This is a genomic window from Aneurinibacillus uraniidurans (genome assembly GCF_028471905.1).
Lineage (GTDB): Bacteria > Bacillota > Bacilli > Aneurinibacillales > Aneurinibacillaceae > Aneurinibacillus > Aneurinibacillus uraniidurans.
Genome location: NZ_CP116902.1, coordinates 1,394,639 through 1,452,309 on the forward strand (window position 1 = coordinate 1,394,639; position 57,671 = coordinate 1,452,309).

General features: G+C 42.0%; 51 protein-coding genes and 2 pseudogenes (2 of these 53 running past the window's edge). 39 read left to right on the forward strand and 14 right to left on the reverse strand.

Features of this window, described 5'->3' with window-relative positions:
- The 6 genes in view from PO771_RS07060 to PO771_RS07085 are tightly spaced (each overlapping or abutting the next) and all read left to right on the forward strand, a layout consistent with a single transcriptional unit that may run on beyond the window.
- Window positions 1-360, forward strand: the 3' end of a protein-coding gene (locus PO771_RS07060) for a beta-ketoacyl-ACP synthase III (protein WP_272562558.1). It extends 636 nt beyond the left edge of the window; only the last 360 of its 996 coding nucleotides appear in the window; its start codon lies off the left edge, out of view; the stop codon is at window positions 358-360.
- The gene (locus PO771_RS07065; protein ID WP_272562559.1) at window positions 350-1,525 is read left to right on the forward strand and encodes an ATP-grasp domain-containing protein; all 1,176 of its coding nucleotides are present in this window, start codon (window positions 350-352) and stop codon (window positions 1,523-1,525) included. Before PO771_RS07060 ends, PO771_RS07065 begins: the two co-directional genes overlap by 11 nt.
- Window positions 1,522-2,541: an NAD-dependent epimerase/dehydratase family protein gene (locus tag PO771_RS07070; protein WP_272562560.1), complete on the forward strand. Its 1,020-nt coding sequence runs from the start codon at window positions 1,522-1,524 to the stop codon at window positions 2,539-2,541. The genes PO771_RS07065 and PO771_RS07070 overlap by 4 nt, the downstream gene beginning before the upstream one ends.
- Window positions 2,513-3,358, forward strand: a complete 846-nt coding sequence (locus tag PO771_RS07075) for an MBL fold metallo-hydrolase (RefSeq protein ID WP_272562561.1) — start codon at window positions 2,513-2,515, stop codon at window positions 3,356-3,358. Before PO771_RS07070 ends, PO771_RS07075 begins: the two co-directional genes overlap by 29 nt.
- Complete coding sequence (locus tag PO771_RS07080) at window positions 3,355-4,674, forward strand: F390 synthetase-related protein (protein ID WP_272562562.1); 1,320 nt, start codon at window positions 3,355-3,357, stop codon at window positions 4,672-4,674. The genes PO771_RS07075 and PO771_RS07080 overlap by 4 nt, the downstream gene beginning before the upstream one ends.
- Window positions 4,667-5,821, forward strand: a complete 1,155-nt coding sequence (locus PO771_RS07085) for a GNAT family N-acetyltransferase (protein ID WP_272562563.1) — start codon at window positions 4,667-4,669, stop codon at window positions 5,819-5,821. The genes PO771_RS07080 and PO771_RS07085 overlap by 8 nt, the downstream gene beginning before the upstream one ends.
- Before the next feature lie 191 nt (window positions 5,822-6,012).
- On the opposite strand, the gene PO771_RS07090 is transcribed toward PO771_RS07085, so the two are convergent.
- Window positions 6,013-6,762, reverse strand: a complete 750-nt coding sequence (locus PO771_RS07090) for a formylglycine-generating enzyme family protein (RefSeq protein ID WP_272562564.1) — start codon at window positions 6,760-6,762, stop codon at window positions 6,013-6,015.
- A gap of 277 nt (window positions 6,763-7,039) precedes the next feature.
- Between PO771_RS07090 and PO771_RS07095 the strand changes: the two genes are divergently transcribed.
- The 7 genes from PO771_RS07095 to PO771_RS07125 all read left to right on the forward strand — a co-directional run bounded on the left by PO771_RS07095 (window position 7,040) and on the right by PO771_RS07125 (window position 14,667).
- A complete protein-coding gene (locus tag PO771_RS07095) occupies window positions 7,040-7,291 on the forward strand; it encodes a YlmC/YmxH family sporulation protein (protein ID WP_272562565.1) in 252 nt (83 codons plus the stop codon).
- A gap of 795 nt (window positions 7,292-8,086) precedes the next feature.
- The gene (dpsA, locus tag PO771_RS07100; RefSeq protein WP_272562566.1) at window positions 8,087-8,998 is read left to right on the forward strand and encodes a dipicolinate synthase subunit DpsA; all 912 of its coding nucleotides are present in this window, start codon (window positions 8,087-8,089) and stop codon (window positions 8,996-8,998) included.
- Complete coding sequence (locus tag PO771_RS07105) at window positions 8,982-9,581, forward strand: dipicolinate synthase subunit B (protein ID WP_272562567.1); 600 nt, start codon at window positions 8,982-8,984, stop codon at window positions 9,579-9,581. The genes dpsA and PO771_RS07105 overlap by 17 nt, the downstream gene beginning before the upstream one ends.
- A gap of 60 nt (window positions 9,582-9,641) precedes the next feature.
- The gene (locus PO771_RS07110) at window positions 9,642-10,685 is read left to right on the forward strand and encodes an aspartate-semialdehyde dehydrogenase (protein WP_272562568.1); all 1,044 of its coding nucleotides are present in this window, start codon (window positions 9,642-9,644) and stop codon (window positions 10,683-10,685) included.
- A gap of 13 nt (window positions 10,686-10,698) precedes the next feature.
- Window positions 10,699-11,925, forward strand: a complete 1,227-nt coding sequence (gene dapG / locus PO771_RS07115; RefSeq protein WP_272562569.1) for an aspartate kinase — start codon at window positions 10,699-10,701, stop codon at window positions 11,923-11,925.
- Window positions 11,926-11,943: 18 nt separating this feature from the next.
- On the forward strand, window positions 11,944-12,807 hold the full coding sequence (gene dapA / locus PO771_RS07120) for a 4-hydroxy-tetrahydrodipicolinate synthase (RefSeq protein WP_272562570.1): 864 nt from the start codon (window positions 11,944-11,946) through the stop codon (window positions 12,805-12,807).
- Between the two features lie 189 nt (window positions 12,808-12,996).
- Window positions 12,997-14,667 carry a ribonuclease J gene (locus PO771_RS07125; RefSeq protein WP_422664985.1) on the forward strand — a complete coding sequence of 557 codons (1,671 nt, stop codon included), beginning with the start codon at window positions 12,997-12,999 and terminating at the stop codon, window positions 14,665-14,667.
- A gap of 97 nt (window positions 14,668-14,764) precedes the next feature.
- On the opposite strand, the pseudogene PO771_RS07130 reads toward PO771_RS07125, so the two are convergent.
- Window positions 14,765-14,953: pseudogene (locus PO771_RS07130) on the reverse strand (tyrosine-type recombinase/integrase); the annotation flags it as partial.
- A 62-nt stretch (window positions 14,954-15,015) separates the two neighbouring features.
- Between PO771_RS07130 and PO771_RS07135 the strand changes: the two are divergent.
- Window positions 15,016-15,576 (forward strand): DUF1697 domain-containing protein, encoded by a 561-nt coding sequence (locus PO771_RS07135; protein ID WP_272562572.1) that lies wholly within the window; start codon window positions 15,016-15,018, stop codon window positions 15,574-15,576.
- A 120-nt stretch (window positions 15,577-15,696) separates the two neighbouring features.
- Here the strand turns inward: PO771_RS07135 and PO771_RS07140 are convergent, their stop codons facing one another.
- Window positions 15,697-16,185 (reverse strand): hypothetical protein, encoded by a 489-nt coding sequence (locus PO771_RS07140; RefSeq protein WP_272562573.1) that lies wholly within the window; start codon window positions 16,183-16,185, stop codon window positions 15,697-15,699.
- 404 nt (window positions 16,186-16,589) lie between these two features.
- Between PO771_RS07140 and PO771_RS07145 the strand changes: the two genes are divergently transcribed.
- From PO771_RS07145 to PO771_RS07155, 3 genes are all read left to right on the forward strand, one after another.
- Window positions 16,590-16,793: a hypothetical protein gene (locus PO771_RS07145; RefSeq protein ID WP_272562574.1), complete on the forward strand. Its 204-nt coding sequence runs from the start codon at window positions 16,590-16,592 to the stop codon at window positions 16,791-16,793.
- A gap of 24 nt (window positions 16,794-16,817) precedes the next feature.
- Window positions 16,818-17,561: a hypothetical protein gene (locus tag PO771_RS07150; RefSeq protein WP_272562575.1), complete on the forward strand. Its 744-nt coding sequence runs from the start codon at window positions 16,818-16,820 to the stop codon at window positions 17,559-17,561.
- 76 nt (window positions 17,562-17,637) lie between these two features.
- Entirely contained in the window at window positions 17,638-17,766 is a 129-nt protein-coding gene (locus tag PO771_RS07155; RefSeq protein WP_272562576.1) for a hypothetical protein, read from the forward strand.
- Window positions 17,767-17,805: 39 nt separating this feature from the next.
- Here PO771_RS07155 and PO771_RS07160 read toward each other — a convergent pair whose 3' ends face one another.
- Window positions 17,806-18,657, reverse strand: coding sequence for a LysR family transcriptional regulator (locus tag PO771_RS07160; protein ID WP_272562577.1), 852 nt, complete (start codon window positions 18,655-18,657; stop codon window positions 17,806-17,808).
- A gap of 140 nt (window positions 18,658-18,797) precedes the next feature.
- Between PO771_RS07160 and PO771_RS07165 the strand changes: the two genes are divergently transcribed.
- The 3 genes from PO771_RS07165 to PO771_RS07175 all read left to right on the forward strand — a co-directional run bounded on the left by PO771_RS07165 (window position 18,798) and on the right by PO771_RS07175 (window position 20,800).
- Window positions 18,798-19,760 (forward strand): DMT family transporter, encoded by a 963-nt coding sequence (locus tag PO771_RS07165; protein WP_272562578.1) that lies wholly within the window; start codon window positions 18,798-18,800, stop codon window positions 19,758-19,760.
- A 130-nt stretch (window positions 19,761-19,890) separates the two neighbouring features.
- Window positions 19,891-20,214: a PadR family transcriptional regulator gene (locus PO771_RS07170; protein WP_272562579.1), complete on the forward strand. Its 324-nt coding sequence runs from the start codon at window positions 19,891-19,893 to the stop codon at window positions 20,212-20,214.
- Window positions 20,201-20,800 carry a DUF2812 domain-containing protein gene (locus PO771_RS07175; protein ID WP_272562580.1) on the forward strand — a complete coding sequence of 200 codons (600 nt, stop codon included), beginning with the start codon at window positions 20,201-20,203 and terminating at the stop codon, window positions 20,798-20,800. The genes PO771_RS07170 and PO771_RS07175 overlap by 14 nt, the downstream gene beginning before the upstream one ends.
- 108 nt (window positions 20,801-20,908) lie before the next feature.
- Here the strand turns inward: PO771_RS07175 and PO771_RS07180 are convergent, their stop codons facing one another.
- The gene (locus PO771_RS07180; protein WP_272562581.1) at window positions 20,909-21,424 is read right to left on the reverse strand and encodes a sensor histidine kinase; all 516 of its coding nucleotides are present in this window, start codon (window positions 21,422-21,424) and stop codon (window positions 20,909-20,911) included.
- Between the two features lie 374 nt (window positions 21,425-21,798).
- Between PO771_RS07180 and PO771_RS07185 the strand changes: the two genes are divergently transcribed.
- Both PO771_RS07185 and PO771_RS07190 read left to right on the forward strand, forming a co-directional pair.
- On the forward strand, window positions 21,799-22,440 hold the full coding sequence (locus PO771_RS07185; protein WP_272562582.1) for an HhH-GPD family protein: 642 nt from the start codon (window positions 21,799-21,801) through the stop codon (window positions 22,438-22,440).
- 115 nt (window positions 22,441-22,555) lie between these two features.
- Entirely contained in the window at window positions 22,556-23,710 is a 1,155-nt protein-coding gene (locus tag PO771_RS07190) for a DNA cytosine methyltransferase (RefSeq protein ID WP_272562583.1), read from the forward strand.
- Between the two features lie 43 nt (window positions 23,711-23,753).
- On the opposite strand, the gene PO771_RS07195 is transcribed toward PO771_RS07190, so the two are convergent.
- From PO771_RS07195 to PO771_RS07205, 3 genes are all read right to left on the reverse strand, one after another.
- The gene (locus PO771_RS07195) at window positions 23,754-25,046 is read right to left on the reverse strand and encodes a hypothetical protein (protein ID WP_272562584.1); all 1,293 of its coding nucleotides are present in this window, start codon (window positions 25,044-25,046) and stop codon (window positions 23,754-23,756) included.
- Window positions 25,047-25,057: 11 nt separating this feature from the next.
- Entirely contained in the window at window positions 25,058-26,689 is a 1,632-nt protein-coding gene (locus PO771_RS07200; RefSeq protein WP_272562585.1) for an AAA family ATPase, read from the reverse strand.
- A 288-nt stretch (window positions 26,690-26,977) separates the two neighbouring features.
- The gene (locus PO771_RS07205; protein ID WP_272562586.1) at window positions 26,978-27,577 is read right to left on the reverse strand and encodes a hypothetical protein; all 600 of its coding nucleotides are present in this window, start codon (window positions 27,575-27,577) and stop codon (window positions 26,978-26,980) included.
- Between the two features lie 755 nt (window positions 27,578-28,332).
- Here PO771_RS07205 and PO771_RS07210 point away from each other — a divergent pair.
- The 6 genes and pseudogenes from PO771_RS07210 to PO771_RS07235 all read left to right on the forward strand — a co-directional run.
- Window positions 28,333-29,313, forward strand: a complete 981-nt coding sequence (locus PO771_RS07210) for a hypothetical protein (RefSeq protein WP_272562587.1) — start codon at window positions 28,333-28,335, stop codon at window positions 29,311-29,313.
- Window positions 29,314-29,319: 6 nt separating this feature from the next.
- Window positions 29,320-30,843, forward strand: coding sequence for a DISARM anti-phage system protein DrmE domain-containing protein (locus tag PO771_RS07215; RefSeq protein ID WP_272562588.1), 1,524 nt, complete (start codon window positions 29,320-29,322; stop codon window positions 30,841-30,843).
- 19 nt (window positions 30,844-30,862) lie between these two features.
- Entirely contained in the window at window positions 30,863-34,390 is a 3,528-nt protein-coding gene (locus PO771_RS07220) for a helicase-related protein (RefSeq protein ID WP_272562589.1), read from the forward strand.
- Window positions 34,387-36,297: a DUF1998 domain-containing protein gene (drmB, locus tag PO771_RS07225; RefSeq protein ID WP_272562590.1), complete on the forward strand. Its 1,911-nt coding sequence runs from the start codon at window positions 34,387-34,389 to the stop codon at window positions 36,295-36,297. The genes PO771_RS07220 and drmB overlap by 4 nt, the downstream gene beginning before the upstream one ends.
- 431 nt (window positions 36,298-36,728) lie before the next feature.
- Window positions 36,729-37,121 (forward strand): hypothetical protein, encoded by a 393-nt coding sequence (locus tag PO771_RS07230; RefSeq protein WP_272562591.1) that lies wholly within the window; start codon window positions 36,729-36,731, stop codon window positions 37,119-37,121.
- Window positions 37,122-37,173: 52 nt separating this feature from the next.
- Window positions 37,174-37,889: pseudogene (locus tag PO771_RS07235) on the forward strand (alpha/beta fold hydrolase); the annotation flags it as partial.
- A gap of 91 nt (window positions 37,890-37,980) precedes the next feature.
- Here PO771_RS07235 and PO771_RS07240 read toward each other — a convergent pair.
- The gene (locus tag PO771_RS07240; protein WP_272562592.1) at window positions 37,981-38,691 is read right to left on the reverse strand and encodes a DUF421 domain-containing protein; all 711 of its coding nucleotides are present in this window, start codon (window positions 38,689-38,691) and stop codon (window positions 37,981-37,983) included.
- 575 nt (window positions 38,692-39,266) lie between these two features.
- On the opposite strand from PO771_RS07240, the gene PO771_RS07245 reads away from it, so the two are divergent.
- The 3 genes from PO771_RS07245 to PO771_RS07255 all read left to right on the forward strand — a co-directional run bounded on the left by PO771_RS07245 (window position 39,267) and on the right by PO771_RS07255 (window position 41,163).
- Complete coding sequence (locus tag PO771_RS07245) at window positions 39,267-39,662, forward strand: VOC family protein (RefSeq protein WP_272562593.1); 396 nt, start codon at window positions 39,267-39,269, stop codon at window positions 39,660-39,662.
- A 5-nt stretch (window positions 39,663-39,667) separates the two neighbouring features.
- A complete protein-coding gene (locus tag PO771_RS07250) occupies window positions 39,668-40,453 on the forward strand; it encodes a DUF817 domain-containing protein (RefSeq protein ID WP_272563123.1) in 786 nt (261 codons plus the stop codon).
- 419 nt (window positions 40,454-40,872) lie between these two features.
- Entirely contained in the window at window positions 40,873-41,163 is a 291-nt protein-coding gene (locus tag PO771_RS07255; protein ID WP_272562594.1) for a YciI family protein, read from the forward strand.
- Window positions 41,164-41,733: 570 nt separating this feature from the next.
- Here the strand turns inward: PO771_RS07255 and PO771_RS07260 are convergent.
- A complete protein-coding gene (locus PO771_RS07260; RefSeq protein WP_272562595.1) occupies window positions 41,734-42,978 on the reverse strand; it encodes an MFS transporter in 1,245 nt (414 codons plus the stop codon).
- A 158-nt stretch (window positions 42,979-43,136) separates the two neighbouring features.
- Between PO771_RS07260 and PO771_RS07265 the strand changes: the two genes are divergently transcribed.
- The gene (locus PO771_RS07265; RefSeq protein ID WP_272562596.1) at window positions 43,137-44,819 is read left to right on the forward strand and encodes a DEAD/DEAH box helicase; all 1,683 of its coding nucleotides are present in this window, start codon (window positions 43,137-43,139) and stop codon (window positions 44,817-44,819) included.
- Window positions 44,820-44,938: 119 nt separating this feature from the next.
- Here PO771_RS07265 and PO771_RS07270 read toward each other — a convergent pair whose 3' ends face one another.
- Window positions 44,939-45,559 carry a hypothetical protein gene (locus PO771_RS07270; RefSeq protein ID WP_272562597.1) on the reverse strand — a complete coding sequence of 207 codons (621 nt, stop codon included), beginning with the start codon at window positions 45,557-45,559 and terminating at the stop codon, window positions 44,939-44,941.
- 281 nt (window positions 45,560-45,840) lie between these two features.
- Here PO771_RS07270 and PO771_RS07275 point away from each other — a divergent pair, with 281 nt between their 5' ends.
- Entirely contained in the window at window positions 45,841-47,034 is a 1,194-nt protein-coding gene (locus tag PO771_RS07275) for a beta-ketoacyl-[acyl-carrier-protein] synthase family protein (protein ID WP_272562598.1), read from the forward strand.
- 96 nt (window positions 47,035-47,130) lie between these two features.
- Window positions 47,131-48,240 (forward strand): sensor histidine kinase, encoded by a 1,110-nt coding sequence (locus tag PO771_RS07280; protein WP_272562599.1) that lies wholly within the window; start codon window positions 47,131-47,133, stop codon window positions 48,238-48,240.
- A 24-nt stretch (window positions 48,241-48,264) separates the two neighbouring features.
- Here the strand turns inward: PO771_RS07280 and PO771_RS07285 are convergent, their stop codons facing one another.
- Window positions 48,265-49,236 (reverse strand): carbon-nitrogen hydrolase family protein, encoded by a 972-nt coding sequence (locus PO771_RS07285; RefSeq protein ID WP_272562600.1) that lies wholly within the window; start codon window positions 49,234-49,236, stop codon window positions 48,265-48,267.
- 207 nt (window positions 49,237-49,443) lie between these two features.
- Between PO771_RS07285 and PO771_RS07290 the strand changes: the two genes are divergently transcribed.
- Complete coding sequence (locus tag PO771_RS07290; protein ID WP_272562601.1) at window positions 49,444-52,131, forward strand: YhgE/Pip domain-containing protein; 2,688 nt, start codon at window positions 49,444-49,446, stop codon at window positions 52,129-52,131.
- A 77-nt stretch (window positions 52,132-52,208) separates the two neighbouring features.
- On the opposite strand, the gene PO771_RS07295 is transcribed toward PO771_RS07290, so the two are convergent.
- Window positions 52,209-53,378: an SAM-dependent methyltransferase gene (locus PO771_RS07295; protein ID WP_272562602.1), complete on the reverse strand. Its 1,170-nt coding sequence runs from the start codon at window positions 53,376-53,378 to the stop codon at window positions 52,209-52,211.
- 247 nt (window positions 53,379-53,625) lie between these two features.
- Entirely contained in the window at window positions 53,626-54,273 is a 648-nt protein-coding gene (gene trhA / locus PO771_RS07300; protein WP_272562603.1) for a PAQR family membrane homeostasis protein TrhA, read from the reverse strand.
- Between the two features lie 570 nt (window positions 54,274-54,843).
- Between trhA and PO771_RS07305 the strand changes: the two genes are divergently transcribed.
- The 4 genes from PO771_RS07305 to glmS all read left to right on the forward strand — a co-directional run.
- Complete coding sequence (locus PO771_RS07305; protein ID WP_272562604.1) at window positions 54,844-55,545, forward strand: copper amine oxidase N-terminal domain-containing protein; 702 nt, start codon at window positions 54,844-54,846, stop codon at window positions 55,543-55,545.
- Window positions 55,546-55,685: 140 nt separating this feature from the next.
- Window positions 55,686-56,087, forward strand: coding sequence for a hypothetical protein (locus tag PO771_RS07310; protein WP_272562605.1), 402 nt, complete (start codon window positions 55,686-55,688; stop codon window positions 56,085-56,087).
- 63 nt (window positions 56,088-56,150) lie between these two features.
- A complete protein-coding gene (locus PO771_RS07315) occupies window positions 56,151-56,324 on the forward strand; it encodes a hypothetical protein (RefSeq protein WP_272562606.1) in 174 nt (57 codons plus the stop codon).
- 156 nt (window positions 56,325-56,480) lie between these two features.
- Window positions 56,481-57,671 carry the 5' portion of a glutamine--fructose-6-phosphate transaminase (isomerizing) gene (glmS, locus tag PO771_RS07320; protein ID WP_272562607.1) on the forward strand. It continues 651 nt past the right edge of the window, so the window shows 1,191 of its 1,842 coding nt (coding positions 1-1,191); it begins with the start codon at window positions 56,481-56,483; its stop codon lies beyond the right edge, outside the window.

The window sequence follows — 57,671 nt, forward strand, 5'->3', positions numbered from 1 at the left end:
CGAGAAGAAGACTTTGCGTTTGATATGGATGGCCGGGCGATTTTTCGTTTAACGTCAAAGCTGATTGATGGGTATGTAGAGCGTTTGTTTGCCGGGACCGGACTTACGATGAGCACATTTGATCTGGTGATTCCGCATCAAGCAAGCGGTATGGCGATGCGAATTATGCGGGAGAAGCTGGGTATTCCCAGGGAGCGGTTCATGGATGTGATCGGGCAGTACGGAAATGTAATCGCAGCTTCGATTCCTCTTGCCCTGCATGAAGCGATTCAGCAGAAGCGCATGCAGCGCGGCGATACGGTACTGCTGATCGGTACATCTGCCGGGCTGTCGCTCGGAGGTGTAGCTTTTGTCTACTAGTCGGACGGTATTATTAACAGGTGGGCGTGCTCCTGCCACACTGGAACTTGCCCGGATATTGCATCTAGCCGGGCATCGGGTCTTGATGGCGGAGAGTTTTCGGGCGCATCTATCGCGTCGCTCGCGCAGTATCGCTCGTTCGTATGATGTGCCCTCACCGCGCTATGAAACAGAGGCGTATATGGAACGCCTGTTAGATATCATTCGACAGGAAGATGTGGGTGTGCTTGTTCCGACGTGTGAAGAAACGTTCTACATTGCCTTGCATCGGGAGAAGCTTGCGCTGCATTGTGAGGTGTTCACAGCGGACAAAAATATGCTGCTGGAGCTGCACGACAAATATGCGTTCATCCAGAAAGCAGCCCACCACGGTTTTCGTACGCCGCGTACTTACCTGGTGGAATCACCGTCTGCGCTGAAGATGCTGCAGAAGGAATGGAACTCGACACAGCCGCTGATCGCCAAGCCAGTGTACTCTCGCTTCTCGGCTCATGTTCGCCTATGCGAAAACCCCAGTCAACTGCTGGCGCTATCAGAGGAAGTATCGCCATCTGTCCCGTGGGTTGTGCAGGAGTATATTCCAGGTGTGCAGATGTGTACGTATACAGTTGCGCACAAAGGACGTGTCGTATTGCATGCCGCCTATCGCAGTGTGTACACAGCCGGGCAGGGGGCGACGATTTATTTTCGTCCAGCGTTTGTGCCAGAACTTGCGGAACAGGTGGAGCGGTTTGTACAGGAGACGGGATTTCACGGGCAGCTCGCATTTGATTTTATAGAAGAGGAAGGCAGCGGAGAGTTCGTGGTACTGGAGTGCAATCCGCGCCTGACAAGCGGGATTCATCTGTTCAGCGGACGTCCGGAAGTGGCCTGTGCATGGCTTGGGCTGACCGATCAGATGCTCGTGCCGCATGCGGATGCGGCGGCGATGCTCGGGCTGGCGATGGTATTGTACGGCCTGCCGCATGTGCGGTCCCGTTCGCAGTGGCGGGCCTGGCGTACGGCTGTTGCCGAAGCGCAGGATGTGATCTGGCGAGTCGATGACCCACATCCATTCGGGCAGCAGTTTGTGTCGTATGCCGCACTTGCTGTACGTGCGTGGCGGTTGGGTACAAGTATGATGGCGGCTTCGACAGATGATATTGAATGGAGTGTGAGACCATGAAACCGGATGTACTGGTAACCGGAGCGACTGGCTTTCTCGGGCAGCGGCTGGCTCGATGCCTGCATGCGGACGGATACCGTGTGACAGCGACTGGGCGAAACAGCATAGTAGGAGAGAAGCTGGCGGGTGTAGGAATCGGATTCATTCCGGCTGATCTGGCGGATAGCGAGGCAGTGGCGGCGCTCTGTAAGGGAAAGACGTATGTGTTTCACAGCGCGGCTCTCTCTTCTCCGTGGGGGAAGTATCGGGATTTTTATCAGGCAAATGTAGTGGGGACGAAAAACATCATCGCAGGGTGTCAGACGCACGACGTAAGCAGATTGATCCATGTCTCCACACCGAGCGTGTATTTCGCCTATGAAGATCGGTTGAACATTCGGGAGGATGAGCCGCTCCCGCAGCGGTTCGTAAATCACTATGCGGCAACGAAGTTTTTGGCGGAGCAGGAAGTGGAGCGAGCGGTAAAGAGCGGTCTGCCTGCTGTTATGATTCGGCCGCGTGCTTTGTTCGGACCGGGGGATACGACCATTCTGCCGCGTCTAATTCGGGCGAATGAGAAAAAATTCGTGCCGCTTATTAACGGCGGACAGGCGCTCGTGGATGTGACGTATGTGGATAATGTAGTAGACGCATTGCGGCTGGCTGCGGTTGCACCGGAAACAGCGCTCGGTCAGGTATACAACATTACGAACGGGGAACCGCTTAGGCTGATCGATCTGCTTACGATGCTATTCGCTCGGCTTGAACAGCCGTTTCGCCAGAAGCACTTGTCATTTACTGCGGCGTATCGTCTCGCCTGGCTGATGGAGATGGCATCCCGTACAGTGTTATTTGGTCGGGAGCCGATATTGACCCGATATTCGGTCGGTGTGCTGGCAAAAAGCCAGACGCTTGATATTTCGCGTGCGCGGGTAGAGCTTGGATATGAACCACGTGTTTCGATTGAAGAGGGGCTGAATCTTTTTGTGGATGGGTGGCGAAAACAGCATGACTGCAATTACGCTCACGATATTTGATACGGGGTACTGCCGCCAGCTTGAAGCGATCTCGCTGCGCGGCGGGGAATGGAGAATGGTTCCGTTTCATGCGCTGGCTTTTGGGATCAGCCACCCAGAGCGCGGCCTGGTGTTGTTTGATACAGGATATACGGGACATTTTTTCGATGCCTGCCGCACGTTTCCGCTGTCGCTATACAGTAAAGTGACGCCAGTGTGTACGCACCCTGCGCAAAGTGTCGCTGCGCAGCTTCAAAACCAGGGATTGGACCCGGCATCTGTGCGAACGGTGCTGCTGTCTCATTTTCACGCGGATCATATTGGCGGGGTGCGGGATTTTGGGCAGGCAGAGTTTGTTTGTATGAAAGAAGCGTATGAACATGTGCGAGAGCGGCGCGGGTTTGCCGCTGTTCGGCACGGGTTTTTGCCACCGCTTCTACCGGATGATTTTGCGGAGAGAGTACGATTTGTAGATGAGCGAGAAAAAGTGTTGCTATCGGATAAGTGCTGTCCATTCACGGAAGCGTATGATGTGTTCGGGGACGGGAGTGTACTGGCTGTCGAATTGCCGGGACATGCGGTTGGGCAGTATGGCGTGTTTCTGACTGATGAGAATGGGCAGGATATCTTCTTATGTGCGGATGCGGCCTGGTCGAGTCGGGCGTACCGGGAGAACATGCTTCCGCATCCGCTTGCCTCTTTGATTATGTCAGATGTGTACGCATATCGGGAGACGCTTGGGAAGCTGCACGAGCTTCATCGAAGGAACCCAACACTCCGCATCTATCCGACACACTGTGCGGACGTGTGGCGTCTCAGTCAGGAGGGACAAGCATGAACAAATGGACCGTACTGGCACAGTACATCCGCACTACCTCTCGCATGCGTCGCTTTCGAACCCGCGAGGCGCTTATGGATTGGCAGGAGCGGCAGGTTCAGCAGCTGCTTGCGTATGTGCTACCGCGTTCGTCCTTTTACCGCGAGGCGTTTGCCGGGCGTAGGATGGAGGAGTGGCGCCTGCTTCCACCTGTGGAGAAGGCGGAGATGATGGCGGAGTTTGATCGGTGGAACACGGTGGGAGTGACGCGGGAAGAGGCGTTTTCTACTGCGTGGGAAGCGGAACAATCACGGGATTTTACACCGGTCGTTCGGGGGATTACGGTCGGGTTATCATCCGGCACGTCAGGCAATCGTGGTCTGTTTCTTGTGAGCTCGGATGAGCGGGCACGCTGGGCGGGAACAGTGCTTGCCAAGCTTTTGCCTGGACCGCTCTGGCAGCGGCATGCCGTGGCGTTTTTCTTGCGGGCGAATAGCAATTTGTACACGAGTGTAGGAGGACGGCTGATTCGATTTGAGTTTTTTGACCTGCTTGATCCCTTGACGGTCCATATCAAACGGCTGGAAACGTATCAGCCGACGATTCTAGTTGCTCCGCCATCGATGCTGCGTTTGCTGGCAGAAGCGTACCGTGCTGGCACGCTTGCCATGCCTGTTCCACGCAAAATTATCTCCGTAGCGGAAGTGTTAGAGCCGCTGGACGACCTATACATACAAGAAACATTCGGGCAGCAGGTGCATCAGGTGTATCAATGTACCGAAGGGCTGCTGGCGGCGACGTGTTCACATGGGACGCTACATGTGAATGAAGATGTGCTGCTGCTGGAAAAAGAATACCTCGATGACAAACGGTTCACGCCGATTATTACCGATTTTTCGCGGCTGAGTCAGCCCATCATTCGCTACCGGCTAAATGATATTCTGGTCGAAAAAACGGAGCGATGTCCGTGCGGCTCAGTGTTTATGGCATTAGAGCGAATAGAAGGGCGGTGTGATGATGTGTTTTATTTGCCGTCTATTCAGTGTGCGGATGAGATGATCTCGGTATTTCCTGACTTTATTCGGCGCGAACTGATTGCCGCATCTCCGTTGATTCTCGAATACAGAGCTGTGCAGCATGCGCCGGATTGCATCCAGCTGTCGCTAAAAACAGAAGGACCGCTGGAAGTGATAGAACCGCTCGTACGCCGTCGATTTGCTGCACTATTTGCTTCGCTTGGCTGTTGTATGCCTGAGCTTGTGGTCGGGTCATATGAGTGGGTGGGCGGCGACCGAAAACTGCGGCGGGTAGAAAGGAAGCAGTTCTCTCATGATTGAATCGATCCGCTTGTATGATTGTACGAACATTCAGGAGCTACCGTGGGAAAGGATGCGGGATGGGGCATATGCAAAAGCGTATATGCTTCCGCTTATGAAAAACGGAGCTTGTACGTACATATCGAATGTGCAGACGACCGTGCTGGCGCTTACGGTAGGAGATATCGTCATGCCGGTAACGGTTAATGGAGCAGAGTACGACAATTCGTATGTATGCTCGCCGTATACGCATTATGTGTCTTACGCGGAGGAAGAGCTTGCGATGCTGAAGTCTCCGCTGCTCGAAAAAACACTTAGGCTTCTGCTGCGCGGTGTAGGTAGTGCGATGCGGACGAGCCGGGTAAACAAGATTGTATATGTGAACAATTGGTTGCTATCGACGAATCTGTACGAAGCGGAAAGCGCGCGGTATGCTTCCGAGATTGTAGAGTTTTTAGGCAAGCGTTTCCCAAATCATATCATTGCCTTCCGTTCGCTTAATCGTAAGCTTTATGCGGATTGGTGTGAAAAATTAGAAGCGTGTGGATGTTTGCTGGTGGGGAGTCGGTATGTATATGTATTTGACCCACAAACGATATCGATCATGCCATCGCGTGTTCGTAATACGCTGCGCCGGGATGCGAAGCAACGGGTGCGGCACGGGTATGAAGTGGTACGAAGCGATGAGATGACGATAGAAAATATGGAGCGGTTGGTCGAGTTATACCGGGAATTGTATATTGATAAATATTCGGTGCACAATCCGCAGTTCACCTCTGATTTTCTGGAGCAAGCGCGGCGTACGGGGATTTTGACATTGATTGGGCTGCGCCGTGCTGGACAGATCGATGGGGTGCTGGGCTATTTTCAGCGCGGTGGAGTTATGACGACTCCGGTGTTCGGGTATAACATGTTGTTACCAAAAGAAACAGGGCTGTATCGCATGCTTTCAAGTGTATTGGTGGAGGAAGCGGTAGCAAATGGACTTTTGCTTCATCAAAGTGCTGGAGTCGGGGCGTTTAAAGCAGACCGAGGAGCAGATGGGGTGCGGGAATATACGGCTGTTTATGTGAATCACTTGCCGCGTTCCCATAGGTTCATCTGGTATATTCTTGCGATGCTGATTGAGCGTATTGGATTTCCGCTTGTGGAGAAATACAAGCTGTGATCGCAATTTACGGAGCTATATTAAAAGAGATGATTGACAGGTTTAGACTTTTCCAACATGTAGTGGAGAAGGAAGGAACCCGTTGTGTAGAAATAATAAAGTCGTTCAATTTTGATATGATAAAATGAACAACCTTCCATTCATCTAATAAATGGAAGGTTGTTAAAGTTGTTTAATTCGTAATTTTATAATTATAAAGTGATTGATCTAGCAATTCTAAATCCGATATCATCTATATAAAAATCAGGCATACTCTTACGGCGGCAAGTAGCTCCACAGCCACGTTCTTCTTCCGCCCAACTTCCTCCGCGAATTATTCTGTAAGTACCAAAGGTTTCTGCATCGTATAAGTCCCAGCACCACTCCCAAATATTACCGATCATATCATACAAGCCCCATTCATTAGGCATTTTCTCACCAACTTCGTGTACCCGTTCGTTAGAATTATCTTTATACCAAGCAATTTCATCAATTTCACCATACCGATATCCTTTTGATTTTGCCTTACATGCATATTGCCATTCAGCATCTGTCGGTAAACGAAAACCATTAGTACCATAATTGCAAACAACTTCTTTACTTTCATTATCAAAATCATAAAACTTGTCATAACCCAGCGTATCAGACAGTAAATTACAAAAATTCACTGCATCTATCCATGAAACATTAACAACTGGTTTTCGAGCCTCAGTCGTTGTTACTAATTTCTTTCCCATAATAATCGCATAAAGTTCTTCTGTCACTGTATATTTGGCAAGATAAAATGGCTCTATCTCAACATCCCAAATAACTTCCTTTAAATTTTTTCTAATACCCGGCATTCCAAATTTATAGTTTGAACTAATCCATTTTTGCTCGTTTCGGAAATCTCGTAGGTGGGTTTCTCCTTCAGGAATATACACCATTAAATCTTTTACGTAGTCATTTAAGTTAGCTAACATTGCCCTCTCCTAGTCTTGAATTAATGTTTTTAGATACATTATGGTGTTTTATTCGGATTTATCTTGAATAAAGGTGCCCGTTTATTGAAGATTCGATTGCTGAATTTTCTATACGATTATTATAAACAATATCTAAAAAAGCCGACACTAGATTCAAGTATCGGCTTCTCTCTTCTCTACTCCCACCACCAAAGTTGCTCTATTTTCTAGCCAAAGTGCATTTCTCCACCTGAATACCAATATATATGAAGAAAGGTGTACAGGGGGAGGCATGTAAATGCGCTATAGTGAATTAGGTGGCAAGGAGATCATCAATCTTGATAATGGAGAACGGATGGGAGTTGTCGGGCAGTCCGATCTGGTCATTGACTCGAAAACCGGCTCTATTGAATCGATTATCGTGCCGCATACAGGCATGCTCAAAATCGGACGTAAAAAAGACGATGTGATGATTCCGTGGAAATCAATTCGGAAGATCGGCAGTGAAATGATTATTGTCGAGCAGATGGAGGAAGGGGAGGAGCGATAGGAAAAGTGTGGTGGTGGAGACGGGAAGAGAGAGGTTTGGAGCTGTTTTATGCGCTTCGGGGGAGTGATGACTGTCCGCTCCAGAATCCCGGCGGACTCGCCTGCAAAGCGCTTCCGGAGACGAAGCTATAGGAGCAATTGCAGGCAAAAGCCCGTCCGTCGGTCTTCTTCCGCTAGGCAGGCACATAAAAAGGCTTCCGCACCTTCTCTCTTCCCGTCTCCAACCGCATTTTGCTATCCTCCCACTTTATAAAGAGAAAAACATAAAAGACAAGTCTTGAAGTGCCTCGGGTGCCGCAAAGCGGCAGTGGGGCACTTTTCTTTTTTGTTTTTCATCGAAGTGATACGTGAAAGTCTGTTTTATTGTGTAAGTAACAAAGTATGTTGGGAGCCTAGCGGAGAAAAGCAGCGGAACGCTTTTACGCGACAAGCTTAGCGGAAGGCGTTCAGCAGACGCATTTTTGCCCGCAAGCTTCCATGAATAATCCTCTTCGCTCCCCATTTGCGGGCGCGTCTGCCGGACGTCTGGAGCGGACAGTCATTGCTCCTAGCGGAGCGTAACGCAGTGACGAGGCTTTTCTCCGCTAGGACTCCCCCTCCAAACTTTGTTAATTACCACCAACCCCCAAAGCAAACTTTCACAGATACATATGGGCGATTGTCACCATCAGGCAGGGGTGGGAATACGATGAGGGTAGTAAAAGCAACGAATTCCGGGAAATCATGGCGTATACGCTCGTTTTTTGCTTTATCTTGCTGAAACTTTGCAGTAGAATGGTTTGAAAGGGGTTATCATATGTTAACGGGAATTCATGCTGTCTTCATTGGCGGAGATGCCCGCCAACTTGAAGTCATCAAGAAATTCATCGAACTCGATGCCGCGGTAACCCTCATCGGCTTCGATACATTAGAGAGCAACTTTAATGGTGCCATTAAGCGCCCGCTCTCTCCTGACTTCTTGCACGATGTGGATGCCTTAATTTTACCGATTATCGGTTCAGACGACAGCGGGAAGGTTGAAAGTATTTTTTGTTCGAAGCCGATCCAGCTCAAGGATGAACATTTCGCGGCGCTGCCTGCACACTGCTGCCTGTATGCGGGAATTGCCCGCAGCTTCCTTAAGGATGCAGCAGCTAGACATGGGCTTAGTCTGCATGAATTGATGAACCGTGATGACGTTGCCATCTACAACTCGATTCCGACTGTAGAAGGCGCGTTGATGGTGGCAATTCAAAATACAGACTTTACCATTCATAATTCAATAAGCCTTGTGTTAGGCTTAGGCCGTGTTGGGATTTCCATGGCTCGTGCGCTGCATGCGCTTGGAGCACACGTTCGTGTTGGCGCCCGCAACCCTGCCGATTTGGCCCGTATTTTTGAGATGGGATTAACACCATTCCATATCGATAATCTGGCTGAACAAGTGGACGAAGCGGATTTGATTTTTAACACGATTCCGCATCCGATTATTACTGCGCAGGTGATTGCAAACATGCAGCACCATGCGCTTGTTATCGACCTTGCTTCCAAACCGGGCGGTACGGATTTCCGGTACGCCGAGAAGCGAGGCATTAAAGCGATCCTCGCCCCTAGTCTTCCCGGAATCGTTGCGCCGAAAACGGCGGGACAGATTATTGCGAACACACTGTCGCAGCTTGTTTTCGATGAAGTGGGAAACAGGAGGGATCAAGATGGATCTGAAGGGTAAAACAATTGGGTTTGCGCTAACTGGTTCACATTGCACATTCGCGGAAGTCATGCCAGAAGTACAGCGTCTTGTAGACGCAGGTGCCGAGGTTGTACCGGTGATTTCTCATACGGTCGCGACGACGGATACGCGTTTTGGCAATTCAAGCGACTGGCAGCAGCAGTTACGCACGATTACTGGCAATGAGATTATTTCCACAATCGTAGCCGCGGAGCCGCTTGGGCCTTCCAAACGGTTTGACGTGATGGTAATTGCACCATGCACTGGCACATCACTGAGCAAGCTGGCCAATGCGGTTACCGATGGAGCGGTCATGATGGCTGCGAAAGCGACACTGCGCAATTTGCATCCGGTTGTGCTAGCGATCTCAACGAATGACGGATTGGGCCTAAATGGTGCCAATATTGCGAAACTTGCGGCAACGAAGAATATTTACCTCGTGCCGTACGGTCAGGATGCCCCTGCCGCGAAGCCGAATTCGCTTGTTGCCCGCATGGAACTTATCAAAGAAACGTGCGAGGCAGCGCTAGATGGACGGCAGCTTCAGCCCGTACTCGTTGAGAAATTCCGTTATATGAAATAATATTTTTCATAGATGAATTCTGTGCATCCCTGCATAGACAACATGTAAAGGAGTGGGAAGATGGAGAATCAAAAAGGATATCATGTAGCAGTCGTAGGCGCTACCGGCGCAGTAGGAGAGCAAATGCTTAAAATGCTAGAGACGCGGCAGTTCCCGCTCGCTTCTCTTAAATTGTTGGCTTCTGCTCGTTCAGCAGGTAACACTGTTCAATTCAAAGGACAGGACATTGTGATTGAAGAAGCAACACCAGAAGCGTTTGAAGGTGTACAGATTGCCCTGTTCAGCGCAGGTGGCAGCGTGAGTAAGGCGCTTGCTCCAGAAGCAGCAAAGCGCGGTGCCATTTGTGTAGATAACACAAGTGCATTCCGTATGGACCCGAACGTTCCGCTTGTTGTGCCGGAAGTAAACCCGGACGCAATGGCAGATCACAACGGCATCATTGCTAATCCGAACTGTTCAACGATTCAAATGGTAGCCGCTATTGAACCGCTTCGTGCTCGCTATGGACTTGAGCGTATCATTGTGTCAACGTATCAAGCTGTATCCGGTGCAGGTGCCAAAGCGATTCAGGAACTGAATGATCAGACGAAAGCCATTGTGAATGGCGAGGAAGTAAAAAAAGAAGTCCTTCCAGTAGGTTCCCTGCCGAAGAAGCACCAGATCGCATTCAATGTCATTCCACAAATTGACACGTTCCTCGATAACGGGTTTACGAATGAAGAGATGAAAATGGTGCGTGAGACAAAGAAAATCTTTAGCGATGAGTCGATTGCAGTGGCAGCAACATGCGTGCGTATTCCGGTTGTTAAAGGCCATTCTGAATCCGTCTATGTAGAACTGAAAGAAGACTTCGAACTTGAAGACGTACGTCGTCTGCTAGCGGAAGCACCGGGCATCGTGCTACAGGACAATCCGGAAGAACAAGACTATCCGATGCCAGCTGATGCGGCAGGTAAAATCGAGACATTCGTAGGTCGCCTGCGTCGCGATCTCGATAATCCACGCGGCTTGCACATGTGGATCGTTTCAGATAACCTGTTAAAAGGCGCGGCATGGAATGCCGTACAAATTGCGGAGGAGCTTGTTGCACGCAATTTAGTATAAGGAGTTTTGCAGCATGAGAATTCTGGTACAAAAATTCGGCGGTTCGTCTTTGACAACCGCCGATAAGCGTGAACGCGCTATCGCACACATTCGGCGGGCGCTTGATGAAGGCTTTCGGGTGTGTGTCGTCGTGTCCGCGATGGGACGCAAAGGCGACCCGTATGCGACCGATACACTGCTTAGTCTCATTCGAGAGAACGGCAATGCGCTCGGAAAACGCGAGACGGATATGCTGATGAGCTGTGGAGAAATCATTTCGGCAGCTACGATGGCAAGTATGCTCAACGCACACGGGGTAACAACAACGGTTCTAACAGGAGGCCAGGCCGGCATCCTGACGAACAATGACTTCACGAATGCACAGATTGCGACCATTAATCCAGAACGCATCATTCGAGAACTAGAGCAAGACAAGGTCGTAATCGTTACCGGATTTCAGGGAAGAACGACCGAATGGGATACGACAACACTGGGCCGGGGCGGTAGCGATACATCCGCGACAGCACTCGGTGTGGCCTTGCATGCCGAAGTGGTTGATATTTTCACCGATGTAGAAGGCATCATGACAGCAGACCCGCGCATTGTAGAAGAGGCACGTCCGCTCTCGGCGATTACGTATACGGAAATCTGTAACATGGCCTACCAGGGAGCGAAAGTGCTGCATCCACGCGCTGTGGAAATTGCGATGCAGACGAATACACCAATCCGCGTCCGATCTACGTTCTCCGATGAAGAGGGAACACTTGTGACAAGTGTAGCGGAAGCGAATCGGATCGCCGGGGAAGTAAATGATCGTCTCATTACCGGTATCGCACACGTATCCAACCTGACACAGGTAAAGGTTATGGCCAAAGAAGGTCAGTATGACCTGCAGATGAAAGTATTCAAGGCGATGGCAGAGAATGAGATTAGCGTTGATTTCATTAACGTGAATCCAATCGGAGTTGCTTATACAATCCATGATGAAATGGTCGATAAAGTTGTGACTGTTCTCAATGAGATGGGGTATGAGCCTAAGCTTGCACGCCATTGTGCGAAGGTGTCGATGATTGGAGCTGGCATGGCCGGCGTGCCAGGTGTAATGGCGCGCATTGTCGAGACGCTGACAAAAGAAGATATTCAGATTTTACAGTCGGCAGATTCACATACGACGATCTGGGTGCTTGTGCGCGAGACCGATATGGTTAGAGCCGTGCGGGCGCTGCACAGAACGTTTGATTTGGATAAAGTGCGATTTTGAGGAGGAGAGTAGAAGAGTATGTTTGGCAGATTAGTCACAGCGATGGTTACCCCGTTTGACGAGCAGCTTCAGGTAGATCGTGCAAAAACAGAAGCATTAGTAGAGCACTTGATTGCGACCGGTACAACCGGACTTGTTGTAGCTGGCACAACAGGAGAATCTCCAACCCTGACAGCACAAGAGAAGCTTGATCTGTATCGCCATGTGGTTGAGATTGTAGATGGCCGCATTCCGGTTATCGCCGGAACTGGAAGCAACAATACAGCTGCTTCAATTGAAATGACAAAAAAAGCAGCAGAACTGGGCGTAGACGCGATTATGCTTGTGGTTCCATACTACAACAAGCCGTCTCAGGAAGGACTGTATCAGCATTTTAAAACTGTGGCAGAAAGCGTGCAGCTGCCTGTTATGCTGTACAACATTCCGGGCCGCTCTGTTATTAACATGACAGCTGACACGGTTGTAAGACTAGCAGAGGACGTAACAAACATTGTTGCGATCAAAGAAGCAGGTGTAGACTTAAGCCAGATGTCGTTCATTATCGACCGTACGCCGGATGACTTTACGCTGTACACAGGCGATGACAAAATGACGCTGCCATGCATGTCTGTTGGCGGTCATGGTGTCATCAGTGTTGCCAGTCACGTGATCGGAAACGAAATGACGGAGATGATTAACAAGTTTGTCGCAGGTGACATTGCGGGTGCATCCGCATTGCACCGCAAGCTGCTCCCGATCTTCGAAGGATTGTTCATTGCAGCGAATCCGACGCCGGTTAAAGAAGCACTTGCACTGCAAGGCGTACAAACAGGCGGTGTTCGCCTTCCGCTCGTTGGTCTCACTGAGCAGGAAAAAGCATACGTAAAAAGTTTATTCGCATAATAAAATGGCTAAGAAGAGTGGCATACGTCCACTCTTCTTTTTTTACATATATATTGATTGATTTGGAGATAGTAATGTGTGATAGCACTTGTTTTTTGCTTAGGAAATCATGTATAATATTAACAAGTGAATGGGTTCGGTTTTTACATTGTTTGCTCGCATGTAACTACAACTGAATATTTAGGAGGAATGAATTTGTCTAAACTAAACCAGAAAGCTCTGTCGATTTTTGCTCTGGGCGGCGTGGGCGAAATCGGCAAAAACATGTACGTAGTTCAGTACGCGGATGACATCGTAGTAATCGATGCCGGACTGAAATTCCCCGAAGAGGAAATGCTCGGTATTGATATCGTCATCCCGGACATTACGTACTTGCAGGAAAACAAGGACAAGGTACGAGGGATCCTCATTACACACGGTCACGAAGACCACATTGGGGGTCTTTCGTATGTGTTACGCCGCATGAATGTACCCGTATACGCAACTAAGCTAACACTTGGTCTCATCGAAGGAAAGCTGAAAGAAGCGGGACTGCTTGGCGAAGCAAAGTTGAATCTGATTGATAACAAATCAGAAGTACAGCTTGGATGCTTCACAGCTTCGTTCTTTAAAACGAATCACAGCATTCCGGATTCTGTAGGCGTTTGCCTGGATACTCCAGAAGGTGTGGTTGTTCACACAGGTGACTTTAAGTTTGACCAGACGCCGGTGAATAACCAGAATGCAGATCTTGCTAAAATGGCACAGATCGGTGACCGAGGAGTATTAGCCCTTCTGTCCGATAGCACGAATGCGGAGCGCCCAGGTTATACGGGTTCCGAACGTGAAGTAGGCGAGGCGATTATGGAGCAATTCCATAAGTGCAGTGGGCGCATCATCGTTGCGACGTTCGCGTCAAACATTCATCGCATTCAACAGGTTGTAGACGCTGCCGCGCGCTATGACCGCAAAATTACAGTGATTGGCCGCTCGATGGTAAACGTTGTGAACATCGCGGTAGACCTTGGGTACTTGAACGTACCAGAAGGCATGCTTGTTGAACCGGAAGAGATTAATAAGCTCCCGGCTGAACAGGTTGTCATTCTGTCGACAGGCAGCCAGGGTGAGCCAATGTCCGCTCTAACACGGATGGCACGTTCTGCACACCGTAAAGTGGATATTCTTCCGGGAGATACTGTACTCATTGCTGCTACGCCGATCCCAGGCAATGAGAAGTATGTAGCCCGTACGGTAGATCAGCTGTATCGCATCGGAGCCGATGTGGTATACGGCAGTGACATTCACGTATCAGGTCACGGCAGCGCAGAAGAACTGAAGCTGATGCTGAACCTGATGAGACCGCAGTACTTTCTCCCAATTCACGGGGAGTTCCGGATGCTTCGTCAGCACGCCATCCTCGCCGAACAGTGTGGTGTCCAACCGGAAAACATCTTCATGCTCGACAATGGAGATACTGTGGAGATTCAGAATAACCGTGCACGCTATGGCCCGAAAGTTCAATCGGGTATTGTCCTCATCGATGGTCTTGGCATCGGCGATGTCGGCAATATCGTACTGCGTGACCGTAAGCTGTTATCCCAGGATGGAATTTTAGTCGTTGTAGTTACATTGAGCAAGCAAAACGGAACAATTCTCGCAGGACCGGATATTATCTCGCGCGGCTTTGTATATGTCCGCGAGTCGGAAGCACTTCTCGATGAAGCGAATCGCATTGTAGGACAAACGTTGCAGCGCTGCATGGATGAGAATGTGAATGAGTGGTCATCACTGAAAACGAATGTTCGCGACGCGCTGGGCCGCTTCTTGTATGAGCAGACTCGCCGCCGCCCGATGATCCTTCCGATTATTATGGAAGTGTAAGGTAAACACGGAATATAGGAGCTGGAAACCCTTGATACGACTGGGTTTCCGGCTCTTTTTAGTTCTATAAAAGTACCGTTTGACCACATTTAGCATGCTAAAGCGATTTTTGTGTGGTATTCTTCATGGCAACATCAAAGTTTTGAAATAGGTTTTTCTGCATAGTAGGCAGCACATGAGCGTATGTGTTCAGCGTAATATTTACATCAGCATGCTCCAGACATTCAGATACTACTTTTGGATTTTCACCGAGCTGCAGCAATAGAGTAGCGTGTGTATGCCGTAAAACTAGGTATTAAGCTATGTATTTTTATGATCTCTACATTTAAAAAGAGGGTAGTGGGATAGATGACGATTTATATTGCACTGTTACGAGGTATCAATGTAGGTGGAAAGAACATAATCAAGATGGCTGAATTGAAGCGAACGTTTGAAGCAATGAATCTGAGTCGAGTTCAAACGTATATTCAAAGTGGCAACGTTCTCTTCGAATCGGAAGAGGAGAAAGAATCGTTACGCAGGCGGATCGAACATGAGATAGAGGCGGCTTTCGGTTTTGTAGTAACAGTTGTTTTAAGAACGGCCGAGGAGCTGAAAAGGATTGTCGCAAATTGCCCGTTCTCGGAAGAGGAAATCTCTGAAGCTAAGGCATCGTCCGAAGGAGAGAGCCTATATGTCTCGTTTTTGCTTGAAGAGCCTTCGCAGGAAGGGATTGAGCGGCTAGAGGCTTTCAAAAGTAACGGAGAAGAGTATCGAATTGTGGGTCGAGAGGTCTTCCTTTTATTCAGTCATAGTATACGTAATTCTAAGCTTGCCAACAACCTTCAGAAGCTAGATGTCCCAGCGACCGTACGCAACTGGAAAACGATAAACAAGCTCGTAGTCCTGGCAAGTGCAATGGAGAGTTAATATTTAAGCAGAAACGGAATTGAGCTTTATACTGCCGACTAGAATCAATCGTTCAATAAACAAAACCAGTCTAAAACTTTATTTTCAAGTTTTGAGGCTGGTTTTGTTTTCTTTGGAAATCTAACACATTACAATTATTCTATATGGAGTGGTTTGGGCTGGTATACTTCTTGTGGTAGGACCGTAGATAACAATTAGATTTCTGTTTGCAGGGTTTCGAGTAAAGACCTGATTGTTTGTCAGTAAGATTTGAGTATGCTGGCTAATATTTAATTTTAAAGTGCCATCGCTACTCATCAATTGACTGTCGAAATAGTCTACCTTTACATTTTGATATTGTGTATCCTTTGCCATAACAATAGCTTGAAATTGTGGTGGGTAAATGAGAGGTGCAGGTGCATTTGCATCATAATATCCAGTTACCCTATCTCCTAATGTCATCGTAACATGATCTACGAAGTAAGTAGTTGGTGTCACAACGAAATTTATAAGATTTCCCAATCCATCTTGTAAGGACATTAATTTATAACATCCTGATTCGTCATTTTCACTTATTTTAAAATCACTAATCATGGTTATAGTTCCATTAAAATACAGAAAATTATGCATATTTATTCCTCCTTTGGGATGTATGATTATCAAATATTCTGTTTTAACTATCCCTCCAAGTATGCCATAAATTATTTTGTTCCTTTTGCTACGTGTATCCCCTGTATAACTTTCTGTGTAAAGACCTATTCTAATTAGTTTTATGATGAAAGTCTAAAGGGTGTTACAATATCAGGGGTTTTATGTAATTTATATTAAAAAGCCCTTTTCATAGGGGTTCAGGTTGTCGAGAAAGTCTCGGCAGCTTTTTTATGAATAACGTTATGATTGAGTTAGCGTAACAGTATAACGAAATAGTCGCTTAATCTAATGCCGTTTCATTGGTTGACTTGTAACGTTAAAACTTAGTGTCATAGTGAAGGATAATAATTCCTTTTGTCGAACATATTTACAGGAGGAAATAGATGGTATTGAATGCTTTAAAGTTTACGACAGATACAAAATCGTTTAAAGAGTGGTATGTAGAGGACTATGGTAAGGGAGAAGGAGGCTGGCGGTTTGATTACAAGAGCGGATCGTATATGCTGTTTTTCTCTGCGAATACCAAAAACGAGAAAATAAATAGCATTGAAATTAGCAAATACAATCCAGGTAATATGCTGGATTAGACGAAAAATAATAGGGGGAGAATAATGAAAAAGCCAATCGGGAAGCTATCTTTAATTTTTCTGTTAGCAGTCATATTGTTTCCAATTATAGCAGCGAACAGGATAGTGGAAGCCGGAACAAACACAACATTGGTAGATAATATGAAAAAGAAAAGTCGTCAGTTTTTTACTATGAAAGATGCAAATGGTAAACCGTACACCGTTTATATTTTTTCTAATAATGAAAAAAAGAAGGTGACAAGCAAAGATCATACATGGGCAGGAGCAAGTGAGGGGGATATATGGTATACAGGTGATTATCAAATGGCTTTACAAGATAAGAGCCTGATAACTCTTCAGACACAAAGCGTAAAAGGATACGAATTTAATTATACACGGAAGATGATATATGTTATTCCATCAAAGAGTGTAGGGCAGCCAGATATTCTTTCGTTCTCTACAACAGAGTGTTCAAATTGCAGAGAAGCAAGGATGTACTACATAAAAAATGGTCAAATAGAAAAAGTTAAAGTAAAAACTGATGGTGAGATGAGTGACAGGCTATTCTATACAGAAAAGCCGAAGGTAGTCAGTAAAAACTTGTATCAATCAGTTACTCTTACTAATGCAGAGGATATTGGTGCTCATTTCAATACGTACTCGTTTAATCCCGAAAATGGGGTTATGACACTGACAAAAACAAAAAGTTATTTAGGCTATTATGCTGATGCAAAATGGAGATCTATTTATGACAAATGGAGATCTGACCCTAATTATATAGTCAAGTAAATATAACCTATTGATAAAAGCCAACTTTTCGGGTGAACCGAATGGTTGGCTTTTATAATTTCAGCTGAGCAAAGGAGTGCTTCAGGCAACGATCTTGATCGGCGATACAGTTTATACACATGCATGGGAGATTGCGAATGTACTCGGCTATCAGATTGGACGGGATGGAAAGACTCAAACAGCTAAACTGTCCCAAGGTAAGTAAAAGTGTAAGTTCTGGCTATATGTGCCCGGTTTTTCTTATTTAAATCACGAGTGCTTCATATAATTGATGCCCAATTTTTGCAGAACGAGTAGCAAGACAGATCGTTCGTGTACTTTCAAAATCAGTGATAGGCAAAGCGAACAGAGGAAGATGTCCAATATATTTTGCGACGAGTTCTGGCAAAATAGTAATTCCTGTTCCTGCCGCAACAGAACCAAGAATATATTGCTCAAATGCTACTTCTGCTACAATATTCATCTCATAACCAAGATGTTGAAAATGTTTCGCAATATATTGTCGCGTGCTGCATTGGTCAGGGTGTATGACGAGTGGCTCCTTATGAATATCTGCAATCGTAACAGAACTGCGACCATGGAAAGAGTGAGCCAAAGGGAAGATCGCATAATAACTCTCAGTAAACAACTTATAGCTTATAAGTGGCTCCTGCACATAATGCGACTCAACAAGAGCAGCGTCTAGTTCTCCTGTTTTTACAGAATGAACAAGATTGGCAGAAGCATGTTCGATAGTAATCTGGATAGGACGCTGATTGAGATGAAGGTCTTTTAGTCGAAAAGGTAGATAATAGGAAGCCAAGCTTGGTAAGGCACCGATCTTGATATTTGGACTGTCTTGGAATTGTTGTAACTCATGTTGAATGATCGTAAGTTCAGATAAAACGGGAGTAATTCGTTTTAGAAAAAACTTCCCGGCTTCTGTTAATTCTACCCCTGTAGAGGAACGTTGAAACAGTAATACACCGAGCGATGTCTCTAAATTGTGGATTTGTTTGCTAATTGCAGGTTGGGAAAGATTACGCTTTTCGGCAGCTTTAGATAAACTTTTATGCTCCGCTACGTCTATGAAACTATGCAGCCAGTCGTTATTCATATGGATCCCTCTTTGTTCTAACGATTTGTTATAACCTTAAAAGAAACGGGAATTTCAAATCATGTTTAATCCCTGATAAGCTTTTTGATAAGTTCAGTAGTACAAAATTATATCATATCATTGGGATCAGGAGGGTTGACATGAAGTCGCATCCATTATGGAAGGGTGTTTCATTATGCTTGATTACAGGTATAGCATGGGGAGGACAATTTCCTGTAGCCGGGAGCATACTACAACACATCAATCCATTTTATTTTGCGTTAATTAGATACGGAGTGGCCTCTGTTCTATTTTTATTGTTATTGCTGTTTGCGGAAGGTCCTGGATCATTTCGGCTAGAAGGAAAAGGGATAAAGCTATGGATTTTAGGGTCCATGGGATTTGCAGCATACAATTTTCTTGTGTTTCCCGGACAGAAAATGGCTGGGGCATCGGGAGCGGTGTTAACTTCTGTGATGATGGGATTTTCACCGCTCATAAGTGTAATGGTCATCATGGTATATAAGAAGATAAAACCACCTCTTTTTACAGTTTGTTGCATATGTACAGGTTTTATCGGGGTATTTATGGTGGTAACGAAAGGGGACATCAGTGGGCTTTTATCCGCAGGTGGGAATGGTATGTCATTCGTACTGATTCTTCTTGGTGTTATTTGTTCGGTGATTTACACCATTGGGGGTGGGATGTTTTCCGGATGGTCTTCGCTTCGTTATACTGCACTGACTTGTCTGCTAGGAACAGGAACAATACTGGTTGTGGTTGTACTAGGGACATGGATAGGAGTGCTAGCTGTTCCTCGTGTAGATCAATTGCAAGCGAATATCTGGTCACTCGCCTACATGATTGTGATTGCTGGAGTTTTAGCTTTTCTTTGCTGGAATGAAGGAAATAAGATTCTTTCCCCCATAAATGCGTCATTATTTATAAACCTGGTGCCTATCGTATCTGTTATGATATCGGTTATTCAAGGATATGCGATTCGATCAATTGAGATCATAGGGGCAAGCATAACGATTTCAGCTTTGTTTTTAAATAATTTATATCAGAGGAACGGGACGAGAATGGTAGCACTAATGAATGGGGTAAGAGGTAAGAAAGGTTGAGAAAAAGGTGAGAAGTCGTAAAAGACTCTCACCTTTTTTATTTATACAGTTGATATGTATAGTCTGACTGTATAAAATAAAACTATACAGTTTGGCGATATAGTTGAACGATATAGTGAGGTGGAGTGAGATGAATAGACATAAATTATTGCCATTAACCGAAACGATGAGTTACATTATGCTGGCATTGCAAGAGCCTGCACACGGCTATGTCATTATGCAAAAGGCCGAGGAAATGAGTGGCGGTGACGTACGGCTTGCTGCTGGAACTTTATACGGTGCGATTGAAAATTTAATGAAGCATGAACTGATTGAACGTGTCGAAACAGAGGATGCCCGAAGAAAAGTCTATGTTTTAACGGACAAAGGAAGGGAAATTTTACAGCTAGATATGCAAAGAATGCAGCATATCATCAATGTTTACAGAGGAGGAAATATAAATGAAGAAATTTAAGTGGTTTGTCGATATTCGTAAAGAAGAAGCTTGGCTTAATGAGCAACTGAAAAAGGGCTATGAATTGGTAAAAGTAAGTTCGTTAGGCTATTATCAATTCCAAAAAACAACGGATACGAATCAGGTCATTAAATTAGACTGTCAAAAACATTGGACAAAGGAAAAGTTAGAAACATACATCGACCTATATGAAGAGTTTGGCTGGAAACATGTTGCTGGCAGCCGATTTAGTTCTGTTCATTATTGGATCAAAGAGCAGGATGGTCATGATGAATTGTTCTCAGATTCACCATCAGCGGGCGCGATGCTGCATCGAATGGCTAGCTATTACTTTATGATGTTCGCAGCATTGTTGATCCTCATTCCTTCAGAAGGTGGAAAACTACTCTATTTGAATCCAAAGGCTGCTTACTTAACACCAGGATTATGGGAAAGACAAGGGAGCCATTTTGTTCAGTCCTTTTTATTTGAAACTCCGTTTGCCTTCATGCGTTTCGGTTCTACCTGGCTGTTAATCATCATGACAGTATTCTTTGCAATCAAATATACGAAGTGTAAAAAACAAGAAAAAACATTTGTTGAATAAAACAAATCCACCTACAGCTTTTGTAGGTGGGTTTGTTTGGATTAAGAATGTAGACCGACTGTTGTACACTGTGGGAGTTGAAATAAAGAGCACGTTCTCTGAGTTTCCTCACTCGCTCTGCGCATCGTTCTGTTCTTTATACGGAATAATGATTTGAACGGTTGTCCCTTTGCCAGGACTCGAAATGACTTCCACCGAACCATTTACTAAATGCGCACGTTCCTTCATTCCGAATAGACCAAGATTTGTTCCATTGGGTTTGTATTGTTTCGAGTCAAACCCTTTCCCATAATCCTCTATACTCATAATTATATACTCTTTATCATGATGAATATTTACCAGCGCGTGAGTTGTTCCTGAATGTTTAGCTATGTTCGTCAGTGCTTCCTGACATACCCTATATAGTACGGTCTCTACATTCGATTCATATCTTCGTTGTTTTTCGTCTGTTTTTAACTCAACATGAATTCCATATACCTGTCCATAGCGCTGAATATAAGAGCGGATAGCCGGAATCAACCCCAAATCATCCAAAACAGATGGCCGAAGCTCCACTGCAATTTTTCTCACCTGATCTAATGCCGTATTGGTCATCTGTTCGATTTCATCAATTTGCTCTTCCAAATCTCGGTTGTAAGATTGAGGGATCGAAATGTTTAAATTCATTTATATAGAATGGAAAACAGAAAAATAGGCTGATAAGAAGGGGCTCTCCCTTCTTTTTTTGTTTATAATTCCATCACCATATTCATCCTTCTTGTGATTTTATCCATTTTTCCTCCCACATACTTAGCTATTAAAATTTGAATCATCTCAGCAAATAAAGTATCACGTTAATAAATAATGCGCTTCGATTCCTTGTATGTGCCATAAAGACATTAAGGAGGAAGTTAAAGAGGCGATTACGACAAAACTGGATGAGGAACATAAGTTAAACATAATTTTGATAGCTAAAGGGAATACCACTGATGGTTTTTATAATTAAGGAGGAACAAGCAATGGTATCAGCTGATGAGTTTTGGGTGAATTTGCTTAAATGGTTCGAGTCAAATTCAAGAAGGTATTCATGGCGTGAAACTAAAAATCCTTTTCATATTTTAGTGGCGGAATTTCTTCTTCAGCAAACACATGTAAGAAAAGTTGAAGAAGTTTATAAAAAGCTAATAACTGAATATCCGTGCCCAAATGATTTAGCGAATGCAGAAATCGAAGACATCAGAAAAATTATACAAACTATAGGATTAGTATATAGAGCAGATAGGTTGAAAAAATGCGCAGAAATTATTGTCAGTAAATACGAAGGGAAAGTCCCATGTAATTTGAACGATTTGAAATCTCTTCCGGGTGTCGGAGATTATATTGCCCATGCTGTAATGTGTTACGGATATGGATTTCCAACTGTACCTATAGATACAAATGTAATACGCCTTTTTAAAAGATATTTCTGTTTAACTTCTAATAAACTAAGGCCTCGAAACGACCGGGTTCTAGCCGAAGATATAAGAAGTTTTTTTCCTGTAGAAAATACACGAAATGAAAATTTAGCTGTCCTTGATTTAGGAGGAACAATATGTACAGCGAATAAACCTAAATGCTCCATCTGCCCTCTTGAAAAAAGCTGTGCAAAAAAGGTGGATTAGTTTTATTTTTTTTTGAAAAATTGATAAGAGCACATACTTCTTTTATGCTGCTGCAAAAACTTGATGCTTGTACTATAATCTATATATACTTTGTTTTAAATTTGGAGGCTAAATAATGATTTTCCGAAAAGGAGAGTTTTTCAATGGTCCTGGGGGACTTGCGCTTGGAGCAAGCTGGGCTGAAGTTATAGATAGTATGGGAGAAGAATTTAGGGTAGTTCATCAGTGGTCTAATGACATTTGTGAGTATGCATGCCAAACTTATAGGAACAATATCTGCTCGGATAGACCGGAAACGGTCATTCAAGGTCCTGTTCAGGAGATAGATATTGAAAGTCTTCCTCCGATTGATGCCTTTTCCTTTGGTTTTCCCTGCAATGATTACAGCAATGTTGGGGAGAAGAAAGGAATGGAGGGAGAATACGGCCCTTTATATTCATATGGTGTGAGGGTATTAAGGCATCATAGACCTCAATGGTTTATTGCAGAGAATGTTAGTGGGCTTCAGAGTGCAAACGAAGGAAAAGCCTTTCTTAAAATTTTATCCGAGCTTGAGGGCGCGGGATACGATATTGTACCGCATCTTTATAAATTTGAAGAATACGGCGTTCCGCAGACAAGACACAGAATTATCATTGTAGGTATCCGCCGAGATTTAAATTTAAAGTTTAAGATCCCGGCTCCAACACACCTAAATCAATATGAGACAGCAGAAAGAGCTCTTACAGAACCGCCAATTGATGCAGAGGCGCCTAATCATGAATTTACTCGACATACTAAAAAAGTAATTGAAATGCTTGATTCGATTCCGGAAGGTGGAAATGCATGGCATGAAGCTATACCTGAACACCTGAGACTGAATGTAAAAGGTGCTCGGATGAGTCAAATCTATAGAAGGCTTCGTGCAGATGCTCCTGCATATACCGTTACAGGAAGCGGCGGTGGTGGAACCCACGTCTATCACTGGAGTGAATCCCGTGCATTAACAAACAGAGAGCGTGCAAGACTGCAAACATTCCCGGATGATTTCGTGTTTGAAGGAGGAAAAGAAAAGGTTCGCCAGCAGGTCGGTATGGCTGTTCCTCCGTTAGGTGCCAAGGTAATTGTAGAAGCTATATTAAAAACTTTTGCCGGTATACCATATGAGCATATAGAGCCTAAATGGAATATTGATGAGATGATAAAGAACTTTAGAGAAGAAGAAAAGAATGAAGAAATTAAGAAAGAGAAAGAAGAAGGGCAGATCGCTCTTTCACTCTCAGAAGTATAAGAAACATCAAAAGGCCTCCTTCAGCTTTAAGGAGGCCTTACGTTTATATACTGCTGTACTGAGTGGTACAGTGTTCTAATATGGAGTTAAGTGTGGCTTTGAGATTGCTCCAGGAAGACATGTAAACCTCTTCTCCTTGTATAGGAAGTGGCTCTTTCATTCCGGACCAACCAACTAAGATGCCCTGCGGCTGAAGGGTTGTATCAAGGAAGTTTTCATAGTCTTTTAGGTAACCAAACAGTTTATAAGCTCCATCCACTAGATACTGCCGGCTCTTCGAACGCTTTACTTCGATGATGCAGTATTTTTTTATTTGGTCTTTTTCCCACTCTAAGATGATATCTGGACGTCTAAGTTTATCGCTCAGTCCATATTTCCTCATTAATTCGCTGTACTTACTGGCACGCGTAAATGCCTTAGGAACTCCCTGATAGTAAATTTTCAGTGTTACACCATCTTTTTTCAATACACTCACAATATTAGAGCCACTTCCGATCAAGCTTACTTTTCGTTCAGTCCATCCAGCATTTCGTGCCGAATTAATAACAGAGAACAGCACAGCAATTTCATACAGGGTATTTCTGTCGAGTGGCTCCAGGATTTGATTAGAAAGTTTCTCTTTTAAAAAAGAAGCAGGATGTTTTTTATACTGATAGAAATTCTTTGCTGCAAGAGCAAGCTCACTGTACATAGCTCCACGAACTCGTTCCGTACTTTCAATAAGCCTCTCAGATAGATCGTGAAGTTCCCCAATCTTACGAATATAAGGATTTCTGAGCAGTTCAGAACATTTTTTGGTTAATAAAGAAGCAGTATAACTCCATTTTTGTTTTTTCTGGTCACTGAAGTTCAACTGTTCTTCTTCAATTTCTGCATCGGATATTGATTGAGAAATGGCGTAAATTTGTTTTAACAGAAAAAGAAGGACGCGATTTTCAGGCAAATCAAATACAGAAGATCGCTGACTGTAAACGAACAGGGAAGGATCTAGACCGTTGAAGTAGCGTGCAGTATATGTACGTCCCCATTGAATCTGTCCCCTGATTTCTCCTCGTTTGGTATGTACTTCCCTAACCGAAACTTTTGACAGCCGATTTAGAACAGCAGGAGCGGTTTCATAAACCAGTCTTTTAACTTCCGGAGACAATATAAAATGAGTGTCCAGAAGTATACGGAAGTTTTTAGGTGAAAGCTTCGTCAGCTCTAAAAAGATTTCTTCAGAAGATGCTGATAAGGAAGCATTGTTTTGGATAAAACGCCAAAGCTGTCCGCTGACAGTGCGGACTATTTCTTTATGGGTTTCTTTTGACCAGCAGTCGGCTTGATGATTAAACATATACCATGCACCTATTCTATGTCTTCTTGCGAATCTTCTACTTCGTCTTCATCAGCAAACGATAAATCTTCATTAATAGAATCAAAAGCGTTCCTGGACATCTCAAAGAAATCAGTCAGGTAGCGGCTGAGCTTTGTGCGCTCTTCTGGTGAGAGAAGAGAAGACAGTTCTTTGTAAAAATTCTTAATTTCGCTGGTTGTGAGTCCCTCATATTGAGGAAGAATCGAACTGCAGAGTCCCTCTATTCTGCCGGTCTCATTTGAAATCTTAATATACTCAAGAAACTCCAGGAGAACGGCTGGACCGATTGGTTTTGGTGAACAGTCAATAACCTTCCTAACAAAGTCCTTATTCGTGTTCTGTATTCCTTTAGCATCAATGAGTGAGTGCATATATACGGTTCCTGGAATGGGAATCTCGATAAATGCAAAACGTCTCATAAAGGCGTAGGAAAGAGAAAATAAGCTGTTTTTGTCAAAAGTATTCATAGTAGCGATGATACGCCAATTCTTTCCGACATAGTATGTGCCGGAAGCAGAATCATAATAGCTTTTCAGGCCGCCGTAATTTTTAATGCTGATAAGCTGGTCAGAAGCCTGACTTTTGAAAGGAAGCTGAACATCTTTACCGGACAGCACAGTGAAAAGCTGTCCAAATGCTTTATCGGCTTCTGCACGGTTAATTTCATCAATGATGAGCCATTTGTCCTCACGGATGCTTCTAAGGAAAATACCCTCCTGAAAAACAAGCTTTCCATCATTATCAGGCATATAGCCGCCAATTGTATCGAAAGTGCTCCAATCAGCAGTAGCCGTAGTAATTAAATAACCACTAGTAAATTGTGTTCTTATTCCTTCCTGAGAAGCTCTTTCGGCAATTTCTGTTTTTCCTGTTCCAGGAGGACCGATGAGAATTAAATGTTTTCCGATATTAACGTAGTTGCGCAGTGTCTCTAAGGGATGAAGCTCCATTTCGAAACTGCTTTTTATTGCGGCTAAGTCTGGATCGAACGTCTGTGAGAATTCAATACCACTGTATTGTTCCTCTGATTCAGAGATAGTAGTAGGTAGCTGCCCGAAATAAAGAGTTTGTGGAATGAGATATTCCATCTGATCCTTGGCTTTGATCATAAACTTGTTGTCAAAGATAAGGGCAATTTCCTCTTCCAACTTCGGGTATTTATCCAGGATGGCACGAACGAGGGCAAGAGCTTTGATGTACTCTACCTCGGAAATAGCTTGGTTGGGCTCCCACTTTGTCATAGGTCCAATACCTATGGTGTTGTAAGCATCTGCGTAAGAAAGTAGATCATGTCTGCTGAGAGTGGTGTTTAAAAGCACTTCAACACTGATTTTTATTTTGAAATTTTTTTTATAGTAGCCAATATCATAAGGTTTTTCAACAATTCTACCTATACCAATCAAACCCGTTTCCCACGTTATCTCTGCTTTTGCTTTATCTCCCCCTAACACGATGAATACGATTTGGCCAATGTGAAGCTGATCTTTAAAGATGTTTAGGCCGTCGATTTCGATATTAGATTCCTTATTTAGAATAGCGCTGACTGTAGCGGGTGTTTTAGTTCTGATGCTGTAAAATGTGCTGTTTAGTTCGTTCGACTCCAGTAATCCCATTTGTGTCATAATGTATGTTTTGTCCTCTCTAAGTTAAAATTGCAGCTCTATTTGTAAATCAGATTCTTTAACAGGCATAGGTTCTTCAAATTCAAGAATCGTAAAGCTTTCCGGTAAAATTTATGTTGCTCTAGTAAGGTTATATTCATCTTGGAGCAGAGTAAATGATTCCTGTGTACCTTGAATAACATTTATTGAGTCTGAAATAAGCTGTAAAAGCTTTTCAGAAGTTAAACGATGAGGTCTAAAGTTTAATTCTAAGCCGTCAAGCGACCAGTTGCTAAACTTGAATGATTTTCATTTAACCGGATTGCTGCACCAGAGGGGACTAGTGTCGTCTGGCGTTTGAAAGGTAATATGATGCTTAGTGCCTGTAGCCCATCCACTGGGAGCGGTATCAATAGGAACAATTTGTAGTTTGTCCAAGTCAGGCTCTTCATAAATTTCGTTTATATCAAATAGCATCGGACAAGCATAGCAAACATATGTATTTTTAATAGATTTTAATCGTAACAAAGTTTCATGCTGAGATAGTCCCGTAGTTTTTTTAGGTTTTAGGGATATTTCTGAGCGATAGTAGGGAGTACGGTAGCCTTTTGGAGAGTGTGAATTCTTGTTAGTCATTTTTTTAACCAGTTTAAACTGCATAAAATAACCAGAGTAAAACTTATTTATGGAATGTTTATTGTTTGCAATAGTTGACGTTAATTCATCTAACAGGTCGTCGGTACTTAGAGCTGTTCGTGCCCATCCCTGGTCAAATCCTACCCAACCTTCTTTTCGAGGGGACGGTTTTAACATCCTTAAAAATCCAGGTCCAAAGCATGTTTTAAATGATTCAACAATAGCCTTATGAAAATGCATTTCTAACAGGGCTTCTGTAATTGCATCGCTCATGATGAATATCTCCTTAGAAAGGCAGTAAGTCTAATTCTTAATAATCGATATTAAATAGGCACATTAAAATACTGTCCGTACTATCAAATTTTAAAAAAAGGTCTAGCTTAATATCGACTCTATTAACACCTTTGTTTTAAATTATACTCATTTTCCAAGATTTATAAAGATCGGACTAGGAAAAAAGGTATAGATGAAGTACAGTAAAAAATAGGGACACAGAGATTACATGTAGCAAGTAACGAAGCAACCGCGCTAAGGAGGGGGGCATCATCACTGTCAACCCTATATTTATCACAATTGAAGGACTATTTATATACTCATTCGCAGGTGCATAATGGGGCATAGTGTTTTTTGTTATATTTTGATGAACAAATCATGCAGTGATTTGGAATAATTTCAAAAATGATAGAACTAGCTAAAAGTCTGTGTACATTATATCTTTTTCAATTTGGATGCTCGAGTTTATATTAAAAAGGCTAAAGTCAGCTATTATTAGAAACTGAAACTATACTAACTACAATGACGGTCCTCTAACCCTTATTAATTGAATTCAAAAGGAACATATAAAGAGAATATTGTAAGTAACACTCAACTTTGACTCAGAAGGGAAACAAATAAAATAATAAGTAACTTAGAGGCTGAGCAGTTACTCAATTTTAAATTAGATCAGACATTTAAATATTGTCCGATATGTATGATAAATAGATTGGTACTATATAACAATTTATTTTTGAGAAAGAGGTGAATATAAAATGATTATTAAGAATTTAAAGATTCTTAATAAAGGGATGTCCATGGATTTACCTGATTGGATGAATTTCGCATTCCGATTAGGTGCATTTATAAATGAACATGGGATTAAGTATAAAAAAACAATGAAAATAATACTTTCTCTTCCCAGTGAACAATTCTTTTCTGTGTTAATTGCAATGGGGATAGCGGACAAGGCTTTTTCTATTAATAAACAGATGAGATCAATTAGAAAAAAAGTCCTAAGTTTAGAAAAAGGAAGCCGAATTATCTATCGAGATGAAGAGTCTTCTAGAAAAGCCTCAGTAATTTCTGTAGAGCCAAGTCCTGTATTTGAAAATGAAATGATTCTTAAAATTAAAGACAGAAATATTGAAAGAGGTATTCCTGAAAGACAATGGATGGACAGGGTTACGTTGCTAGATGAAGAATTCGATGAAATCAAAAGGACGAGAAAAGTAGGTAAAAACCAGAGGTTAGGTTTGGATAGCAGCCGTTTGTTAAAAGCGCTGTATTCCCCTAGTCAGTTACATAAAGTTGCTTTTTACCCGGGAGATACTTTTTATTTAATTGGAAATCCCGCACAAATAACGGAAACAATGAATGAAGAAATTTTTTTCTACAATGGGGTTCGCGGCTCGATTGCGGATTTTCTTTATTTAGATAACAGCAATAGTTATACAAATGGAAAATTATTTTCATCGCAAATGAAAAAAAATGATGTTGAGATAAATGTAGAAGTACCAGTTATTTATTCAGATCTACATAGTTTTTTGAAGCAAGATAAATATTTTTCCGAAAATCCGAAAATTATTTTATCGGGTAGAACTGATAACGAAAACAGACTGCATGAGGCAAGGGAAGACTTGAAAAGGAAGATATTTCAGGATAACCATAAATTTGTTACTGAGGAAATCGCCGAATATCTAAAATCCACTGAGACCTGCGTACCTTGCGGAGTTGAGTTCTTTGCTTGGAGGTAATAATTAATGAAATTTAGTAGTGTATTAGATTTATATAGTTTAGAAAAGAGTATTGTTTTATTTAAACATGTAAAAAGTGACCAGTTATTACCGTTAGCTAATAGTATTGAGAAATTTAGAGTGGAAACCCAGAATAGATACGATAATGATGAACATTTGATAGAGGTTTTGAACTTACTAAAGAAAGTATTTTTTAAGTTAGCAGGCAGTTTGCTACCGTATAACAAAGTTGTTAATAAGGATATTGAGGATCAGATTCTTTCTAAATTCCATCAAATTAAGAACAGTTACCCTGATCTATTTTCAAGTGTTGTAATTCAAATAGCGAAATTATTTAAGCAAGTGATAGAACAAACATTTAATAATTTGTGTGATTACATATATGAGTATATTAATAGCAGGGCAAAAGCAGGGTTAAAGGTAGCGATTGTCACAAAAAGAGCGATTTCAATTGAGGAAAGACAAATAATTAACAATCAATTGAAATCCTTTGTAAAGATGAGCTATTTTACTGAGAACAGCTTTAGAAAAGATATTGAAATCTTTGATGAGGTTATTTACATTGGAAATCCAACTTATTTTGGTGAATATGTTAAAAATACATTTAAAGGAAGGTTCGTTACGTTTATATCCTACGATATTTTTACAAATTCTTTAAGTCCCAAAAAAGTATTTGAAGATATTGAGAGAAAAAGTATATATAGCACACTGTATGAAAATGTCTCTTTTGGGGAGTCACTAGAAAGGAAAGGCAATATTGATTTAGAACAAGATGGATTATTACATTCGGCAGTAAGCAAATTCTTAGAGGAGCAGGAAACTAACATAAATGATAGTTCTCAAGATGCTGTTGAAGCATGTGTTGTGTATTTAGAGAATGATCGCTTTTTATTTGCTCCAATAGACTCAAAAATCCGTGTTTTTTCACCACATGAAAAAAGTAATTTAATTAAACAAATAAATTTTAAAGACATAGAGGAGGATGACTATATTGTTATTAGGAATGATAGGGATACCAAGTTGATTGCAGAAGTAGCTGACCAAGACATTTTAAAAACAAACGCAAAATATTATAGAAGTCTCCAAAATAAATGGAAGAATAAATTACGCTTCAATGTTCAAAGAAAAGGTATGAGAAAAGTAAGTGATATATTAATTAATAAATATCATATAAATACTGCTTCATTGGCTTCATTAAGATCTTGGTGTAATGAGGATTCTATTTGTCCAACTGAACTTCCTAAAATCCTAAAGGCTTTAAAGTACGATGAGAATAAAATAAAAGAAACGCATGAAACTATGAAGACAATACAGAGTGCACATAGAAAAGCAGGGAGAATTATTTCGGAAAAACTAATGAATGAACTGTCAAGTGATATATTAAAAGAATTACAAGAAAAAGGTTTTTACACCTTTATGTCAAGAGAGTTCAATGGAGCTTCATTTAACATTGAAAGAATTGTTTCAATAGATCGTTCAAAACACTTAATTGCACCATACAATCTTATAAAACCCATGAATATAGATTAATAAGAAAGGGATTATAACTATGGCTATCTCTTTAGAAAAATCACTCTATAATCGTCAAAAAGTAATAGATAATGTTAAAGAAGAAATAATCGGCCCTGGACAAATTAGGGACCACTACACAAAGTTTAATCCTATTGGTTCCACAACTTTTGAATCGAGAGAAGAATTATACAAACCTTACTATTGGGAAGTTGGCGGGATAAAAGAAGAAATACTTCAAAGAGAAACTCCGACTCAGAGATATGTTAGTGGACATTTGTTTCCATTAGGTACAAGCGAAAATGATGAAGCGGCCCTTGAAATTTTAATCGGTAAAGAGTCTAATGAGATTCAGGATAACGAGGAGATAGATAAGTTATTTGAGCATAAGGAAGGACTAGAGACAACTGAAGATTACGGTGAGGTAGAATTATTTCCTCAAAAAAGTGATTTTATGCCTTCAACCATGGGATTAACATTTTGTGTTGATAAAGATCTTCCAGAATTAAAAGTTAGGATAGAAGGAGGAACTTATACGCCGCATAATGTGAGGGTAAAAGGAGAGAGTAATACTGTTCAATGGTGGCTAAGAGAGACGATTGAGGGTCTATGGGATTTACCGTTAAATGAACTTATTAACCAAAGACAGTTGGAAAAAATGGTTGATATGAATAATAAAAAAGGAGAAAGGATCAGCCAGTATCAAATTAAATTTCAGGCGCGTCTTCGTGAGGTGAACGATAAAAATATCATAACAATAAGCGTTACAAATCAATCGAAAGTTCCAAAACTTAATGGACAACAATTAATTTTGTTTCAAGCAGTAATGAGTATCAGTACTCCTGAGAATTACGCGTTTTCTGTTTATCCAAAGCAATATCAAATGAAAAAGATATTGAGTGAAGAAGAGGCTTCATCTGAACTTCTTTATCGGAACGAAGGAGTATATGCTTTTGGTCATGGTTGTGCAGCACATTGGAAACAAAATTATTCAAATGTTCAGCAAATTAACACTACCTTTATGCCAGAATATGAAACACTTAGTATGACACCGAACGTTTTTATAAAACAAGGAGGGAGGGAGGTAGAGCTTGAAATTAAAATGAGTGACTTAGCAGGCCTTTCCTCTAATACACATCCTAAAGAAATTTTACAACCTCTGATTGACGGGTACAAAGATTGGATTTCGTCTAAACGAAAAGAAATAGTTAAACTTCCAGAACCTTTACAGAGTGTAGCAACCAAACATATGGAGCTATGTGAAGAAAGTTTAAATAGAATGTTAAGAGGTCTTGAGTTGCTTCAGGACCCCAAAATTTTGGAGGCCTTCCGACTAGCGAACACAGCTATACTTTTACAACAAGAAAACGGAAAGGTAAAACGTTTCGGTCGAGTTCAAGACAAACAAATTGTCTTCAATAAACTTATTAGAGATAGTGTATCAGATGAAAATATTCTTAAAAACGCAAGTAATACATGGAGAGCGTTTCAAATTGCTTTCATTTTGATGTCTATAGAATCACTAGTAGATGAAGCAAGTGATTCTAGGGAAATTGTTGATTTGATTTGGTTTCCCACCGGTGGAGGTAAGACGGAAGCCTATTTAGGTGTTGCTGCTTTTCAAATGATTCTTAGACGTCTTAGAAATCCTATGGATGCAGGCGTAGATATCATGATGAGGTACACTTTACGTCTCTTAACCGCAGACCAATTTCAGAGGTCTTCTAGGTTAATTTGTTCCTTAGAGTATTTACGGAAAAAGAGTCATAGTAAACTAGGTGATCTGCCGTTCTCGATTGGAATTTGGGTAGGTTCCAAAACTACACCTAATAATAATAAAGCAGCCAAAACAGCTCTTAGTAAACTTCAAAAAAATGAAAAGAATGCTCCGCAATTTATTGTAAACAATTGTCCATGGTGTGGTGCTCATTTAGGGTATTACGAAGATAAGGGTAGTAAGAAGAACCCTTACTTTGGTTATAAAATTTCGGATAATGATAGGTTGACAATACATTGTCCGGATAATAGTTGTGATTTTCATGATGAACTTCCAATTTATATAGTAGATGAGACCATATACCAAAAGAGACCTACCTTCTTAATAGGGACAGTTGATAAGTTTGTTCAATTGGTTTGGCAGCCTAAAGCAAGAGCATTGTTTGGGATTGATCAAGAAGGAGCGAGATTTGTTAATCCTCCATCGTTAATAGTACAAGACGAATTACATTTAATTTCAGGACCATTAGGTACACTTACAGGGTTATTTGAAACCCTGGTTGAAGAACTGTGCCTAAAAAATGTAAATGATAGGATTATTAAACCTAAAATAATTGCTGCTACTGCAACTATAAAACAATTTGAGGAGCAAGCGCTTGCTTTGTTTGGTAGGAAAAAGGCACGTTTGTTTCCGAGCCCAGGGTTGGAAAGCGAAGATTCATTTTTTGCAACTCCAGCGATTAATAAAGAAAACGGCAAACCAATGCCCGGAAGAAAATATGTTGGAGTTTATACAACAACCGTTCGTATCATGATGTCTCAAGTCATGACCTTTTCGTCTATTCTCCAATCTTCTACGGAAATAAATGAGGATGAGAGAGATCCATACTGGACATTACTAGCATTTTATAATACTTTACGTGAGCTTGGTGGAGGATTAACTTTATCGCAAACTGACATACCTCAATATTCCGGGGCCATGTCAATGAGAAAGGGTACTCTTAAGAATATTAGATATACTAATAACGTTTTACAATTATCTTCAGGAAAACAAAGCCATGAAATCTCCAAAACTATTGATGACTTAAAAGTAACTTATAACTCTAGTATGGAAAAAGAAAGAGACACTACTATCGATTTGTGTTTAGCATCGAATATTATCGAAGTAGGTGTGGATATTGACCGACTTTCTGTTATGGCAATAGTAGGTCAACCTAAAATGACTGCACAGTATATTCAGGTAAGTGGGCGTGTAGGACGTCGTTGGTGGGAGAGACCGGGATTAATATTTACTTTATATTCAAATACGAAGTCTAGGGATAAATCTCACTTTGAGCACTTTAGAGAGTATCATCAAAAGTTATATGCTCAAGTTGAATCTACAAGTGTTACTCCTTTTTCAGACTCCTGCTTGGATAGAGGATTACACGCAGTTGTTATTGGGTACATGCGGCAAGCATTAAATGATGATGTGGCAAGGACACCTGACTGGGATGAAATAAAAAAGCAATTGCATAGTAAGATTATACCTTTCTATAATCGTTTGATTGATAGAGCGAAACTTGTTGACCCAGAACAAGTAGATGAACTTAAAAGTAGATTTCTTTCAATATTGAAAAGACTTGAGCGTGGTGGATATACTGCTTGGAAAGTTGATGCTAAAGTGAATGGTTATATGTATTCAGCAGGTACAACCATCCCGCAAATTCTCAAAAGTAAAGCAGAACCGATGATAAATACAATGAGAAATGTGGATTCAGAATGTAGAGGACTTATTGCATCAATATACCAATCGGACTTAGATGATAATAGCAGTGAGAATGAAAGTGGTTGGGAGGCATTATTTTCATGAGAGACTTACCTTTGAGAAGAGGACAACTTGTTACAACTTTTGGTCCGGGTGCCTTAGTTATTAGTCCAGAAGGAGAATCAGCAATGATTGGTTCCCTTGATAAATGGTACTATGATAAAAATGAAAATCGTATTGAATCCTTTGAGGAATTTGAAATTCAAGAGCCGAGATTAAGATCCTTGTTAAAGGTAAAACAACTTTTATTGCCTCCCGATTTTAGGCCGAGTTACCAATATAAAGGTGTTGGTAAAGCGATAACCCAGACTAATACAGATTTATATATTCCATTGTTACGCTTTCCAACATGGCATTACTGTCCTGTTTGTAAAACGTTGCATCAAACATCTATGGCCTCTAGAACTAGTTGGTTGGATTGTAAAGAATGTAAAAAGCAAAGGAAAATGATACAAGTACCTTTTGTAATTTTGTGTGAACATGGTCACATCTCAGACTTTCCTTGGAGGGAGTGGGTTCATGGCGATGAAAATACAAACTGCAGAGGACTAATGAAACTTGTTTCTACAGGTGGGGCAACATTAGATTCTTTGAAGGTTAAATGTAGTTGTAGCAAAGGTACTGAAAGGTCCCTAAAGGGAATTATGTCACGAAAAACCACTTCCGATTTAGATGAGAGTGGAATCAGTGAATTGAGTAGAATGTTAAATAAAAAAACAAATGAGTTATATAAATGTCCAGGTAAAATGCCTTGGTACGGAACAGAGAATGATAAAGAAAGTTGTTCCTCCTTTCCAATAGCAGCATTAAAAAATTCTGTTAATGTTTATTTTTCTAATACAATAAGTGCAATTCATCTACCGGGAGAGCACAACATAGAAGTAGAGAACCTAATAGATATGTTTGAGAGGTATGGTATAACTTCTTCTTGGCTAAGCGATTTTGAGAAAATCGAAGATAAGATTAAGATAGCGAAAAAATTATGTCCTCCTGAAATAAATGAGTATAATGATTCTGATATTGAACTTGCAATACTATATATTGAAGGTGCAGTAGGAGAAGATCAAGAAACACCTGAACAAATTAATACTAGAAGGGCAGAAATTGAGTTAAGAAAAAAAGAATTTGAAACATTAATAAAGGAAGTAGACACTAAAAACCTAAAGGTTAGAAAGGATTGGACTAATACACAAGAATCTAATTATGACATATCGATAAATTTTAATATAATTAATAGAGTTACAAAGTTAAAAGAAACTATTGCTTTAACAGGTTTTAGTAGACTAAGTACGCGTGAAAATGAGGGTGGAAATCAAATAGGAAATGGAAAAAAGTTATTGTTTAAGGATCCGATTCTTCCAAATAATAATTGGTTACCTGCATATAAAGTTTATGGCGAAGGAATATTTTTCACTTTAAATTTAGAGAAATTAATTACTTGGGAGCAAAGAACAGACGTTTCTAGATATTTCAATAAATTAATAACTCGAATTGAAAAAAGAGGGGCAAATGTAGAAGATGCTCTACTAAAACCTAGAAATATTCTCTTGCACACCTTGTCACACATAATCATAGATGAACTCGCTTTAACTTGTGGTTATAATTCTGCATCTCTCCGTGAACGCCTTTATTTTAATGAGGATCAATGTGGTACTTTAATTTATACTTCATCAGGCGACGTTGATGGTACCTTTGGAGGACTGGTTAGAATGGGAAAGAAAGAAAGGTTCTTTCCAATAGTTGGAAAGGCTATTGATAAAGCAAGATGGTGTAGTTCAGATCCGGTTTGTTCTGAAATTGGTAAAATTTCCGGACAAGGGGTAAATAATTTTAATGGTGCTGCTTGTCATAGTTGTTCATACCTCCCTGAAACTTCATGTGAATTGAGGAATTTATTTTTGGATAGGACTCTATTAATTGATCCTCAAATGGGTTTTTTTAATATTAGTTAGCTTATTACACTTGTCCGATGTTGGTATAACCAGCATCGGACATTTTAGATCATTGTTGTTAACACCGGCATTTTTTCCTTAAAACCACCGTTTTAAAACTTCTTAGAAGGCACTATGATGAGAAATCTTCTTTTTAGCTTTTTTAACATCTTCATTTGGTGAACTTACTCTTCGAGCTTTTTTCCTGCTACGTTACGATATCATGGGTAGTTTTGTTAGCATGCTATTCCAAATCGAACCACGAGACTTTTTGTCGTTTTTTGGCGAATAATTCATGAAGAATTTTAATATATCTTGCAGGATAATAGGAGTAGTGCTAAAGTCAATGTTCTTTCTATCGTATTCTAGACTTCAAAAAGATTTCATATGAAAGATATGTATTAAGGGGTAGGAGTCGACATTTTGTTTAAAAGTCAAGGGGAGGATTATTTATGCCAACAGCAGGAGATACCTTTATTACAACGTTGAAACGAGCACATCTAGAATGGGGAGCCCACCGGTATACTAGTTCAAGGGGAACTGTATATGGGGAAGGTTACTTACAAATACCGAGACGAGAGGCAAGGCATATTGGAATTTATAACAGTAATCACCCCTATGCTCGATATACTTTTAATTGCAGTTCTGTAGATGGATTTTTACAGAATGTCACTTTAAAGGCATCGGGTTGCAGTAGAGCTGGGGATGCTTATGCGAAGCAGTTTCAAGGTAGTGGCAACTTAAAATTGCTCGGGGATTGGTTTAACTACGTAGGTGCCCAAATAGGAGATAAAGTTAGAATTAGTTGGATAAGTCCAACAGACATTGAAATTGAAAAAATATAATTGTTGTAAAAATATACTTTATGAAGTTGAAGAAATGATAGGCAGAGAACTATTTCAGCTTATTTTCCTTGATCATAGAGGATTTATGAAGGCGCCCCAGGTTCTAGAAGCAGAAGATTATACATTGGATAAAGTGTTAGATGACATAGAAATAGCAAGGCAAACTCTTTGTTTAACAGATTTCATTATATTGGGGCACCCGTGACACGCTTTCATGGCTTTGGAATATGCAAGAAAATATCCTGAACATGTCCAAAAAGTTATCTTGTTAAATTCAGCACCTACAAATAGCCAGGAAAGGCAGCATGAAAGTTGTGTATTTTTTAATGAGACGGCAAGTCCGGAAAGAAAGAGACAGTTTGAAAAGGATATTGCTTTATTAGAAAGTGACATCAAGCAGGACCCTGAACGACGATTTGTCCGCATATGTATTTGTATGGGAGCGTACAGTTTTACGATTATACATTTGACGCGGTGCATATGTGGGATGGAGTATAAACGAATATGCCAATTATTGATTGTTTGTGAGGAGAGGCGTTCGGAGAGTTAAATCTTATACAGTCACTGAACACTTTCAATAAACCAGTGTTTATTAGTTTAGGCAGATATGATTATTTGGTAGGGCCTGTTTCACTTTGGGACTCTATTGATGACACGTATAATCATGTGAAGAAAGTAATTTTTGAGCATAGTGGACATAATCCTATGTTTGAAGAACCTCAATCCTTTGATCGAGAACTAATCAAGTGGATTTGTGAGGGCAAATAAGAATTTTATATATGATTCAACGAAAGGGCTGACCCAAACGTCTAACTAGACGAATGGGTGACAGCCTCTTTTTCTTGTTTTCGGGTTCCATTCATTCCTTATCAATCGGAGAAGAAATATGATCTTCATATCGATCAAAATACAGGTGCCCATTTGTCCCCATAACAGCGTAACAAACATCAGATAGAATCAATCCGCGTTTCGATACCTCTCTTACGATCCAGTCTGTCGTCAGCTGCTGCTGATGTAAGTTCTTTTCCATAATTTCGCCTTCTATAATTAACTCAACAGGAAACCGTACAGTAGATGGTGGATTCAAAGCTAAATCCTGTATCGTTACATGACGGAAGGCTGGCTTTTTTAATACGGATAAAGTGCCATTGGTTTCGAGGATAGCGTAGTCCACTTCCTCAACATTAAAGATATCTTTTTCTCTTAATCCCTGATTTAAAGAATCAAATGTATATTTCAATTTCCGCATGTTTTGTTCTAGTATTTTGCCATTTTGTATGACAACTGTTGGTTCTCCTACTATCCACTTTCTTGCTTTACGGCTTCGTAATGCAAGGAAAGTCAAAGCCAAAGCAATTCCACTGAATATCAGCAAAGAAATGACAAAATATAAGAATTTTATTTTAATATTAAAAACTGTATTACCTGCAATGGATCCTAATGTGATCGCAGCAACAAATTGATGATACGTCATTTGGGCAATCATTTGTTTGCCAATTACGTGTGCCAGTAACATAAGTGAGAGGAACGCTACGAAGGCTCTCATCATGATTTCAATAATATCGGACATGTATAATCCCCCCTTAAAACTGGAGAATTCTCCATATTATTGTGTTACTTTGGGCAATTTTTCAAACACGTTGCTTACGATAATCCAAAGAAAATGATGGTAAAAACAAACAATCCACTGGCTTAGGCTGGTGGATTGTTTGTTTTTACATGTTAATAAAGGGTGGGAACTGGAGGACATGCGACTGCATCAAGAAATCGTGGATCAATTCCATAAAACATCCAGAATAGGCCGTTCCATCTATAACCTGAGATTTCACCGTATTCTACTCGTGTAGGATAAAACCAGAACTGATCCCCGGTAAGGAGCCACACATACGTGTACTGATGTACACAATCAATGATATAGGAAACAGTAGGTTTTGGGGGGATAAATGGTGGTGGAGGAGATGTTGGCGGTCCCTGTCGTGGCATAGATACCATTCGAATTCACTCCTTTTACATAGGCATTTACCATCTTATGTTGGAATGAACGCAGTGGATTGGGCAGATACCTATATGAACGAGATATGAACTGTAATCGGAAAGGATTTTATTCCCATGCCCCGAATAAGTATTATCAGGGAGGCGGATACTTTGATTCATCACATTGACCACTTGGTATTAACTGTAAAAGATCTAGGTAAGACATGTCATTTCTACACGCATGTACTTGGCATGGAGGAAGTTTCATTCGGTAATGGCAGAAAAGCGTTAGCGTTTGGAAACCAGAAGATAAATTTACATGAGGTCGGAAAAGAATTCGAGCCGAAAGCGGCACAGCCGACAAGTGGCTCGGCTGATTTGTGCTTTATTGCAAGTTGGCCGCTAACAAAGGTGATCAACCACTTGCAGAAGTGTCGGGTTGAGATTATCGAAGGACCTGTTAAACGAACCGGTGCTGTTGGTCCGATTGAGTCGGTGTATATTAGAGACCCGGATGAAAACTTGATTGAAATTTCAAGTTATGAAGTTTTGGAGGAAAGAGATTGAAAAAAATGGTATATTTACGGCAATTATATGAATTTGGTTATCAACAGGCCATGTCCTGTATTTTTCCTGTTTCTATTTTTGTAACCCTTGCGCTTTCAAAAGTGATTCATATACCAGGTCTGTATCGTTATGATTTCATTCTGCTTATTTGTATTCTCATTCAATATGTGATGTATAAAACAGGTCTCGAAACAAAGGATGAACTAAAAGTCATTTCTGTGTTTCATCTGATCGGACTAGCGCTTGAAATCTATAAAGTACATACGGCTTCCTGGTCTTATCCGGAGCCTGCCTGGACAAAAGTGATGGGAGTTCCTCTGTATAGCGGGTTTATGTATGCCAGCGTAGCCAGCTATATGTGTCAATCATGGCGGAGACTGCACTTGCAAGTGCATGGATGGCCCAACACTGTATGGGCCGTAGCACTGGGAGGAATGATTTATCTTAACTTTTTCACCCATCACTATGTGTATGATTTTCGCTGGATCTTAACCGCATTATTATTCATTGTCTTTTTTCGTACCTCTGTACAATTCTCTTTACGGGAAGCTATCTACAAAATGCCGCTGGTGCTTTCGTTTTTGCTAATTGGCTTTTTCATCTGGATTGCTGAAAACATCGCCACTTTTTTCGGGGCATGGCAATATCCAAATCAACGAGAAGCCTGGGAGCTTGTTCACATTGGAAAAATCAGTTCGTGGTTTTTGCTTGTTGTGATTAGCTTTATTATTGTGGCGCAGCTGAAGCATTTGAAAGTAAGAAGAGTAAAAGCTTTTTATCACGAGTGTTGATGATCAAACATAATACACAAGCAAAGGGTGATCAGTACGAAACTTAGTGAAGGGCTGCTGAAAATTATGCAATTCGAGTCGTAACCGATCTGTCTTTTTAGTTTTTTTCGTCCTTATTCTTGCGCGATTTAAATAGATCGAATGCGTCCCAAAGGCTGAAGAAAAACTCTGTAACGGGGTTAAAGATCAGGCGAAATAGAACCCGAAAAAACATAAAAACAGCATGGAATATGGCTTCTAATAATTCAAGCATGTTTCACCTCTACAATGAATTCCCCATTCTAGATGACTATCCAGAGAGGGGCTCTTTGCTCTTTCTAATTGGGAATATTTTATCATGAATAGGGGATGTTTCGGACAAAGAATGCCTAAAGAGGTATAATTATGTATAGATTTGATCTTACAAGGAGATGGAGAAAATGTTCTTGGTCGTATTAAAATATATCCAACCATTAGAAAAGGTTGAAGCGTATTTAGAAGAGCATGTTGCATTTTTAAACAAGTATTATGAGCAATCCAGGTTTATTTTTTCAGGGCGAAGAAACCCAAGGACGGGTGGAGTTATTCTGGCTAATGTAAATACGGAAGCAGAAATACAGGCAATCATTAAAGAAGACCCTTTCTATGTTAATGAAATTGCCGAATATGATGTAATAGAGTTTATCCCTACAAAATACGATGAAAACTTTGAGGTATTCATAAAGAACTAACGCACCCATTGTGGTGCTTTTTTGTTTATGGCGTTCTAAATTGTGGGCATCTATGTAGAATTTCTTTCAGGAGTGATTCGGGGTTCTCATGTTCAAAAACAACTTCTTGCCATTCAATTTTTCTGCTCAAATTATTCCCTCCCCATAATGAATACTCAACGACATCTTATCACCTCAACTTTCGCAGAGCAAGCGGACTAGTTCTCAGATATCGGTTTATCGTTATGATATAGAATGTGATATTATGGAAAAAAAGCGCCCTGAGTAGAGGGCGCTGCACTTCCTGTAAGCAAGTAGTAAGCATAATTTACTTATGAGCAAAGGGAGGAATATATGAATAGAGAAAAAGATCATCCATTTCTTGCATGGATCATGTTAATTTGTACACTCCCTGGTATAGGCGTGTTTGTATTTTTCGCTTGTTTGATCAATTTTTGGGAGGCAATCAAGTTAATTTTTCTGATGCCATTTTCGTTTGCTAACCTTAGCTTCTTGCTTTCTGATTCTATTTTTTTGGCTGTGGTAGTGGGGTTTATAGGATACGGAGCGCTTTTATTATGGTTATTTGGCTTAGTCGCAGCTGTCGTCACATTGATTCGCAGATACTCCCACCTGCATGCGAAACAATGGCAAGACCGTTAGCATGCCAAGTAAAAATAATGCGCCTGCTGTTTCATACGCACCGACAAGCGAAATCGTTTTTTTCAGAAAGCCAGCTGCACTCATCGTCACAACCATCATGCCCATGAACATTGGAGTAAGCACACCGTTCACACGTCCGATGTATGCTTCTTCAGATGCTTGTAGAATGAGCGTACTTACCCCGATATGAATGCATGGGAAGAATAGGCCATTCAAAAACTCTAGTGCAAGTGTCAGGTTTAGATCAGTTGACAATCCTATGCCGCAAGCGGAAATTGCACTTACGAACATCCCCATCGCCAGCAATTTTTGCGGAGCGACTTTTTTGGCAAGTCCCATGACCAGCCCACCACCGATGAGCATCGCGAGACCATTTACCATCAGAAGCCATTGGACACTCTCTTTTGGCAGACCGAGTCGTTCCATGACAACAAAGACAGCGAGCGGCTGCAGGATTCCAACGGCAAGCCCGGCGAACAAGAAAGCTCCACTGAGCGACTTTAATACAGGGGTCCGTAGTACATAACGAAATCCGTCTACCATCTCCTGCCACACATTTTCGTCTCCTGTTTTCTCCTCGATTTGGTCAGGTGGAAGCAGTCGCAGCACGGCTGCTGATAATAAAAACGAGATACCGGTCACCCCAACCGCAATCTGAATCCCAAATCTTTGATACACGAACGTTCCTACGATCGGTCCAATAACCATGAAGATAGCCATTAGCGTTTGAAACATAGCCATACCTGCCTGCAGCTGCTTGGGAGCAACGTGAACCTTAAACAATTTCATGGCAGACGGTTGGGAAAACTGCGATAAAATCGCCGATACGAGCGTCACAAAAAAAACAGACTGCCATGTACCGAATACAAGTGTCAATAACACTGCGAATACAGATAACGCGCTTACAATGTCGCACCATACCATCGTCCGCTTCGGCGGCCAGCGATCGGCGTACGTGCCGCCGATAAAGGAAAATAGAAAAATCGGCGCAAACTCTGCGACCGAAATAAGCGAAACGGCCAATGGATCGTTGTCCGTTTTATCCATGACAAATAACAAAACAGAAAAATTGCGCACCCAGATGCCGATTTGCAGCAAAATCCCGGATAGCATAATCGTCTGTACAAATCGATTTTGAAACAAATTTGTCTTCCTAGGTATCGAATGCTCCACTTTCTCACCCTCCTATATCTGGTATCTGAGCTTTGTGCCTTAGTGATTATAGTATTCCTGCTTTCCTTTTGCAAGCTGCCTTTCAATGGACACATCAAACGGAAAGTGAGAGAATAAAAGCTATTACCTAAAATGCTCGTACATCAGGAGTTGTAAACATGCGGAATTGGAGTGGAAAAATATTCAGTTGGTTCGGGAAGGAGAGGCAGGAGGATGAACAAGCTTCAATAAGTACCGAACATCCTATACATGATCGTGAGGAAAAAGAGGAGCTTCAAACACTTTCAGATATGGAACGTGAATCAGAAACAGCAGTGTATAAGAATCGGCTGCCTCAGGTGCAGGGAAGAAAAAAGGCGCAAAAAAAGCCTGTTCGTGTGATTGGTCAAGAATTATTTCAACTGCTAGATTATCGTAATGACCTGGCTGGAGAATCAACCGATTTCCCCGACGATTATGCTCCGAAAGTTTCGTTACGTCCTCATCAAATTCAACTATATAACGTCTTACTAAAGCGTGAGGGATTGTTGATTGCCGATCAGGAGGGAGTGGGGAAGACCCCGCCGATTTTGTGCGCTCACGAGGCGAAGATACGGGCTGGTAGGATTCAACGGGGGCTATATATTACCAAAGCGAGCTTCGTACAAGATGTCTATCGTCAGGCGCAGCAGTTTACCCATTTGCGTGTTCGTATTCTCAAGGGAACGAGTGAACAGCGTATGAGTATGTACGCTGATTTTTCTACCCATCCGTATGAGTTAGTGATCATGTCATATGAACAATTCCGCCAGGATATCAACCATGTGCTGAATATCCACCAACAAAATCCGTTTGATGTGTGCTATTTAGATGAAGCACAAATGATCAAACATGCAGAGTCACAGATTGGAAAGGTTGTTCATCGACTTGAAACGAAAGAACGATACGCGATTACCGCGACACCGGTGATTAATGGTGCAGATGATTTCTATAACATACTAAAGTGGCTGCGCTGGCCTGTGACATCTAAAGTGTTTTATGCAAGTGCGGTTGTCAATATGGAATCGCTGCAAGAGGCATTGCGTACGGATATGATCCGCCGTTTGAAAACAGATGTGGTGCAGCATATTCCTTCTGTTATTCCTTATAATCTTTCTGTGGAGCTTACCGGGTTACAGAGAGAATTATATGATGCAGTAAAAAAAGCGATACCGGGTGAAAGATTTGAAGGTTTTTCATTCTATCATATTCCAACGCCGCTTGCTAAATATACCCGTCTAAGTCAGATTGTAGAGTCTGCTGAAATTGTCGGTGGGGCAGAGGGAACAGCGGGAAGCGGAAAATTGGAGATGATAGAAGATCTGGTAGAGGATATCGTTTTACGGGGCGAGAAAGTCGTGATTTTTAGTCAGTCACGCATTTTTGTAGAGATTATGCATGAGTATTTTGAAAAGTATAATCCAGCGATTCTTCATGGGGAGATTCAAAATCGGCAGCGCCAGGTGGATAAATTTATGAACGATCCGACATGCTGGGTTATGATCGGGAGCGAATCTTCTAGTAGGGAGGGCTGGATGGGCACGATTGCGAACAATGTGATTTTTACAAGCAAACCGTGGTCTCCTGCGTATGTATCCCAATGTATCGGGCGTGTCCGGCATTTCGGAGCGGAAGGGCATAAGCATATTCATGTATATTCTCTGCTTGGCGAAAGTACGGTTGATGAGAGTTTGGAGAAGCTGCTAGGTGAGGAGCAATATATGATCGATGAGCTTGTCGAAACCGGAACGAACCGCAGTGATATGCTGCGCCTTCTTATTGAAGAGGAGGAAAAAGCACACGATCCAATGGTGATAAACTAGTAAGCGTTTGAAGTATAAAAATAAATAGTAATCCAGTTGAAGATTTTGGAGAGAACAGTATGGAGGCCGTCCCGAAAAAGTCGTTTCTTCGCGACTTTTCGGAACAGCCTCTTTGTCGTTTATTGAATTGGTATTTGGACCGTTTGTTTTTGAATCGCATTCACGCTTCCATTGTTATACACAGAAACATGAATCATAGTTTGTCGGTCCTTCTTATGTTGAAACATGACTGCCATTCGTTTCCCCGAAAGTCCTTCTAATTTTGAGAATTGTTTAGCTTCATAGTTATGCGATTCCGCCCCATATAACTTTTCTAGATAAGAGACAGCTATTTTTTTTGCCTTCTCATTAGTTGGGAATTGATTTAATGTAAAGGTTTGCCCGGTTCCGATATATTCGATATCTCCCGTTTTTCCATCCAGAGTTACGGTGAATAAGCGAGTTGATTGTGCTTTGCTCTTCTGTTTTTTCGGCTCTAATGTCACGGAGAATGTCTGCTTGCCATTTTCTTGTTTAGCTAAAACGTGCGTAATCTGGAATTGTTTTGTTTCCGGGAACGCACCATGAACTTTAGCTAGGGCTACTTTCGCAGACTTTTCTAGTAAAAATTGCTTTGCAGGCATTTCTTTTTCATATCCTTGTGATTGGGGAGTTGTCTGGGGTGTATTCGTCGTAGCAGCCATCACAGGAGTAGTAGCAAGTAAACTTAGCATAAGGAAAGATGGAGTAAACTTTTTCATAACTTCCTCCTAGAGTTAAACTTCGTATTCTTCTTGATTTTAAACAAATAAGCTTTCTTTTTTATTAATCAAATCTTACAAAAGTCTTAAGTGAAGACAGATCTGTAATTTTTCCTATACATTTTTCAGTAAAATCGAAAAAATAGTATGTTTTTACCAATAAAAACGTTAAAATAAAGGTACATTCCCAAAAATATTACCATTTCTATTATTTTTTCCTACTTCTATGATCGTACTTTAAATCACTTTGCTTGATTTTAAGACTAAGGGAGGAAAGAATCATGAAAAAAGAAAAGGTTGTTATTACCGGGTATGGTATTAAGGCACCTGGTGGGTATAATGTAGATCATTTTACAGATTCGCTTATCACACAAATAAGCGCCCTGGAGCTGTTTCCAGGGCAGGGAACCGAAGGCAAAGATATTGCCTTTGGGGTTGTGCATGACAGTCTGGAGGAAATAAAGCAAGACAAGAAATATCGACGGTACCCGAGGATTAGTCTCCTGGCGATGTCTGCGATGAAAGAAGCCGTGCAAATGGCAGGAAAGAGCGACCTGAGTGGATATAGAACAGGTGTTTTCATGGGAACTGCCTTAGGAGGGACCTTAGGGTATGATGAGGTCATTACGATTGCTAATGAGAATAACTTTAAGGCGATTCCTGTAACCGGATGTGGGATCGTTCATTATCATAGTTTAGCTTCTTCGCTGGCAGAGTCATTCGGGATAACTGGGGTGACAAGAACAGTTGCCACTGGTTGTTCCGCTGCAATTGATGCGATTCAGGATGCGATCATGTATTTACATGCTGGTGAATTGGATACTTGCATTGTCGGAGGAGCGGATGCCCCGCTTTCGAAATCAGTCATGTATGCGTTCGGAAAAATAAGATGTTTATCACAAAATAAGGCGCTGGGTGAAATGGGAATACCGTTCTCAAAAAAAAGCGCAGGGTTTGTCATGGCGGAAGGAGCCAGTGTGTTAATTCTTGAGAAAGAGTCTACTGCGTTAAATCGAGGAGCCAAAATTTTAGGCGTAATAGACGAAGTAAGTACAACGAATGATGCGACCGGAATCTTTTTTTCGGATCATGAAGGGAAGCATATGCTGTATAGCATGAAGCAGGTTACGGAACGTAGACGACCTACCTATGTGAATAGTCAGGCATTAGGAATGGTCGAGAATGATCGAATTGAGGCGCTGAACCATATGCAATTATTTGGGGCAGATCTTCCGATTACGTCGATCAAAAGCATAACGGGCCATATGTTTGGGGCGAGTGCAGGAGCGCAAATGATTGCTTCCCTGATTGGCATGGAACGAAGCTTCATTCCGGGCACAGTGAATGCAGCTGCGGATGATTATCCAGAATTACCGGTCGTAGTAGATACGGTGCAGACAGAAGTTGATAGCTTTGTTGTAACGTCCCATGGATATGGGGGGAATAATGGAGCGATCATGATTTCTAAATACTAATTATTGAAAAATTACATAATAACGGAGAAGATGATGATTACATTATATGAGTGCAAAGAGTCGTTACTCCCTTTGATTATGAAGAAGATTCCGATCATGATACAAGAGCATATCCAGGATATGATGATAGAGATTAAAAACTTCCATGAAGTGATTGAAGATATTGAGGCATATAGAACCTCCTTATATTCAGTATGTACGAAAGTGGTTGGAACCTTATTTAAGGAAAATGATGAATACGTAACAGCATTACAAGAAATTGAACAAACTGGTTATGAAATAGGCGTTTATTTTGGAGAAGTACGAGAGATAAGCCGAGAAACACTGATTCAGATCACACATAATATCCGGGTGCGTTCTTTTGATTATGTCTGTCATGTGTTGAATTATCATCTAGCAGACCCGAAGGAGCGTAGTTTTCTGATCGCCAGATTTAATGAAATTTTAAATATAAGATTCACCAGCTGTGTAAATGGTTTTTTGTTTGCCAAGGATAAAGTTATCCATCATCTGCATGATCAGAAATTAGCAGTTATGGGACAAATGGCAGCAGGAATGGCTCATGAAATTAGGAATCCGTTGTGTAGTATTAAAGGGTTTCAACAATTAATGAAGCAATTGCTGGTGAATAAGAAGGATAGCCGAAGTGATTTTCTAAATTATATTGATATTTGCATAGATGAAATTAATAAGGTAGAGAGTCTTGTATCTGACTTTCTTATTTTAGCGCGTAAAGGAGAGGGTCAAAAAAATAAATGGGAAACGGTGAATTTGAATGATGTTATTCAAAAAGTACATGATTTATCTACATATTTTGCAGTAGAGAAGAATGGTACCGTTCATTTATGTATGTCACCGACTCCTTTATTTATTAAAGGGGTATCTTCTCATATTGAGCAGATCGTGCTTAATATCGTAAAAAACGGAATCTCCGCATTAAAATCAGACGGACTGTTATTTATTACGCTGTATCCGTCAATCGATAATAAAGAGGCGGTATTAACGTTTATCGACAATGGAATCGGGATTCCAGAGGGTGAATTACATAAAATTTTTGATCCGTTCTTTACAACAAAAGAGGATGGAACCGGACTAGGTTTATGTATATGTAAAGGGCTAGTAGAAGAGATGAAAGGAAGCATTATGATACAGTCAAAAGAAAAAGAAGGAACCACGGTTGAGATTCGCTTGCCGCTAGTTACCTAAACATATGGTTATAAAACCCGAAATTCACTGAATTCCGGGTTTTTTCGTATGAATTGATCGAACGCTTTCTCTTTTCTCTTCGTTTACAACTAGTTGAAAAATATCTGGTCGTGCATAATGTCCCACAACGTCAAAATCAAAGCGGCTATACGGGATGAGACGTAAATCTAGATCAGCTAGTAAAATATCTTCATGTCCAAATACAGGCTCTACGATATATTCACCAAGCGGACCGATGATAGCGCTTCCCCCACGGGACATTTCCTCCGGAGACGATATAAGTTCGTCGTAGCAAGCAAGGTCTTGTGGGTACATAGCTTTTGTGAAAAATTGATTGCAAGACAGTACAAAGCAGCGGCCTTCGACAGCAATATGACGAATCGTGGATTGCCACGTATCCCGCGCATCAGCTGTCGGAGCAATGTATATGTCTACACCTTTTGCATACATGGCCGTCCGAGCGAGAGGCATGTAGTTTTCCCAACAAATAAGACCGCCTATTTTTCCAAAGGGAGTTTGAATAACAGGAAGGGTACTCCCATCCCCTTCTCCCCAGATTAATCGCTCAGAACCTGTCGGCTTTAACTTGCGGTGTTTGCCAACAATCTTTCCGTCTGGTCCAAAATATACCATCGTACAATAGACGGTACCCGCACTGGACTCTTGATCTCTTTCAATGATTCCGATAACAACATACACATTAGCTTTGCGTGCGGCTTCTCCTAAAATATCGGTAGTCTCTCCAGGAATCGGGACTGAGTTTTCCCAGTAGCGAAGCCAATCTTTTCGTCCCGATTCAGAACGGGTTCCGATCTTTGTGCCAAACGATAGTCCGCGTGGATATCCAGGAATGAATGCTTCTGGGAATACGACCAGATTGGCCCCTTTTTCAGCTGCCTCATAAATGAGAGTAACTGCCTTTTGGGTTGTGGCTTCTCGATCCATCATAACGGATGCGGCTTGAATAACAGCTACGCGTACGGTATCTTGGTTCATCTTTGTGATGGCCTCCTACAGTAAAGATCTTATTTCGTTTAGATAACAATAATCAATAAGTATGCAATGGTATATCTATTATGAATAGTGAAATAATTATTTTTTCTCAACTAGCATATAAAAATATAGCAACACCATCTTGTTTTGGAGATACTATGTAATAGTAGCTCAACGTAGTTAACTTGCAGAAAATTAGGTGAATCATCCGTGAAAAAAATTCTTCATATATACATAACAGACTGGCGCAATATTTTTCGTGTGCCGATTGCGCTTTTGCTTATCATTGGTTTGATGATCCTTCCATCTCTGTACGCCTGGTTCAACTTAAAAGCGTCCTGGGACCCGTATGGCGATACATCCGGGATTAAGATTGCCGTCACGAACGAAGATGTCGGTACCGTTATACATAAAGGAAACATCAATAAAAGCATCAATGTCGGCAGCGAAATCGTAGAAAACCTTAAAAAGAATCATAAGCTTGGCTGGACGTTCGTTACACGCGACGAAGCAGAGCGGGGCGTTACACACGGGGATTACTATGCCAGCTTGCTAATTCCAAAAGACTTTTCCGCTAAGATCGCGACCATTCTCGAAGAAAAGCAGCAGAAACCGGAGATTGAGTACAGCGTTAATGAAAAAATTAACGCGATTGCACCGAAAATTACCACGACCGGTGCCTCAAGTGTGGTGGCGCAAGTTAGTGAAAACTTCATCAAGACGACCAGCGAAGCGATTTTGACGTTATTTAATGAAGCGGGAATTAAGCTGGAGCGGGAACTGCCAACAATTCGTCATATTGAAAGTCGGATCTTTGAGCTCGAACGAAGTCTGCCGGAGATTGAGGCAGCCGGAAACAAAGCGCTGGAGCTGGAGAAAAAGCTGCCAGAAATCCGGGAGAAAAGTCAAAAAGTCGTCGAGCTAGAAAAGAAAATTCCAGAAATCCATCAGGCAGCGAACCAGATTCTTGTGCTGGAAGAGAAACTTCCAAAAATTAAGGAAGTCGGTCAGGAAATCGTGTTCATTCAGCAGAAGCTGCCTGATATTCAGCGGGTAGCGGATCGGATTGTTGACATTGATCACAATTTTGGTCAGGTAGAAAAGGGGCTTGCGACGGCGATTGAAGATACGGGGAAAGCCGCGGCTATTATTAGTAGTGCGCAGCAGGCATTGCCGAAGCTAGCGCAGATTGCGCACGATGGGGGAGCATTTGCGAGCGGACTTCATGATTTTCTCACGCAAAATCATAGGGCGTTCGAGGCCGCAGTTCCGATTATCAAGCAGAATCTTATCTTGTTACAGCAAACAGCTGACGCCGTGACGCAGCTAACAGATGTGTTACAAACGGCGAACATTGATCCGAAGCCAACGCTTGCTGCGCTGTCTTTCTTGCAGGAGCGTTTGCAAAATGGCGCGGCTATCATTGGCAGAACGATCGAGCTAGTAGCGACGCTGAATAAATATGCGCCGAATGCGGTACTTGAAAAAATGATCGATCAGCTCACGAAGGTAAAAAATAATTTTGAGCAGCAGAGTCGTACGCTGCATGCGATTCAGACTGCGATCGAGCAGGGAGAGAAGCCAGCCAAGCAGCTAGTGGACAATTTGAACAAGTTATCAAAAGACGCAAGTTATACGTTAGGTGAGATTTTATCCCGTTATGATTCCGAGATTGTCCCGGCTGTTACGAAGGCGCTGGATCAGTTGACGTCTACGGCGCAGAACGCATCAGATGTACTACAAGCAGCGCAGGAGCGCCTTCCTGATATAAAAACGATTCTTGATGATGCCGCAGCCGGGGTAGCATTTGGTCAACAGGAGCTAGCACGCTTGCAGCAGAACATGCCCGAGATTCGCCAGAAGGTTCATGAAGCAGCCCAAAACATTCAGGCCAAAATGGGGGATCTAACCCAAGGTGTTAATGAAGCGGCTCGTTTTTTCCAAAATGACTTGCCGCGCTTAGAGCCGAAAGTTCATCAGGCAGCGGGGTTTGTGCGAAACGACTTGCCACGTGTCGAGCAAGATGTGCATAAAGTAGCGAACCTTATTCAGACGAAGCTTCCGAAAGTGGAAACGGCGGTGCATAAGGTAGCCAATCTTGTCCGGAATGATCTGCCTGAGTTCGAAGATTCGGTGAAGAACGCAGCCGATAAAATTCGCGCGTTTAAGCAGTCACAAAACATCGGGGACATTATCGCGTTATTGAAAAACGACATTAATACGGAAAGTGATTTTCTCGCGAAACCTGTATTGTTGAAGGAACACAAAAAGTTCCCGATCCCGAATTATGGATCAGCAATGACACCCTTCTATACCGTGCTTTCATTATGGGTGGGTGCGATTCTTTTAGTATCATTGCTGCGCTTAGATGTGGAAGATCCAGAGGGACTCTATAAAAGCCGGGATATTTATTTTGGCAGGCTGCTGACATTTTTGACGATTGGCGTATTTCAGGCGCTTATTGTATCGATTGGCGATATGCTTGTGTTAGGGGCGTATGTAGCAAATCCGATTTCCTTTGTGCTATTTGGGGTGTTCAGTAGTGTAGTGTTTATGACGATTGTCTACACATTTGTATCCGTGTTTGGCAACATTGGCAAAGCACTTGCCATTATTATGCTCGTCCTTCAGTTATCTGGTTCCGGTGGGACATTTCCGATTGAAGTGACACCGCCATTTTTCCAGGCGATTCATCCACTGCTGCCGTTTACGTATGCAATTAGTCTGCTGCGGGAAGCGGTTGGGGGAATCGTATCTGATATTGTATGGAAAGATATCGGTTATATGCTGCTCTTCTTGGCTGGAGCATTCGTACTTGGCCTTGTATTGAAGGAACCGCTGAGCAAGTCGACGCAGCGAGTAGCAGAAAGGACGAAAGAAAGTAAGATCATTCATTAAACTCACTGTAGGCAAAATAAGAGCCGGAAACCTCTGATAAGGTTTTCGGCTCTTATTTATGGAGAATGTCTATAACGTTAGGTACTCGTTGTATACAAATGATTTCGTGTAAGAGGCAGGCTATTATTGATGCCTTTGGAGAATAAAATCTGATGCAGGTCGAGACCACCCAGACGGAAAAAGGCAGCGCTCGAACGCAAATACAGACGCCACATTCGGATAAAGCGTTCATCATACATGGCGCGGACCTTATCTTCATTTGCATCGAACCGCTTCGCCCACTCATCCAGTGTCATCGCATAATGAATGCGTAAGTTTTCGATATCAAGCGCATGGAAATCATAGTCGGGCAGCAGTTGAATGATTTCGCGGAAGGAAGGAATGTAGCCGCCTGGAAAAATGTGCTTGGCAATCCACGGGTCAGTCGGGTCTTCCTTTAGGTGTGTAATCGTATGAAGCAGCATTAATCCGCCGTCTTTTAGCATGCTTTGAACGGTTTTCATAAAGGTCGGATATTGATTTTGACCGACGTGCTCGAACATACCCACGCTGGAAATTTTGTCAAACACACGCTTTGTGTTTGGCAAGTTTTGATAGTTCATCAATTCAACGTCTACCTGTCCGGTCAGGCCGAGTTCCGCAATGCGTTCTTTTGTTTTCTTACATTGTTCTTCACTGAGTGTGATACCGAGTGCTTTAACCCCGTACTGTTGGGCGGCGCGAATGATGAGCCACCCCCAGCCGCTTCCGATATCGAGCAGTGTTTCGCCTTCTTTGAGCTGAAGCTTTCGTAAAATGTGATCGATTTTTTGAAGCTGTGCTTGCTCCAGCGAGTCTTCTGGTGTGTGGAAGTATGCGCAGGAATAGCTCATTGTTTGATCGAGCCAGAGAGAGTAGAAGTCATTGCCGACATCGTAATGATGCTGTACGTTTTCTTGTTGTTTGCGCAGGCTGATTTTTGGCAGGCGGGAGAGTACCTCTGACCAGATCAGGCTGTGATTGGATGTGGCTGCTCGAATGACTTCTTCAATGTTACCTTCCATATCAATATCGCCATTCATATATGCCTCACCGAATGCAAGAGAAGGCTGCTTTATAAAAGATGTGAAGGGTAGTTCTTTATGAAACGTAAGCGTAAAACGAGGGGTTCCGTCGCCATACTGCTCAGTGCTGCCGTCCCAAAAATGGATGTGGAAGGGAACGGGATTGAGTTTAGCAAAAAACTGCTGAAATAAATACTTTTGCATCTTTCGTCGTCCTTTCTCATTTTGCTGTGAGTTTAAAGTATACAAATCCGAATGGTAAACACGGAATATTGTATTCCTCTATTTGCACACGGTCAACAAAAAGAGCACATTCTGTATATTGTATAGTATTTATTTGTTATCCTAATTTGATGGGTTTTTATACATTTATTTTATAAATAGGCAAGTTGACTCGCATAAAAAAAGAAGGGGCTGTCCCACATCAAGGAGACAGTCCCTTCTGTTGCTGCTAGGCAAGCGGCAGCACATACCAAAAGACAGAGAAGAAATGAAGCAGTGATCCGGCAAGTACGAACAAATGCCAAACTGCATGATGGAACGGAAAGCCGCGCCATACATAAAACACGCATCCGACCGTATACAGGATACCGCCCCAGACGAGCAGCGAAAGCCCGCCACCTGAAAGTACAGACGTGAGCGGCTCCCATGCCAGGACAATGAGCCAGCCCATCAAAATGTACAGTAATGTGGACAGAAACAAAAATCTCTTCACGAAAAACATTTTAAAGACAATACCGCATACCGCCATGCCCCATACGATGCCGAACAGCGTCCAGCCGAGTGTGCCTTTGACGATGACAAACAAGAACGGTGTGTACGAGCCTGCGATGAAGAGGTAGATAGAAGAATGATCCAATACTTCGAGTATGTCTTTGACTTTACCTTCTGGAAAGCTGTGCAGTAAGGTAGAGGACAAATACAGCACCAGCATGCTAACTCCGTAGATGGTAAAGCTGACAACATGCCACATAGTTCCCTTGTCTACGGAGTAGCGGATCAGAAACACAAGTGCAATAATGCTCAACAAAACCCCAATCCCATGTGTAATCGCATTAGCGATCTCTTCTTTTTTCGTGTACGTGTGAGTGGTAGCCATATCAGTTCCTTTTCATCATGAATTTTACGAGCTGTCTTTCTTATTATATACCTCTCACAGCTAACGAGCATGTACGATTTCATCGGAGCATTAGAACAATTTTGCTTACATCATTCCTACTATAAAGAAAAAGAAGCAGGGACAGGGTGGTTGTCCATGCTTCAAAGTAAGGAGATGAATAGTAAATATCCAAGATAGTTTAAGTACACACCCTATATACAAGCAAAATAGATGCCAATGTTATCGAAATTAAAAAAACGTTATTTTTCGGGCAATTGTATAAAAAATAGAGGATAAACCGCCACAAATTCAGTGAAATAAAATTCTGTTTTGCATTATTTCGATGCAAAACAGAATGAAGGAGCTTGTGGATGAAAAAGCCCCCCTGATTAATCAGGGGGGCAAGAGGGGGAGTAGTACTGTCGTTCACTTATATATACGTTTGATGTCTAAATAGGTTTCAAAAATATTTCTATCAAGATAAAAAACGCCCCCCACACCCTGAAAGTTTGCTGCGAAAAATATAGTATCCACGTGGTAATACTTACATTAGGAGGAATAAAAAACAACATGAAAACATCAATGGTAAGCACAATGGTAGCAGCTTCACTCGTACTTGGTGGAACGTCCGTATTCGCAGATAAACCGGTACAAAAATCAGAAGCACAAGATCAGGCAAAGAAGGAAACAAAAGAGGAGCTTAAGGGACTGTACAATGCACTTAGACATGTACATAATCCGTCCGCTCGCGAAGCTATTTTACGGAATATTGCAAAACATGAGGCGTCAGTACAAACATCACCTACACCGTCCGTACCGGCTACAACAACAGGTGACACGGTAACGATAGGAGGCAATCCCGTCACAACAGGTGATACAGTAACGATACAACCACCTGCACCGGCCACTCCGCCAATCAACATTACCATTAAAATCAATGGAAATGTAGTTGTATTTGACCAGCAGCCGATGGTCGTGGATGGCCGTACACTCGTACCGCTCCGCGCGATTTTTGATCAGCTTGGTGTACGCACAGAGTGGGATGAGAAAACAAAAATGGTAAAGGCGTCGAAAGGCAAAAAGAAAATGTCTATGCAAATCGGTTCTCATCAGGCGATGGTGGATGGCAAAGTCATCAAACTGGACCAGCAGGCACGCATCGTAAATGGCCGCACGCTTGTACCACTTCGTTTTGTTAGTGAATCAATTGGTGCACAGGTGAACTGGGACGGTAAGACAGGTACAGTCGATATTAAAGGAAATAAACAATAAACCAACATCGTTCAAAAAGACCGCTTCATCATGAGAAGCGGTCTTTTTTAGTGAAGAAAATCATTTTTTCTGTTATAAATGTGTTAAACGGGCAATGATGGGGAAAAGAAGATTGTATTACACACAAAAGGATGATACATGTGAATACAGAGCACATTGGCGTTAACCAAAGTACAAGTTCGATTGCTGAGGTGAATAATGGTTTGTTGGATCATGTTATTTACGAGAAACTATCTGTTGTTAAGCGGTTAAACAGCGAGGATCGCGAAGAAAAGCTGGAAATTATTTCGGATCAAGGTATAAAAGAAATAACCGACATTACGTATGGGCACCGAACCCGGGCGAAATGTCTGACAGTCGAAGATGAGGGCGGACAATCTGTTCAGCACTGGTTTCCCCAAGTAGAAGTGAATGGTTATTTTGTTTTCATTAAAGATAAAGAGTCTGCGGGTGGAGTAGTTGAATGCACAAGCCGCTATCTGGCATTGAAATATGCACGCCGTTACCTGGCTAAGAAACATAAGCGTGTAGAGATAAAATAACTTCGTGAAGGCACGGGTATACTAATACTGGATGCATAACATAATTGGGTGGAGGGATGCACGATGTCAAAACGCGTGAAAACAAATATCAACCTAGACCATAAGCGCCAGCAGTTTACAACGGCTACACCGGGCAAAAACGACAGTGAGTTTGCAAGTGCTACAGATACACAGGCGGTGCGTATGGACAAAATGCAGCCAGGCGGCGAATCAAAAAGTAAATACCCGCGCAACTAGAAGTATCAAGCAGGCGCCTCGGATCTACAAGTCCGGAGCGCCTGTTTGTGTGCATAACGTGACAAAATGTAATGTTATATAACATACATATGGAGGTTGTCCATACATTTCGTTATAATAAAGGAAGGATATAGTCAAAGGAGAGAGGTGAGGCGGATGAGTGGTATCGTTGGGTTTATTGGAAAACGAAATGCACTACCGATTCTGCTCGATTGTCTGGATACACTCGATTATCGGGGATATGATTCAGCTGGAATTGCTATTTCTGATGAAAGTGTTATACATATACGTAAAACCGTAGGACGTATCGATGATTTACGTGCGGTTGTGAACCGTGATCCGGTCACAACGGGTATCTTGGGTATTGGACATACACGCTGGGCAACGCACGGGATTCCATCGGAGGCGAATTCCCATCCGTTACTTGGATGTGATGATCGATTTATTGTCGTACATAACGGGATTATTGAGAATTATCCGCAGCTAAAGCGTAATTTGCAGAAGCAGGGTCATACGTTTGCAACGGAAACAGATACCGAAGTCATTCCGCACTTGCTCGAAGAATATGACACGGGTGACTTTGAGAAAACGGTACAAGTAGTATTGCCCATGCTTGCGGGATCATTCGCACTGGCCATTATGTCAAAGGCGCAGCCTGACACAATTATTGCTGTGTCGCAAAACAATCCGCTCGTCCTCGGTCGGGACAAAGCGGATCTGTACTTTGCGTCCGATATTCCGGCGATGCTCCCGTTTACTCGCCAGTTTTATCCGATTCAAAATGGGGAGTATGCGGTGCTCACGCAAGGACATGTTACGATTAAAAAGTTTGCGGATGGATCGGAAGTATGTCCGATTTGGCGGCTGGCAGATGAATCACTTGAAGATGTGCTGCTAAATGGGTATGAACACTATATGCGCAAAGAAATTTTTGATCAGCCAAAGGCGCTGCGGGACACGCTGGCAGGTCGCCTGACAGAAGACGGTGTTGAGCTTGCTGAACTTGCTGCTGCATGGGACGCAGGTTTGTTTGCCCGTGTTCGCAAGATTGATATTGTCGCAAGCGGCACATCCTATCATGCAGGGTTGATCGGAAAAAAGGCACTCGAACAGCTTCTTCATTTTCCGGTGGCCGCTGCGTATTCGTCTGAATTCGTGCATGAACATGCTAACCTGGATGAGACGAATCTTGTTATTTTATTGAGTCAATCAGGCGAGACAGCTGATACACTATCCGCTTTGCGGGAAGCCCAAAAATACGGGTGTCCGACGATTGCGATTACGAATACAGCGGGCAGTACGATTGCGCGGAAAGCGGACTGCACCTTGCTGACGAAAGCGGGCCCG

Coding starts and splice junctions, on each gene's coding strand:
- PO771_RS07070 (WP_272562560.1), top strand. CDS start 1,522: ATGAAACCGGATGTACTGGTAACCGGAGCGACTGGCTTTCTCGGGCAG.
- PO771_RS07075 (WP_272562561.1), top strand. CDS start 2,513: ATGACTGCAATTACGCTCACGATATTTGATACGGGGTACTGCCGCCAG.
- PO771_RS07080 (WP_272562562.1), top strand. CDS start 3,355: ATGAACAAATGGACCGTACTGGCACAGTACATCCGCACTACCTCTCGC.
- PO771_RS07085 (WP_272562563.1), top strand. CDS start 4,667: ATGATTGAATCGATCCGCTTGTATGATTGTACGAACATTCAGGAGCTA.
- PO771_RS07090 (WP_272562564.1), bottom strand. CDS start 6,762: ATGTTAGCTAACTTAAATGACTACGTAAAAGATTTAATGGTGTATATT.
- PO771_RS07095 (WP_272562565.1), top strand. CDS start 7,040: ATGCGCTATAGTGAATTAGGTGGCAAGGAGATCATCAATCTTGATAAT.
- dpsA (WP_272562566.1), top strand. CDS start 8,087: ATGTTAACGGGAATTCATGCTGTCTTCATTGGCGGAGATGCCCGCCAA.
- PO771_RS07105 (WP_272562567.1), top strand. CDS start 8,982: ATGGATCTGAAGGGTAAAACAATTGGGTTTGCGCTAACTGGTTCACAT.
- PO771_RS07110 (WP_272562568.1), top strand. CDS start 9,642: ATGGAGAATCAAAAAGGATATCATGTAGCAGTCGTAGGCGCTACCGGC.
- dapG (WP_272562569.1), top strand. CDS start 10,699: ATGAGAATTCTGGTACAAAAATTCGGCGGTTCGTCTTTGACAACCGCC.
- dapA (WP_272562570.1), top strand. CDS start 11,944: ATGTTTGGCAGATTAGTCACAGCGATGGTTACCCCGTTTGACGAGCAG.
- PO771_RS07125 (WP_422664985.1), top strand. CDS start 12,997: ATGAATTTGTCTAAACTAAACCAGAAAGCTCTGTCGATTTTTGCTCTG.
- PO771_RS07135 (WP_272562572.1), top strand. CDS start 15,016: ATGACGATTTATATTGCACTGTTACGAGGTATCAATGTAGGTGGAAAG.
- PO771_RS07140 (WP_272562573.1), bottom strand. CDS start 16,185: ATGCATAATTTTCTGTATTTTAATGGAACTATAACCATGATTAGTGAT.
- PO771_RS07145 (WP_272562574.1), top strand. CDS start 16,590: ATGGTATTGAATGCTTTAAAGTTTACGACAGATACAAAATCGTTTAAA.
- PO771_RS07150 (WP_272562575.1), top strand. CDS start 16,818: ATGAAAAAGCCAATCGGGAAGCTATCTTTAATTTTTCTGTTAGCAGTC.
- PO771_RS07160 (WP_272562577.1), bottom strand. CDS start 18,657: ATGAATAACGACTGGCTGCATAGTTTCATAGACGTAGCGGAGCATAAA.
- PO771_RS07165 (WP_272562578.1), top strand. CDS start 18,798: ATGAAGTCGCATCCATTATGGAAGGGTGTTTCATTATGCTTGATTACA.
- PO771_RS07170 (WP_272562579.1), top strand. CDS start 19,891: ATGAATAGACATAAATTATTGCCATTAACCGAAACGATGAGTTACATT.
- PO771_RS07175 (WP_272562580.1), top strand. CDS start 20,201: ATGAAGAAATTTAAGTGGTTTGTCGATATTCGTAAAGAAGAAGCTTGG.
- PO771_RS07185 (WP_272562582.1), top strand. CDS start 21,799: ATGGTATCAGCTGATGAGTTTTGGGTGAATTTGCTTAAATGGTTCGAG.
- PO771_RS07190 (WP_272562583.1), top strand. CDS start 22,556: ATGATTTTCCGAAAAGGAGAGTTTTTCAATGGTCCTGGGGGACTTGCG.
- PO771_RS07195 (WP_272562584.1), bottom strand. CDS start 25,046: ATGTTTAATCATCAAGCCGACTGCTGGTCAAAAGAAACCCATAAAGAA.
- PO771_RS07200 (WP_272562585.1), bottom strand. CDS start 26,689: ATGACACAAATGGGATTACTGGAGTCGAACGAACTAAACAGCACATTT.
- PO771_RS07205 (WP_272562586.1), bottom strand. CDS start 27,577: ATGAGCGATGCAATTACAGAAGCCCTGTTAGAAATGCATTTTCATAAG.
- PO771_RS07210 (WP_272562587.1), top strand. CDS start 28,333: ATGATTATTAAGAATTTAAAGATTCTTAATAAAGGGATGTCCATGGAT.
- PO771_RS07215 (WP_272562588.1), top strand. CDS start 29,320: ATGAAATTTAGTAGTGTATTAGATTTATATAGTTTAGAAAAGAGTATT.
- PO771_RS07220 (WP_272562589.1), top strand. CDS start 30,863: ATGGCTATCTCTTTAGAAAAATCACTCTATAATCGTCAAAAAGTAATA.
- drmB (WP_272562590.1), top strand. CDS start 34,387: ATGAGAGACTTACCTTTGAGAAGAGGACAACTTGTTACAACTTTTGGT.
- PO771_RS07230 (WP_272562591.1), top strand. CDS start 36,729: ATGCCAACAGCAGGAGATACCTTTATTACAACGTTGAAACGAGCACAT.
- PO771_RS07240 (WP_272562592.1), bottom strand. CDS start 38,691: ATGTCCGATATTATTGAAATCATGATGAGAGCCTTCGTAGCGTTCCTC.
- PO771_RS07250 (WP_272563123.1), top strand. CDS start 39,668: ATGGTATATTTACGGCAATTATATGAATTTGGTTATCAACAGGCCATG.
- PO771_RS07255 (WP_272562594.1), top strand. CDS start 40,873: ATGTTCTTGGTCGTATTAAAATATATCCAACCATTAGAAAAGGTTGAA.
- PO771_RS07265 (WP_272562596.1), top strand. CDS start 43,137: ATGCGGAATTGGAGTGGAAAAATATTCAGTTGGTTCGGGAAGGAGAGG.
- PO771_RS07270 (WP_272562597.1), bottom strand. CDS start 45,559: ATGAAAAAGTTTACTCCATCTTTCCTTATGCTAAGTTTACTTGCTACT.
- PO771_RS07275 (WP_272562598.1), top strand. CDS start 45,841: ATGAAAAAAGAAAAGGTTGTTATTACCGGGTATGGTATTAAGGCACCT.
- PO771_RS07280 (WP_272562599.1), top strand. CDS start 47,131: ATGATACAAGAGCATATCCAGGATATGATGATAGAGATTAAAAACTTC.
- PO771_RS07285 (WP_272562600.1), bottom strand. CDS start 49,236: ATGAACCAAGATACCGTACGCGTAGCTGTTATTCAAGCCGCATCCGTT.
- PO771_RS07295 (WP_272562602.1), bottom strand. CDS start 53,378: ATGCAAAAGTATTTATTTCAGCAGTTTTTTGCTAAACTCAATCCCGTT.
- trhA (WP_272562603.1), bottom strand. CDS start 54,273: ATGGCTACCACTCACACGTACACGAAAAAAGAAGAGATCGCTAATGCG.
- PO771_RS07305 (WP_272562604.1), top strand. CDS start 54,844: ATGAAAACATCAATGGTAAGCACAATGGTAGCAGCTTCACTCGTACTT.
- PO771_RS07315 (WP_272562606.1), top strand. CDS start 56,151: ATGTCAAAACGCGTGAAAACAAATATCAACCTAGACCATAAGCGCCAG.